This window comes from Pseudoxanthomonas sp. z9 (assembly GCF_006542425.1).
Classification (GTDB): Bacteria; Pseudomonadota; Gammaproteobacteria; order Xanthomonadales; family Xanthomonadaceae; genus Pseudoxanthomonas_A.
Map to the genome: position 1 here is coordinate 285,669 of NZ_VFID01000004.1, position 57,671 is coordinate 343,339.

Annotated in this window: 48 protein-coding genes (2 of these 48 cut by a window edge); 17 read left to right on the forward strand and 31 right to left on the reverse strand. The window is 66.9% G+C overall.

Annotated features, from left to right (window positions below; translation table 11 throughout):
• On the reverse strand, positions 1-1,905 hold the 5' portion of the coding sequence (leuS, locus tag FG323_RS05885) for a leucine--tRNA ligase (RefSeq protein WP_141453592.1). The gene continues 726 nt to the left of window position 1, outside the view; 1,905 of the gene's 2,631 nt are visible here — the first part of the coding sequence; the start codon lies at positions 1,903-1,905; its stop codon lies beyond the left edge, outside the window.
• Positions 1,906-2,053: 148 nt separating this feature from the next.
• Here leuS and FG323_RS05890 point away from each other — a divergent pair, with 148 nt between their 5' ends.
• On the forward strand, positions 2,054-3,337 hold the full coding sequence (locus FG323_RS05890; RefSeq protein WP_141453593.1) for an amidohydrolase family protein: 1,284 nt from the start codon (positions 2,054-2,056) through the stop codon (positions 3,335-3,337).
• Positions 3,338-3,341: 4 nt separating this feature from the next.
• On the opposite strand, the gene FG323_RS05895 is transcribed toward FG323_RS05890, so the two are convergent.
• The 4 genes from FG323_RS05895 to FG323_RS05910 all read right to left on the reverse strand — a co-directional run bounded on the left by FG323_RS05895 (position 3,342) and on the right by FG323_RS05910 (position 5,480).
• Positions 3,342-3,950 (reverse strand): DUF998 domain-containing protein, encoded by a 609-nt coding sequence (locus FG323_RS05895; protein ID WP_141453594.1) that lies wholly within the window; start codon positions 3,948-3,950, stop codon positions 3,342-3,344.
• Positions 3,947-4,147: a helix-turn-helix transcriptional regulator gene (locus FG323_RS05900; RefSeq protein ID WP_218533674.1), complete on the reverse strand. Its 201-nt coding sequence runs from the start codon at positions 4,145-4,147 to the stop codon at positions 3,947-3,949. Before FG323_RS05900 ends, FG323_RS05895 begins: the two co-directional genes overlap by 4 nt.
• Before the next feature lie 11 nt (positions 4,148-4,158).
• Complete coding sequence (locus tag FG323_RS05905) at positions 4,159-4,797, reverse strand: hypothetical protein (protein ID WP_141453596.1); 639 nt, start codon at positions 4,795-4,797, stop codon at positions 4,159-4,161.
• A gap of 95 nt (positions 4,798-4,892) precedes the next feature.
• Entirely contained in the window at positions 4,893-5,480 is a 588-nt protein-coding gene (locus FG323_RS05910) for a hypothetical protein (RefSeq protein ID WP_141453597.1), read from the reverse strand.
• A 116-nt stretch (positions 5,481-5,596) separates the two neighbouring features.
• Here FG323_RS05910 and trxA point away from each other — a divergent pair, with 116 nt between their 5' ends.
• Positions 5,597-6,454 (forward strand): thioredoxin, encoded by an 858-nt coding sequence (gene trxA, locus FG323_RS05915; RefSeq protein ID WP_141453598.1) that lies wholly within the window; start codon positions 5,597-5,599, stop codon positions 6,452-6,454.
• A gap of 115 nt (positions 6,455-6,569) precedes the next feature.
• Here the strand turns inward: trxA and FG323_RS05920 are convergent, their stop codons facing one another.
• From FG323_RS05920 to FG323_RS05930, 3 genes are all read right to left on the reverse strand, one after another.
• On the reverse strand, positions 6,570-7,637 hold the full coding sequence (locus FG323_RS05920; RefSeq protein ID WP_141453599.1) for an AraC family transcriptional regulator: 1,068 nt from the start codon (positions 7,635-7,637) through the stop codon (positions 6,570-6,572).
• Positions 7,638-7,810: 173 nt separating this feature from the next.
• The gene (locus FG323_RS05925; protein ID WP_141453600.1) at positions 7,811-10,900 is read right to left on the reverse strand and encodes a TonB-dependent receptor; all 3,090 of its coding nucleotides are present in this window, start codon (positions 10,898-10,900) and stop codon (positions 7,811-7,813) included.
• 514 nt (positions 10,901-11,414) lie between these two features.
• On the reverse strand, positions 11,415-13,574 hold the full coding sequence (locus tag FG323_RS05930) for a TonB-dependent siderophore receptor (protein WP_141453601.1): 2,160 nt from the start codon (positions 13,572-13,574) through the stop codon (positions 11,415-11,417).
• A 418-nt stretch (positions 13,575-13,992) separates the two neighbouring features.
• Here FG323_RS05930 and FG323_RS05935 point away from each other — a divergent pair, with 418 nt between their 5' ends.
• Complete coding sequence (locus FG323_RS05935; RefSeq protein ID WP_141453602.1) at positions 13,993-14,463, forward strand: DUF4442 domain-containing protein; 471 nt, start codon at positions 13,993-13,995, stop codon at positions 14,461-14,463.
• Positions 14,464-14,479: 16 nt separating this feature from the next.
• Here the strand turns inward: FG323_RS05935 and FG323_RS05940 are convergent, their stop codons facing one another.
• Entirely contained in the window at positions 14,480-15,823 is a 1,344-nt protein-coding gene (locus FG323_RS05940; RefSeq protein ID WP_141453603.1) for a hypothetical protein, read from the reverse strand.
• Positions 15,824-15,900: 77 nt separating this feature from the next.
• On the opposite strand from FG323_RS05940, the gene FG323_RS05945 reads away from it, so the two are divergent.
• From FG323_RS05945 to FG323_RS05955, 3 genes are all read left to right on the forward strand, one after another.
• Positions 15,901-16,569, forward strand: coding sequence for a DUF502 domain-containing protein (locus tag FG323_RS05945; protein WP_141453604.1), 669 nt, complete (start codon positions 15,901-15,903; stop codon positions 16,567-16,569).
• A 12-nt stretch (positions 16,570-16,581) separates the two neighbouring features.
• Complete coding sequence (locus FG323_RS05950; protein ID WP_141453605.1) at positions 16,582-17,355, forward strand: queuosine precursor transporter; 774 nt, start codon at positions 16,582-16,584, stop codon at positions 17,353-17,355.
• 159 nt (positions 17,356-17,514) lie between these two features.
• Positions 17,515-18,546, forward strand: a complete 1,032-nt coding sequence (locus tag FG323_RS05955; protein WP_255470084.1) for a serine hydrolase domain-containing protein — start codon at positions 17,515-17,517, stop codon at positions 18,544-18,546.
• A gap of 3 nt (positions 18,547-18,549) precedes the next feature.
• Here FG323_RS05955 and FG323_RS05960 read toward each other — a convergent pair whose 3' ends face one another.
• Positions 18,550-20,145, reverse strand: a complete 1,596-nt coding sequence (locus tag FG323_RS05960) for an NAD(P)/FAD-dependent oxidoreductase (RefSeq protein ID WP_141453606.1) — start codon at positions 20,143-20,145, stop codon at positions 18,550-18,552.
• 165 nt (positions 20,146-20,310) lie between these two features.
• Here FG323_RS05960 and FG323_RS05965 point away from each other — a divergent pair, with 165 nt between their 5' ends.
• Together FG323_RS05965 and FG323_RS05970 are read left to right on the forward strand one after the other, a co-directional pair.
• Positions 20,311-21,918 carry a FecR domain-containing protein gene (locus FG323_RS05965; RefSeq protein WP_181444098.1) on the forward strand — a complete coding sequence of 536 codons (1,608 nt, stop codon included), beginning with the start codon at positions 20,311-20,313 and terminating at the stop codon, positions 21,916-21,918.
• A complete protein-coding gene (locus FG323_RS05970) occupies positions 21,915-23,585 on the forward strand; it encodes a CHASE2 domain-containing protein (RefSeq protein WP_141453608.1) in 1,671 nt (556 codons plus the stop codon). Before FG323_RS05965 ends, FG323_RS05970 begins: the two co-directional genes overlap by 4 nt.
• A 31-nt stretch (positions 23,586-23,616) precedes the next feature.
• On the opposite strand, the gene FG323_RS05975 is transcribed toward FG323_RS05970, so the two are convergent.
• Positions 23,617-24,990, reverse strand: coding sequence for an MBL fold metallo-hydrolase (locus FG323_RS05975; RefSeq protein ID WP_141453609.1), 1,374 nt, complete (start codon positions 24,988-24,990; stop codon positions 23,617-23,619).
• A gap of 204 nt (positions 24,991-25,194) precedes the next feature.
• On the opposite strand from FG323_RS05975, the gene FG323_RS05980 reads away from it, so the two are divergent.
• Positions 25,195-27,282, forward strand: a complete 2,088-nt coding sequence (locus FG323_RS05980; protein WP_141453610.1) for a M13-type metalloendopeptidase — start codon at positions 25,195-25,197, stop codon at positions 27,280-27,282.
• A gap of 149 nt (positions 27,283-27,431) precedes the next feature.
• The gene (locus tag FG323_RS05985) at positions 27,432-29,438 is read left to right on the forward strand and encodes a M13 family metallopeptidase (protein WP_141453611.1); all 2,007 of its coding nucleotides are present in this window, start codon (positions 27,432-27,434) and stop codon (positions 29,436-29,438) included.
• Between the two features lie 99 nt (positions 29,439-29,537).
• Here FG323_RS05985 and FG323_RS05990 read toward each other — a convergent pair whose 3' ends face one another.
• Both FG323_RS05990 and FG323_RS05995 read right to left on the reverse strand, forming a co-directional pair.
• Positions 29,538-30,200, reverse strand: coding sequence for a rhomboid family intramembrane serine protease (locus tag FG323_RS05990; RefSeq protein ID WP_141453612.1), 663 nt, complete (start codon positions 30,198-30,200; stop codon positions 29,538-29,540).
• 43 nt (positions 30,201-30,243) lie between these two features.
• Positions 30,244-30,582, reverse strand: a complete 339-nt coding sequence (locus FG323_RS05995) for an MGMT family protein (protein WP_141453613.1) — start codon at positions 30,580-30,582, stop codon at positions 30,244-30,246.
• A 119-nt stretch (positions 30,583-30,701) separates the two neighbouring features.
• On the opposite strand from FG323_RS05995, the gene FG323_RS06000 reads away from it, so the two are divergent.
• Positions 30,702-31,112, forward strand: a complete 411-nt coding sequence (locus tag FG323_RS06000) for a hypothetical protein (RefSeq protein WP_141453614.1) — start codon at positions 30,702-30,704, stop codon at positions 31,110-31,112.
• Positions 31,113-31,209: 97 nt separating this feature from the next.
• Here the strand turns inward: FG323_RS06000 and FG323_RS06005 are convergent, their stop codons facing one another.
• Entirely contained in the window at positions 31,210-32,331 is a 1,122-nt protein-coding gene (locus tag FG323_RS06005; RefSeq protein ID WP_141453615.1) for an inorganic phosphate transporter, read from the reverse strand.
• A gap of 10 nt (positions 32,332-32,341) precedes the next feature.
• Positions 32,342-32,968 carry a DUF47 family protein gene (locus tag FG323_RS06010; protein ID WP_141453616.1) on the reverse strand — a complete coding sequence of 209 codons (627 nt, stop codon included), beginning with the start codon at positions 32,966-32,968 and terminating at the stop codon, positions 32,342-32,344.
• Positions 32,969-33,224: 256 nt separating this feature from the next.
• Between FG323_RS06010 and FG323_RS06015 the strand changes: the two genes are divergently transcribed.
• Positions 33,225-34,532 (forward strand): hemolysin family protein, encoded by a 1,308-nt coding sequence (locus tag FG323_RS06015; RefSeq protein ID WP_141453617.1) that lies wholly within the window; start codon positions 33,225-33,227, stop codon positions 34,530-34,532.
• Positions 34,533-34,536: 4 nt separating this feature from the next.
• Positions 34,537-35,169 (forward strand): exopolysaccharide biosynthesis protein, encoded by a 633-nt coding sequence (locus FG323_RS06020; RefSeq protein ID WP_141453618.1) that lies wholly within the window; start codon positions 34,537-34,539, stop codon positions 35,167-35,169.
• Between the two features lie 145 nt (positions 35,170-35,314).
• On the opposite strand, the gene FG323_RS06025 is transcribed toward FG323_RS06020, so the two are convergent.
• The 3 genes from FG323_RS06025 to FG323_RS06035 all read right to left on the reverse strand — a co-directional run bounded on the left by FG323_RS06025 (position 35,315) and on the right by FG323_RS06035 (position 39,204).
• Positions 35,315-37,438 carry a GGDEF domain-containing phosphodiesterase gene (locus tag FG323_RS06025; protein ID WP_141453619.1) on the reverse strand — a complete coding sequence of 708 codons (2,124 nt, stop codon included), beginning with the start codon at positions 37,436-37,438 and terminating at the stop codon, positions 35,315-35,317.
• The gene (locus tag FG323_RS06030; RefSeq protein WP_141453792.1) at positions 37,435-38,316 is read right to left on the reverse strand and encodes a phosphate/phosphite/phosphonate ABC transporter substrate-binding protein; all 882 of its coding nucleotides are present in this window, start codon (positions 38,314-38,316) and stop codon (positions 37,435-37,437) included. The genes FG323_RS06025 and FG323_RS06030 overlap by 4 nt, the downstream gene beginning before the upstream one ends.
• 114 nt (positions 38,317-38,430) lie before the next feature.
• Positions 38,431-39,204 (reverse strand): RNA methyltransferase, encoded by a 774-nt coding sequence (locus tag FG323_RS06035; RefSeq protein ID WP_141453620.1) that lies wholly within the window; start codon positions 39,202-39,204, stop codon positions 38,431-38,433.
• A 95-nt stretch (positions 39,205-39,299) separates the two neighbouring features.
• On the opposite strand from FG323_RS06035, the gene FG323_RS06040 reads away from it, so the two are divergent.
• Complete coding sequence (locus FG323_RS06040; RefSeq protein ID WP_141453621.1) at positions 39,300-40,130, forward strand: inositol monophosphatase family protein; 831 nt, start codon at positions 39,300-39,302, stop codon at positions 40,128-40,130.
• 269 nt (positions 40,131-40,399) lie between these two features.
• Here the strand turns inward: FG323_RS06040 and secF are convergent, their stop codons facing one another.
• From secF to FG323_RS06070, 6 genes are all read right to left on the reverse strand, one after another.
• Positions 40,400-41,365, reverse strand: coding sequence for a protein translocase subunit SecF (secF, locus tag FG323_RS06045; protein WP_141453622.1), 966 nt, complete (start codon positions 41,363-41,365; stop codon positions 40,400-40,402).
• A 16-nt stretch (positions 41,366-41,381) separates the two neighbouring features.
• A complete protein-coding gene (gene secD / locus FG323_RS06050) occupies positions 41,382-43,286 on the reverse strand; it encodes a protein translocase subunit SecD (protein ID WP_141453623.1) in 1,905 nt (634 codons plus the stop codon).
• Positions 43,287-43,345: 59 nt separating this feature from the next.
• Positions 43,346-43,687, reverse strand: coding sequence for a preprotein translocase subunit YajC (gene yajC / locus FG323_RS06055; RefSeq protein WP_141453624.1), 342 nt, complete (start codon positions 43,685-43,687; stop codon positions 43,346-43,348).
• Positions 43,688-43,907: 220 nt separating this feature from the next.
• The gene (tgt, locus tag FG323_RS06060) at positions 43,908-45,029 is read right to left on the reverse strand and encodes a tRNA guanosine(34) transglycosylase Tgt (RefSeq protein ID WP_141453625.1); all 1,122 of its coding nucleotides are present in this window, start codon (positions 45,027-45,029) and stop codon (positions 43,908-43,910) included.
• A 124-nt stretch (positions 45,030-45,153) separates the two neighbouring features.
• A complete protein-coding gene (gene queA, locus FG323_RS06065; RefSeq protein WP_141453626.1) occupies positions 45,154-46,182 on the reverse strand; it encodes a tRNA preQ1(34) S-adenosylmethionine ribosyltransferase-isomerase QueA in 1,029 nt (342 codons plus the stop codon).
• An 84-nt stretch (positions 46,183-46,266) separates the two neighbouring features.
• Positions 46,267-46,698, reverse strand: a complete 432-nt coding sequence (locus FG323_RS06070; RefSeq protein ID WP_141453627.1) for an Lrp/AsnC family transcriptional regulator — start codon at positions 46,696-46,698, stop codon at positions 46,267-46,269.
• Between the two features lie 118 nt (positions 46,699-46,816).
• Here FG323_RS06070 and FG323_RS06075 point away from each other — a divergent pair, with 118 nt between their 5' ends.
• Complete coding sequence (locus FG323_RS06075) at positions 46,817-48,313, forward strand: aminotransferase class III-fold pyridoxal phosphate-dependent enzyme (RefSeq protein WP_141453628.1); 1,497 nt, start codon at positions 46,817-46,819, stop codon at positions 48,311-48,313.
• 133 nt (positions 48,314-48,446) lie between these two features.
• Here the strand turns inward: FG323_RS06075 and FG323_RS06080 are convergent, their stop codons facing one another.
• A complete protein-coding gene (locus FG323_RS06080; RefSeq protein ID WP_141453629.1) occupies positions 48,447-49,055 on the reverse strand; it encodes an inorganic diphosphatase in 609 nt (202 codons plus the stop codon).
• Positions 49,052-50,182: a phytase gene (locus FG323_RS06085; protein WP_141453630.1), complete on the reverse strand. Its 1,131-nt coding sequence runs from the start codon at positions 50,180-50,182 to the stop codon at positions 49,052-49,054. The genes FG323_RS06080 and FG323_RS06085 overlap by 4 nt, the downstream gene beginning before the upstream one ends.
• 172 nt (positions 50,183-50,354) lie before the next feature.
• Here FG323_RS06085 and FG323_RS06090 point away from each other — a divergent pair, with 172 nt between their 5' ends.
• Together FG323_RS06090 and upp are read left to right on the forward strand one after the other, a co-directional pair.
• The gene (locus FG323_RS06090; RefSeq protein ID WP_141453631.1) at positions 50,355-52,697 is read left to right on the forward strand and encodes a TonB-dependent receptor; all 2,343 of its coding nucleotides are present in this window, start codon (positions 50,355-50,357) and stop codon (positions 52,695-52,697) included.
• Positions 52,698-52,806: 109 nt separating this feature from the next.
• Positions 52,807-53,439, forward strand: coding sequence for a uracil phosphoribosyltransferase (upp, locus tag FG323_RS06095; RefSeq protein ID WP_141453632.1), 633 nt, complete (start codon positions 52,807-52,809; stop codon positions 53,437-53,439).
• Positions 53,440-53,442: 3 nt separating this feature from the next.
• Here the strand turns inward: upp and FG323_RS06100 are convergent, their stop codons facing one another.
• The 5 genes from FG323_RS06100 to FG323_RS06120 form a co-directional block, all read right to left on the reverse strand.
• Positions 53,443-54,288, reverse strand: coding sequence for an alpha/beta hydrolase (locus FG323_RS06100; RefSeq protein WP_141453633.1), 846 nt, complete (start codon positions 54,286-54,288; stop codon positions 53,443-53,445).
• A 94-nt stretch (positions 54,289-54,382) separates the two neighbouring features.
• A complete protein-coding gene (locus tag FG323_RS06105) occupies positions 54,383-55,273 on the reverse strand; it encodes an MBL fold metallo-hydrolase (protein WP_141453634.1) in 891 nt (296 codons plus the stop codon).
• A 166-nt stretch (positions 55,274-55,439) separates the two neighbouring features.
• On the reverse strand, positions 55,440-57,149 hold the full coding sequence (gene ggt / locus FG323_RS06110) for a gamma-glutamyltransferase (protein ID WP_255470085.1): 1,710 nt from the start codon (positions 57,147-57,149) through the stop codon (positions 55,440-55,442).
• 96 nt (positions 57,150-57,245) lie between these two features.
• Positions 57,246-57,494 (reverse strand): YfhL family 4Fe-4S dicluster ferredoxin, encoded by a 249-nt coding sequence (locus tag FG323_RS06115; protein WP_141453636.1) that lies wholly within the window; start codon positions 57,492-57,494, stop codon positions 57,246-57,248.
• A gap of 95 nt (positions 57,495-57,589) precedes the next feature.
• Positions 57,590-57,671, reverse strand: the end of a protein-coding gene (locus FG323_RS06120) for a hypothetical protein (protein WP_141453637.1). Its footprint extends 413 nt past the window's final position; 82 of the gene's 495 nt are visible here — the last part of the coding sequence; the start codon falls outside the window, past its right edge; the stop codon is at positions 57,590-57,592.

The window sequence follows — 57,671 nt, forward strand, 5'->3', positions numbered from 1 at the left end:
CATCTTCTCGACCGCACCGATCTGCACCGGCGCGCCGTCCGCGCGCAGGGTGGCGCCGGTGATGCGGCCGCGCTCGTCACGCTGCACGTCGACGTCGGCCGGATTGATCCAGTCCTTGGAGCCATCCGGATTGTCGCGATAGAAGGTCTCGGCGATGACCATGCCCTGGGTCAGCAGGTTGGTCGCCGGTTCATCGCTGTCCACCAACCGCGCGTCACGCAGCAGCTTGTGGTAGAAGCGGAAATACATCAGGTGCAGGATCGCGTGCTCGATGCCGCCGATGTACTGATCCACCGGCAACCAGTAGTTGCCGCGCTTGTCGACCATGTCCTTGGCACCCGGCGAGGTATAGCGCGCGTAGTACCAGCTGGACTCCATGAAGGTGTCGAAGGTGTCGGTCTCGCGCTCGGCCGCGCCGCCGCATTCCGGGCAGGTGGTCCTGCGCCATTCCGGATCCGCCTTGATCGGCGATTTCACCCCGTCCAGGGTGACGTTTTCCGGCAGCACCACCGGCAGCTGCGCATCCGGTACCGGCACCGCGCCGCACTTGTCGCAGTAGATCACCGGAATCGGGCAACCCCAGTAGCGCTGGCGGCTGACGCCCCAGTCGCGCAGGCGGTAGTTGACCCGGCGCTGGCCGCGGCCCTGGCGCTCGAAGCGCTCGGCCAGCGCCTCGAAGGCGCCCTGGTAGCCCAGGCCATCGAACTCGCCGGAGTTGACCAATTCCAGATCGTCGCGGGTCTTGTCGCCGTACCAGTCGCGCCAGGTGGTCGGATCGTAGCTGGCTTCCTCGTCATTGCGCGGCGACTTCAGCGCGATGACCTGCTGGATCGGCAACCGGTACTTGGTGGCGAACTCGAAATCGCGCTGGTCGTGGCCGGGCACCGCCATCACCGCGCCGGTGCCGTAGCCCATCAGCACGAAGTTGGCCACCCACACCGGCAGCTTCTCGCCGGTGATCGGATGCACGGCGCGCAGGCCGGTGTCCATGCCGCGCTTTTCCTGGGTTTCCAGTTCTGCCTCGGAGACGCCGCCCTGCTTCAGTTCGGCCAGGAACGCGGCCAGCGCCGGATTGGCGGCCGCCGCCTTCAGCGCCAGCGGATGCTCGCCGGCGATCGACACGAAGGTCACGCCCATCAGCGTGTCCGGGCGGGTGGTGAACACGGTCAGCGGATCATTGCCTTCGACCGCGAACTGGATCTCCAGGCCCTCGGAACGGCCGATCCAGTTGCGCTGCATGGTCTTGACCGCGTCGGGCCAGCCCGGCAGTTCGTCCAAGCCGTCCAGCAGTTCCTGCGCGTAGTCGGTGATACGCAGGAACCACTGCGGAATCTCGCGCTTCTCGACCACCGCGCCCGAACGCCAGCCGCGGCCATCGATGACCTGCTCGTTGGCCAGCACGGTCTGGTCGACCGGATCCCAGTTCACCACCGAGTTCTTGCGGTAGGCCAGGCCCTTGCGCAGCAGGCGGGTGAACATGCGCTGCTCGTGGACGTAGTAGTCCGGCCGGCAGGTGGCGAACTCGCGCGACCAGTCGATGGCGTAACCCAGCAGTTTCAGCTGGCTGCGCATGTGATCGATGTTGGCGTAGGTCCATTTGGCCGGTGCGGTGCGGTTCTTGATCGCCGCGTTCTCGGCCGGCAGGCCGAACGCGTCCCAGCCCATCGGCTGCAGCACGTTGTGCCCGGTCATGCGCTTGTAGCGGCTGATCACGTCGCCGATGGTGTAGTTGCGCACGTGGCCCATATGCAGCGCGCCGGACGGATACGGCAGCATCGACAGGCAGTAATACTTGGGCTTGTCGGACTGTTCGTCGACCTCGAAGGCCCGGCGAGTCTCCCAGAACGATTGGGCGGCGGATTCGACGGATTTCGGCTCGTAGGCGACGGGTTCGGCAGCGGACATGGCAGGCGTTGGCGGGAAAGGCGACGGCAAAGTCGGCAAGGGTACCGCAGTGCAGCAGAGGGCTCCACTCCGTAAGGTCACGGGCCGACTGGCGGATCCGCGCCCGGAGGCTCCGCTACCATGGTCCGGACCCGCTCCGGAGACCCGCATGTCCCGTCCCGCCCTGGCCCTGGCCGTCCTGCTCGTCCCGCTGTCCGCCAATGCCGCGGAACCGTTGGCGCTCCAATGCGAGCGGCTGTTCGAGTCACGCAGCGGCAAGCTGCTCCCGGCGCGTACGGTGGTGGTCCGCGAGGGCCGCGTCGCCGAGGTGCTGGAAGGCCGGGTCGAAGTGCCCGGCGCCCGCACGGTGGACCTGGTCGGTCACACCTGCCTGCCCGGCTGGACCGATCTGCATGTCCATCTGGGCAGCCAGTCCAACCCACAGAGCTATTCCGAGGGATTCCGCCTGGATCCGGTGGATTTCGCCTACCGCTCGGTGGGTTTTGCCGAAAAGACCCTGCTGGCGGGCTTCACCAGCGTGCGCGACCTCGGCGGTGAAATCGCGCCCCATCTGCGCGACGCCGTCAATCAGGGGCTGGTGAAAGGGCCGCGCATCTTCGCCGCCGGCAAGTCCATCGCCACCACCGGCGGACACGCCGATCCCAGCAACGGCTACAACGACCATCTGGCCCACCTGATCGGCCCGCCCGGCCCGACCGAGGGCGTGATCAATTCCATCGACGACGCCCGCCAGGCGGTGCGCCAGCGCTACAAGGACGGCAGCGACGTCATCAAGATCACCGCCACCGGCGGCGTGCTCAGTTACGCCAGGTCCGGCGACGCGCCGCAGTTCACGGTGGACGAGGTCAAGGCCATCGTCGAGACCGCGCGCGACTACGGCTACAAGGTCGCCGCGCACGCGCACGGCACCGAGGGCATGAAGCGCGCCGTGCTCGGCGGGGTGACCAGCATCGAGCACGGTACCTATATGAGCGAGGAGGTGATGCGGCTGATGAAACAGCACGGCACCTGGTACGTGCCGACGATTTACGCCGGCCGATTCGTCGCCGAGAAGGCCAAGGTGGACGGCTATTTCCCGGAAGTGGTGCGCCCCAAGGCCGCCCGCATCGGCGCGCAAATCCAGGACACCGCTGCCAAGGCCTATCGCAACGGGGTGAAAATCGCCTTCGGCACCGACATGGGCGTGGGACCGCACGGCGACAACGCGCGCGAGTTCATCTACATGGTGGAGGCCGGCATTCCGGCCGCCGAGGCGCTGCAGGCGGCGACGGTGCGCGCGGCCGAAGTGCTGGGTGTCGACGATCAGGGCGTCATCGAGGCCGGCAAGCGCGCCGACATCGTCGCCGTGCCCGGGGATCCGGTCGCCGACATCCAGCGCGTGCTCGAAGTCGCACTGGTGATGAAGGACGGCGTACTGTTCAAGCAACCCTGACGATTCAGCCAGCCCTGGGCGCGGCCCGCCAGGCGACCCAGCCGGCCCAGGCCATCCAGATCCACCAGATTCCGAAGCCCAGTCGCTGGGCGACGCCGGCCGGCAGCGTGTCGACCGCGAACAGCACCGCGTACAGCATTCCCACCGCCGCCAGCACGCTGGCGCGGCCAACGCCCCACCAGCCCGCGCGGCCGCGCAGGCCCAGTGCCAGCAGCAGCGCGCCGGGCACGAACGCGACCCACCACAGCATCCACGCGGTGGCGTGGTAACTGCTGCTGGCGTTGTGCAGATCCTCCGGATCCAGCGGCAGCAGTCCCAGCGCGACCACGCCCAGCGTGGACAGGAACAGCAACTGCGCGCCGATCCGCACCGGCCAGCCGGCGTCGCGCGGCAGCTGCTGGCGCAGCGCCAGCATCGCCGCCGACGCCAGCAGCCCTGGCAGCATGAGGCCCAGCAGGTTGAAGGCATTGGCGTGCGGGATGCCCTTGGCACCCAGCACCGCGATCGGATGGGTCACGTGCGAAAACCCCGGCAGGGCCCATCCGAAACCCACCGCGGCGGCGGCGAACACGACCGCGCCGGCGATGCCGGCCAGCGGCAGCCAGCGATTCATTGCATTTCCCAACGGAACACCTCTTCAACGCCCATGCCAAACGTCCGCGCGATGCGGAACGCGAGTTCCAGCGACGGCGCATAGCGCCCCGCCTCCAGCGCAATGATAGTTTGCCGGGTAACCCCGCAGGCATCGGCCAGCGCCTGCTGGGTCATGTCGCCGCGCTCGGTCCGCAGGCGGCGGATGTCGTTGGCGATGGGCGTTCCGCTCACCGGCGATCACGCCAGTAGTAGACGGCGGTGGCGGCGTACTCGCACAGCCAGCCCAGCATCAGGACCAGTACCAGCAGGTTGGCGAGCAGGAAATGGCTGGCCCATTGCAGCCGGTGCGCGGGCGAAAAGCCCAGCGTGACGGCCAGCGCAATCACGCAGAACACCAGCGCGCCGTATCCCCAGTGACCGGCCCGGCGCGCGATCTCGCGATCCCGCTCGTCCTCCTGGACCTGGCCCTTCCAGCGCGCCGCCAGCACCTGTCCCAGCACCACCCAGGCAATGCCCAGCATCACCAGGTTGCGGGCGACCGCGCGGGCGTGCGCGCTGCCCATGCCTTCCGATCCGGTGAACAGGTCCAGCCTGGCCAGGAAATAGGCCACCGCCACCGCCATGAACCCGACACCGATCCAGGCGCGCCATTCGCCCGGCGAAACCGGCTGTTCGCGCTCGTCGCGGGGCGCATGGCGTACGAAGTACAGCGCGACCCATGCGGTGGCGACCAGCAGCGCCATGCCGATCTGGCCGGGGTCCAAGCCCAGCACTCGGCCCGGCCCGGCCAGCAGCAGCCAAAGCGCCAGTCCCGCCGCCGCCAGCAATCCGTAGCGGACCGCCCTGTTCCCCGGATATCCCTTCATTGATGACGCCCCGGCCGAATGTAAAGTTAACCTTACATCGACTGTCAGGCATGTCAAGTCTTTTTTACATCAGGACGACCTGCGGGATGGCGGTCCTATTCCTCCCAACCCGTCGGTCCTCCCGCCTGCGCAGTGTAGTTGGCCGTTACGTAGTCCCCGGCGAGGCTGGCGACCCGCGCCAGCATGGCGTTGTCGGCGCCGCCCACGGTCCAGGCACCGGCCATGCCTCGCGCGTGCTGGTAGAACTCGGGCTGGGCCACCACCTCGCCGGATGCCGCGTCGGTCAGACGGAGCCGCAGGAGGATGCGCGAGCTGCCGGCGAAGGCGCCAGCGAAGAATCGCTTGCCGCCGCTGATGAAGCGCACTTTCTCGATCACCGGCTCGATCACCAGCGTCCGCGCCGGCTCGGCCTTCACCGCTTCGCCGTTGCGCTGGGCCACCCATTGGCCCAGTCCCTGGCGGAGGTTTTCCTGCACCGCGTTGCGAGCCTTCTCGTTGGTGTCCTGGCCCGCATAGGGCGCTTCCATCCGCACCGGCTTGAGTTCGAAGCGGGCGTAATGGTCCAGTTGCACGGACGGCGCGGCGTTGCGCTCGACCGAGGGACGTATGTCCTCCCCCGCCCAGGACGGACGGAACGCGAACAGCAACAGGCCGGCGGCGGCCACGCGGGACAGCAGGTTCATGCGGTGAATCTCCAGGCGGAAAGGGGCCGGCAGCGACGACCCGCTGCCCGTGCTTGAAAGCAACGACAACCGCCGCCATCTCAGGCCGCATCCGTCCACGAGTCCGCCTGCCTCCCATGACCGACCTGCCCCACGTATTCGACGCCACCGCCGAAACCTTCGAAACCGACGTCCTGCGCAAATCGCTGGAAGTCCCGGTGCTGGTCGACTTCTGGGCGACCTGGTGCGGTCCCTGCAAGACCCTCGGCCCGATCCTGGAAAAGCTGGCCGGCGAGTACAACGGCGCGTTCCTGCTGGCCAAGGTGGACGTCGACAAGGAGCAGCAGATCGCCGCGGCCTTCCAGATCCGCTCGGTGCCGACCGTATTCCTGGTCAAGGACGGGCAACTGGTCGACGGTTTCCCGGGTGCCCTGCCCGAGGGCCAGTTGCGCGAATTCCTCAAGCAGCACGGCATCGAACCGGCGGCCGCGGACGAAGTCGAGCCCGGCACCGAAATCGCGGTGGACCCGCATGCCGCGGTGGTCGCGCTGCGCCATGCGGTGGAAGCCGAGCCGGACAAGGACGAACTGAAGCTGGACCTGGCGCTGGCATTGCTGAAGACCGGTGCCGCCCACGAGGCCGAACAATTGCTGGACGCCCTGCCCGCCAATCTCGCCACCGACGACCGCGCCGTGCGCGCCCGCGCCCGGCTGGGATTCGTGTCGGCGCTCAAGGATGCGCCGCCGGTGGAGGTGCTGGAAGCCGCGGTCGCGGCCAGCCCGGACGACCTGCGCGCGCGCCATCTGCTGGGTGTGCACCGCCTGATCGCCGGCGACGACGAAGCCGCACTGACGCAGTTCATAGAAATGCTCGCCCGCGATCGCGGTTACCAGGACGGCCTGCCCAAAAAAACCCTGATCGACGCTTTCCGCGTCATCGAGGACGAGGACCTGGTCGGCCGCTACCGCCGCCGGATGTCGTCGCTGCTGTTCTGATCCGTAAGGCGGAGCCTGCTCCGCTGCCCGGCATCTCCCCCGAGCAAGCTCGGCCCCACACGTAGAGCGGAGCTTGCTCCGCTGCCCGGGCATCCTCCGCCGAGCAAGCTCGGCGCTACACGTGGAGCGGAGCTCGCTCCGCGGCGCCGCATCCCGCCCGCCGGACAAGCTCGTCGCCACGCGCCGCCTCGCGACTGCGCGCACGCGCCTGCGTGGGCGTCACGCCATGACGGCTCTTGAAGGCGCGACTGAAGGAGCTTTGGCTGTCGAAGCCGGTGTATTCGGCGATATCGCAAAAGGCCAGCCCGGTCTGTTCCACCAGCCACAGCGCACGCTGCAGGCGCATCCGGATCGCGCATTCGCTTGGAGTCTCGCTGAAGACGCTGTGGTAAACCCGCGCCAGGTGCCCACGGGAATAGCTGACCTGGCGGGACAGCCGCTCCAGGCTCATCCGCCCGTCGTGATGGCCGCTGACGATCGCATGACGGATGCGCAGCAGGCGCTGCATCGACCAGCGCTTGCGGCGATGACTGCGCCCCGGGCAACGATCAATCAGCGCGCGAAGTCCCTGCTGCTGCGCATGGATGCTTTTCGCGACGCCGAACACGCTGCTGACGATCGCCGCTTTCCTGCCATGTCCCATGCCCTGTTCCCGCGCGGCGTCCCGTGTAGGTTCCAGCACGGCCAGCATCGCCCTGAGCGCTTCGAGCCGTGTCACCAGATCCGGAGGGCACGCCATTTCATCCGCCAGCAGATCCGCCATCACCCGCGGTTCGCAGCCTGCCCGGATCCAGGCTTCCATCGAGCCACACAGGCACAGCCAGTTCCCTTCCGATCGCCCGCCCATCATCCGCAAGGGGCGATCCCAGAGCAGGCATCGGCCCGCTTCGATATCCCAGCGCAACCGCTCGCCGACGGCGTTGACCGTACCTCCAAGCGGCACCAGCACCGACCACCAGCCCGCCGGCAGTTCGACGAAGGCGCCGGGCCGGCCCGCGCGGATCAGATACAACACGCCATTGCCAGCGCCAGTGCGCGGCAGGAGGATGTCGGCGCCCTCCGCGTCCACCAGTACGATCTCGCCTGCCTGGCCGGAAAACTCCCGTCCACCGTCGTCTTCCCGCGCGGGCAAGGTTCCAGCTTCCCAGTCCTGCCTGCCGGTTGACACCGTGTCATCGCGCATGACGCATCCCCTTCAAGACAGGGCCATGCTGTGCCCCGCCCCGCCCGCCCTCAACCCGGCCGTGACGAACTGCCGGTCGCGGGTGATGAACGTCATCCCGGAGCATGCCGAAACGACGATGGCCGCCTGAAAGGCGGCCATCGAAGCGGCATCGAATGCAAGCCGGACGCGGGTCAGAAGTCGTACTGCACCATGAAGCGCACCGATCGCGGCGGCTGGTAGGCGGTAGGCAGCAGGTAGATGTCCGACGGCAGGCCGGTATCCGGATCCTCCGCCTGCTCGACCACCGACACGACCCGCTGCTTGTTGAGCACGTTGAACACGTCCACCTTGAACGACAGCCCCTTGGCCCAGGCCGGCGCGTAGCGCAGGTTCAGATCCAGCGAATAGCTCCAGGGCAGGCGCCCCTTGGTGCCGCGGGGTACCGCCTCCACGGGGCCGTTCAGTTCACCGGTGTCGGAGTCGACCGACTGTCCGGCGGCCGTCGTGCCGCAACGCATGAACGACGAACCGTAGGGATGGAAATCGCCGTGGTAGGGATAGAGCACGCCCAGGCAGTTGATCGGCCGGCCCGACTGCACCAGCAGGTTGCCGCCCACCGACCACTCCTCGCTGATCTCGTAGTTGCCGAACAGCTTCAGGCTGTGCCGTCGATCATTGGGCAGGTAACCAAAGGTATCGGTGGTCAGCTCGAGGTAGTCGAAGTCCTGGGTGACGCTGGTGTTGACCTGGCCGATGTCCGACTTCACGCCGCCCTCGGTATTGCCCTTGCTCTTGGCGTAGGTGTAGGAACCCTGCAGGAACACCTTGTCCCAGTTGCCATCGAGGAAGATCTCGACCGCCTGGTACGAGCGCTTGGCCTTCGGTGCCAGCCGGTCTCCCTTGACCCGCACCTCGGTCAGGTTGCCGTCGCCGTACAGATCGGTCAGGAACACCGCGTCCTTGCCCGGGTTGAACATGCGGCAATACGGGAAGCCGGCGCTCGGCAAGGCCGGGCTGCGGCCCTGTCCGTCGAGCCAGCCGTCGTCCTCGTCCAGATGGAAGCCCGCGGCTTCCAGGATCGCCGTGTAGTCGCAGTTGTCGTCGATCGCCGCCTTCAGCTTGCGATAGATGCCGCGCACGCCCAGCGACAGGTGGTCGCTGAGTGCGGCCTGGAAGCCCAGGATGAACTCGTCCTGGTACATCGGGTCCAGATCCTTGGCGGCCACGGTCAGCGGATTCTTGGGCTCGCCGAATTCGCCATTGATGTATTGCAATTGGCCCGGCGGACCTTCGCGGGGCACCAGCCCGGTCGGCGCGCCGGTGTCCGGATTCACGCCGGTGAAGGTGAACTGCTGGCGGGTGAAGATCGAAGCCGACGCGCCGCGGGTCGCCACGTCCGAGGTCAGGGGCAGCGCATAGCGGCCGGCGTTGCCGAACAGCTTGAAGCTCGAATCGCCATTGACGTCCCAGGCAAAGCCCAGGCGCGGGCCGAACTGGTTGCTCACCTTGACGAAGGTGTTGCCGAAACCATCGCGGTTGTCGAAGGTGTCCCAGCGTCCACCCAGGTAGGCGATGAAATTGTCGGTGACGTTCCAGCTGTCCTGGACATAGAGGGCGCGCTGCTTGACCTCGTTCACCGATCCCTGGTTGACGATCTGCTCGCGCACGATGTCGGTGCCGTCGGCCAGGGTCGAATAGCGCCACACGCGCCCGCCCTCGGTGGAAGTGCCCGACACCGACTCGAAGTTGTCGATGTCCACGCCGAACTGCAGGCGATGATCGCCCAGCAGCCATTCGGCATCGAGGCGGAACTGATCGCGGGTGTCGCCGGAATCCGAACGCGGGATCGCGCCGCCGGTGAGGTTGCACTTGCTGGCGTACACACCGGTGGCCTGCTGGCGCGAGGACGGCCGCGCATCAACGATGATTGGGCAACCGGTTGCCGGCGTGTGCAGATCGCCGTTGTAACGCACGTCCACGCCCGAGGCCGTGCGCAGGTATTGTCCGCGCGAGAACTCGCCATGGCCGTACAGCGCGGACAGGGTGAAGGTATCGGTGAGATAGCCGGTGTACTTCAACACGTAGTTCTCGCCGCCCTGTTCGCCGTACGAGGTACCGATCAGGGCCTGCCGATCCAGCACGCCGATGGTGTTGCCGTAGACCGCCGTCTCGGTATCGGCCTTGTCGGAGAAACCGGTGAACTCGAGCAGATGGTTGTCGCTGATCTGCCAGTCCATCTTCAGCAGCCAGGTCGGCGTCTTGACCGAGTTGTCGACGTTGGTGCTGGACAGCACGTTGCCCCACAGCTCCTGTTCCTGCCGCTTGTAGCCGATCAGGCCGTAGGCGAACAGGCGATCCTGGATCAGCGCGCCGCTGGCCCAGACCGAACCCTCGACGTCCCAGGTGCTGTCGCGGCTGCTGTCCTGGCGCAACTGGCCCTTCGTGCAAGCGGTGTAGGGCGCCGGCCCGCAGGCCAGCGGATTGGCGAGATAGGTGTTGCGGGTCTTCTCTCGCAGCGAATCGGGCGTGTAGTAGATGCTCGCGCCCGCATGGAAGTCATTGCTGCCGCGCTTGGTCACCTGGTTGATCACGCCGCCCAGCGAACGCCCGAACTCCGCGCCGTAGCCACCGGTCTTGACCTGCTGCTCGGCGATTGCTTCGAACGGCACCTGCGAGAAGTTGAGGCTGCGGAACGAATTGGTGATGTTGAAGCCGTTGACGAAGTACTGGTTCTCGGCCACCGACGAACCGCCGAACGAAGCCAGGTTGCCGAACGCCACGTCACCGCGCACGGTACCCGGCGCCAGCAACGCGACGCTGGTCGCGTCGCGCGCCACCGGTACCTTGGCGATCTGCTCGGCGGTCAGGATGGTGGTGGACTCGACCGAGGACACGTCGATTGGATTGATGGACGACCCGCCGACCACCGTGATGGTGTCCAGGGTCGAGGCATCGTGCGCGGCGAAGTCGACGGTGGAGGCGGTGCCGACGCTGACGTTCACGGTGCGGTTGCCACCACTGCTGGAAGTGATGGTGTATTGCCCGGTGGGTAGCGCCGAGAACCGGTAGCTGCCGTCGCTGCCGGCGGTGATGGCGCGGCTGAAGCCGGTGGCGGGATTGGTGATGGTGATCGTTTCGCCTGCGGCAGCGCGGCCCACGATCGCGCCGGACGAGTTGGATTGCGCGTGCACGCCGCCTGCGAAGCACAGGCCCAGCGCGGCACACAGGGCGGTACGGCGCAGTCCTTTGGAGAGATGTTTCGGGTTCCGGTGGTTGGTCATTGGCGCTCTCGGCAGTGAATCGGTGGATGAGATGGACGTTGTCGGACCGCGCTGCGGACAGGCATGCGACGGCCCGGCGTCCTGCCGAGGAAACTAACGGGAACTTCACATTGACGTTGTGCAGGAAAAACGAATTGGCACGGCAGATTCCGTCAGGAACTTCGTGCGGGAATCCCTGCGGGGGAATGGGGACGGATCGGGTGGCGGAAAGAAGGGCATGCGCCGCGAATCCCCTTTCGCGGATAACCCAACACGCAAATCATGCACAGCCGGATCGTTCTCCCCGGCGCAAAGTATCTCCACCCCGACCACTCTCTCTCTCGGTCACCCATGTGCCTGACGGACGCAACTTCACAAGCGTCCGCAAGAGGGGCTGCCCGGCCATGCCGGGCTCTTTTTTTGGGAAATTTCCGGAGGGCGGCAATGCCTCCCATCGCGACCACCGGCGAATCCACCACCGGCAGGATCCGGTGGTGGCCCGATCCGCCGTCCGCTCCGGTGATCGGCGGCTCGCTCAGAACAGGTAGTTCACGCTCAGCAGCAGACTGCGCGGTGTTCCCGGCATGCTGGTGGATCGCCAGTACCGGCTGTTGGTGAGATTGGTGGCCGCCAACGTGATCGTCCATGGCTGCACCCGCCACCCCAGCGAGGCGTCCCAGCGCGCATATCCAGGACGCTGGCGGGTATTGGCGAGGTCGTTGTAGATCGGACCGCGGAACGTCACGCCCGTTTCGCCATACCAGGCGCCGGCCGGCGCGTAGCGCATGAACAGGTTCCCGGTCTTTTGTGCCGCCCCCTGGCGCTGACGGCCTTCGTTGGCGGGATTGGCGCGATCCTGGACGATCCGCACTTCCTGCAGTCCGACGCCGCCACGCACATACCATGCTTGGCCCAGGCGCCCGGTGAGGCTGCCTTCGACGCCGCGCGAGCGTTCGCGGCCCCGTACCGCCCAATGGAAGGGATCGTTCTCGGGGTCGGGCTGATAACGAACGTTGTAGAGCTCGAGTTCGTAGATCGACCAGTGCGAGGAAAGGCGTCCCTGCGACCAGTCATTGCGACTGCCGACTTCGTACTGGCGTGAATATTGCGGCCTGGCGTCGAACACCGCCTCTTCGCTGACGGCCACGCCCATCAATCCGCGCCCGCCATAGGGGGCGAAGTTGCGGCTGTAGGAGGCGTACAGGCTGTGCGCGTCGGTGGGCTGCCAGATCACGCCCAGCCGCGGGCTGGTGGTCGAACCTTGATAGCGCCGCTGCTTGCCATTGATGCGATTGTGCGACCGGAACATGAAGCGATCGAACCGGAGCCCGGCCAGCATCTTCCACTGCGTCGCCAGCCCCACGAGATCCTGCACGTAAACGGCCTGGGCCTCGGCGGCGTGCCGATTGGACGTGGTGGCCCGTCCGCGCGGCGTCTTCGGTCCCGGCCAGACCGGATGAAACGGGTCCACGCCGTGCGGATAGCGCAGTGAGGGGTCGGAACGCGGCGTCGACATCGCCAGATCCGGGTTGCGCTGTTCGCGGCTGTACTCCACGCCCACCAGCAGATCGTGGGCAATCCTGCCGGTGGAGAATTTTCCGATCACATCGATCATGCCGGTCGCGGTGGTGTTGTCGGTCTCCTGCCAGGCGCGGGTGAAGGTCATGGCGGCCGGCGTCGGGCAAGGCCAGCCGTTGGCCTGGAGGGTACCGTCCGGCCGGCAATAGCTGCCGGCGTAGAGATGATCGAAATCCTGGCTCGACCGGTTCCAGGCGGCGGTGACGCGCATCGTCCAGTCATCGGACAGGCGCTGGTTCAGCACGGTCCGCAGGGTGCGCGTCCTGTCCACGACGAAATCGTCCGGATGCGCGTACGCGATACGGGTGGATACGCCGGTCGGCAGGCTGTCGTGGGCCGGCGCGCGATCCGGCCGGCGCCAGATCCGTTCGTCGGTGTATTGAAGCAGCCAGTCCAGGCCGTCGCCGTTGTCGAACAGGACACTGGGCGACAGCATCCGGCTGTGGCTGGAGATGCCGCGACGGAAGCTGTCCGCGTGCTCGTGATCGGCGGTCAGGCGCACGGCGAACCGTGGCGACAGCACCCGGTTGACGTCCACGGTCGCGCCCCGGCTGTCCCAGGATCCGGCGCGCGTATTGACGCTGCTGACGGCATCGAAGCTGGCCTGCTTGCTGATCAGGTTGACCACGCCCCCGCCCAGCCCGCGCCCGTACAGCACCGATGCGGGCCCCTTGACGATCTCGATGCGCTCCACGTTCGCGGTACCGCGCCGGATCTGGCCGGCGTTGCGGATGCCGTCGCGATATATGTCGTTGGAGTCCGCCGCGAATCCGCGAATCATGATGCCGTCGCCACGCATGTCGTAGGAGGTGTCCACGCCCGGGGTGCCGTCCAGCAGGACGTTCAGGTCGTTGAGGCCGTACACCTTGAACTTGCTCATCTCCAGGACGTTGACCGTCTGCGGGACATCGCGGGGCTCCATCGCGATGCGGGTTGCGCTGCTGACGGTTTTCGCCCTGCTGTCATCGGGATCGATGGCGTCGGCGGTGACCTTGATCGTGTCCAGCGTGGTCGCACCAGGCACATCCTCGGCCGCGTGGGCTGGAAACACGCCCAGCAGCGCGATGCCGGCAAGAAGCGGGAGACGATCGGAAGTAAAGCGGAACTGCAAGAACATGGAACTGCTCCATCGGTGTGGGGAACGTCGTGAACCCCATCCGGAGCCGCACTTCAATGAAAATGATAATCATTAACAAATATGACTCGTCGCGGATTGACGCGCGTTGCGACGCATTGCACGTCGTTTCTGCAACCGCCTGTGGGATTTCCGCGAGACGATGTCTCCACCGCCGTATGTGAGCGGACGATTCGACACGCAGTGCGGTGCACGACGCTGGAAGTCGCGGGTTCAACCGCGCGTCACGGACATGCCGTGGTTTCCGCACCCGCGCCCATGGCCCGTCAAACTGCCTGCGGCCCCTGCCAAGCGGGATGGGTTCAGTAAGCCGCAACCTTCATTTCATGGCCGGCAACACAACCATACCAATGCGTATGGTAGGCTGTCCGCCAGTTCGTTCCCCCACCTACGCCGCCGCATGAAAGCCTCCACGCTCCGCCACATCTTCAATGTCTGGCCGCCATTCCTTTTCAGCGGCATCCACGTCACCCGCATGGCCGACGACTGGCGCAGCGCGCGGGTGGAGATGCGGATGCGTCCCTGGAACCGCAACTATGTCGGCACCCATTTCGGCGGCAGCCTGTTCTCGATGACCGATCCGTTCTGGATGATCCTGGTGAAGGAATGCCTGGGCGCCGATTACTTCGTCTGGGACAAGGCCGGCGAAATCGAATTCGTCAAACCCGGCAAGGGCACCGTGCACGCCGAGTTCCGCGTGGACGACGCGATGCTCGACGCCATCCGTGCAGAGGCTGCCAACGGCGAGAAGCATCTGCGCTGGCTGCCGGTGGACGTGATCGACGCGCAAGGCGAGGTGGTTGCGCGGATCCGCAAGCAGATCTACGTGCGCCTGAAACCAAGGGCACGCAACGGCGAGGCGATGGGGTGACAGGATACGCCGGGGATCAATGCAGTTCCGCGGGTACGGCCAGTTCCCAATAGGCGCCGTCCCTCTGATCGAACAACGCAATACGCAGGCGCCCTTCCACCACCTGGACCTCGCGCCCCCGTTTCAGCGCAGCGGGCCGCGCCTGCACCCGCGCCGTCAGCGAGCGGTTGTCGCGTGGCTGCTCGCGCAGCCATAGCAGGGTCGCCATCAGATTCAGCCGCGCCCGTTGGTCCTGAAGACGGTGCTGGTAGGGCGCCATGGTGGGGCGATCAATGTCGTTCAGAATGCAGCCGACGGCATTGGCAACGCACTCGATCCGCAATCCTGCTTGCGGCAAGGGGACGATCACAGGTCGATCCGCCAGGCGCTGCCGACGGGCTTCCTCACTACAGGGCCAGGCCATGGTTTCAGCGATCATCGCCTTCGTGGCATGTGGCCGATACACGAATCGCATTCTCCAGCCGGACGCCCCCCCTGCTTCTGCCTTGCCATATCCGTTCTGTTCGAGCGCGGGTCGCGAGAACTCGAACTCGCGTTTGATCACCCGGCACATGGCGTCGTTCGTCAACGGTGGCGGTTCACGCAATGACTGGCAAGCCGCAGGCAATGGCACGTCCGCCGGAAGCTCGGCCAGCATCTGGCCCTGCATTTCCAGCCAACCGCGAATCGCGGCATCGCCCATCATTGCATCGATCAGCAGATCCGGTTGCCGCATCCAGCGTCGCCAGGCGACGACGCTCCGGCAACTGCTTTCCAGGCCACGCATCCGTTCTCCCCGCACGAAAGACAACGCCGCGTCGATGCGCATCAACGCAGAGCCCTCGCCCATCGCAATGATGGCGAACGGCATGTCGGGCCGCATGTGGAATCGACTCCGGAGGTAGTCGTTGTACTCCAGGGCTTCCCGGCTTCGTTGCAGCAATCCCGCATGCGCGTCCAGCAAAGCGGCCGCCTTGGCCGGGTCACTTCGCACACGTTCCAGGCATCCAGCAGACATGCGCAGGCCACATCCATGGTCCGAAGCTGGCGGCAGCCTCTCCTCCCGGTGCCCTGCATCGGCATCGCTGACAAAGGGCTCGGCAAGACCGGTGCCGTCGTACGTTGCCGGACTTCGATTGAAGCGCGCGACATCCGCCGCCGCGATCCGCTCGCGGGCTTCCGGGGTAAGGTCATAGCGCAGCAGCCACACGTCGGCGAAGGCATTGCCACCCTGCGGTTCCGGCACCGGAATGGTCAGCAGCGCCAGTGCCTGTTCCTGGGCACGCGTGGGCCAAAACAGCCACGACGCGGCGAACAGCAGCCCCGCCAGGATTCCCGCCGCCAGCACGGTCCCCGCCAACACCCGCAACACCCGTTTCATGACGCTCCCCACAGCGTTCCCGCACCCAGCCTAGCAAAGCCCGCACGCCGGCCCGGGCAGGTCCTACAATAGCCGCCATGCCCCCCGATGCCTCCTCCCGCCCTTCGCTGCAGCGCCTGTTCCTGACCGGCCTGCTCACCCTGCTGCCGATCTGGCTGACCTGGGTGGTGGTCAAGTTCGTGTTCGTGCTGCTGTCCGACATCAGCAAGCCCTTCGTCGGCCCCGTCTCGCACCAGATCGCCGCCTCGTTCCCGCAGGCGCTGGGCTGGTTCAACGCGCAGTGGGTGCAGAACACGATCGCGCTGGCCGCCACGCTGCTGGCGATCCTCGCGGTCGGCATCCTCGCCCGCCGCGTGATCGGCCAGCAGTTGCTGCGCTGGTTCGAACTGCTGGTGCTGCGCATCCCGCTGGCCAGCACCATCTACACCAGCGCGCGCCAGTTGCTCGACATCCTGCAGACCAAGCCCGGCAGCACCCAGCGCGTGGTGCTGATCGACTTCCCGCATCGCGACATGAAATCGGTGGGCCTGGTGACCCGGGTGATCCGCGAGGAAGGCACCGGTCGTGAACTGGCCGCGGTGTACGTGCCGACCACGCCCAACCCCACTTCGGGCTACCTGGAAATCGTGCCGGTGGAGCTGCTGACGCCGACCGACTGGACGGTCGATCAGGCGATGAGCTTCATCATCTCCGGCGGTGCGGTGTCGCCGGAATCCATGCCCTTCACCCGCGCGGGAGAGCGCTGACCGATGGCAGTGATGAATGGCCGTACCCTCGACGATCGCGCGGTACGGCTGTTCATCGCACTGGCGGCATTCTTCTGCGTCAACGCGGTGCTGGCCGAATTCATCGGGGTCAAGATCTTCGCCCTCGAGGACACCCTGGGCATCGCGCCGCTGGAATGGAACCTGTTCGGACAGACGGGCTCGCTCAACTTCACGGTCGGCACGCTGCTGTGGCCGTTCGTATTCATCCTTACCGACACCATCAACGAGTTCTTCGGTCGTCGCGGCGTGCGCTTCATCTCGTGGATGGCGGTGGCGCTGATCGTCTACGGCTTCGTGTTCGCCTTCCTTGCCATCGCCACCGCGCCGGCCGGCTGGTGGGTCAAGGCCGCCGAGCAACAGGGCGTGCCGGACTACCAGGCCGCGTTCGCGGCGATCTTCGGCCAGGGCATGTGGTCGATCGTCGGTTCGATCATCGCGTTCCTGATCGGGCAGCTGATCGACGTGGCCGTTTTCCATCGCATCCGCGCCGCCACCGGCGAGCGCATGGTCTGGCTGCGCGCGACCGGTTCGACCGCGATCTCGCAGCTGGTGGACAGCTTCGTGGTCATCTGGATCGCGTTCGTGCTGGGACCGCAGAAGTGGCCGACCTCGCTGTTCCTGGCAGTCAGCTCGGTCAACTACGTCTACAAGATGCTGGCCGCGATCGCGCTGATTCCGCTGCTGTACCTGATGCGGCACGCCATCCGCCGCTACCTGGGCGAGGACCGCGAACGGCAGCTGCGCCAGGAAGCAGCCGCCGACTGATCGGTTCGAACGCAGGCAGCGCCGCCGCCCACACCCTGCGCGCTCCGCCCGCAACCCGTTATGCTCGGGCTTCCATTCAAACCGGGGAGAGGCTGGATGAACCTGTTGCGGACCACGCGGATGCTGCCCGCGCTGCTGATGGCGGCGCTGTTCCTGTCGATGGGCGCACAGGCGCGGGCCGGCAATGCCGATGGCGCCGAGGCCCGCCGCGATGCCGCCATCGCCAGCCTGATGCAGCGCTATGACGGCCAGGTGCCGGGCGCATCGTTGCTGGTGCTGAAGGATGGCCAGCCGGTGGTCGAACGCGGCTTCGGCCTGGCCAATCTGGAAGACCATGTGCCGGCCTCGGCGGAAACGAACTACCGCCTCGCATCGGTGACCAAACAGTTCACCGCCGCGAGCATCCTGCTGCTGGCCGAGGACGGCAAACTGAAGCTGGACGATCCGGTCAAGCGCTGGCTGCCCTCGCTGCCGGCCGCCGCCAACGTGATCACGATCCGCCACCTGCTCAGCCACACCTCGGGCCTTATCGATTACGAGGAGGTGATGCCCTCGGATCTGACAGGCCAGCTGCACGACATCGACGTGCTGCACATCCTCGAAGGACAGGACCGCACCTACTTCGTGCCCGGCAGCTCGTACCGCTACAGCAACAGCGGCTACGCGCTGCTGGCACTGATCGTCGGCAAGGCCTCGGGGCAGGATTTCGCCAGCTTCCTGCGCCAGCGCATCTTCCTGCCGCTGGGCATGGCCGACACGGTGGCGCTCGAGGAAGGTATCTCCACGGTGGTCAATCGCGCCTACGGCTACAGCGAGACCGATGGCCGCTGGGAGCGCACCGACCAGAGTCCGACCAGCGCCGTGCTGGGCGACGGCGGCATCTATTCCTCGATCCGGGATCTGGCGCGCTGGGATGCGGCACTCTACGACGAGCGCCTGTTGAAGAAGGCATCACTGGATCTGGCCTTCAGCCACGCCACGCCCACGCAGGAACCGGACGTGCCGTACTACGGCTTCGGCTGGCGCATCAACGGCGATGTGGTCTGGCATTCCGGCGAGAGCATCGGCTTCCGCAACGTGATCGTGCGCTATCCGAAGGAGAGGCTCACCGTCATCCTGCTGAGCAACCGCAACGATCCGGAACCCTATCGCACCGCTGTCGCCATCGCGGATCTGTTCCGCCAGCGCTGAGCCTCACTTCAGGTCGGCCAGGATCACCCGCGCCGCGTTGTGCCCGGGCGCGCCGGTGACGCCGCCGCCCGGATGGGTGCCGGCGCCGCACAGGTAAAGACCGGGGATGGCACCGCGATAACCCGCCTGTCCCAGCATCGGGCGGGCGCTGAACAGCTGGTTGAGCGAGAGCGCGCCATGGAAGATGTCGCCGCCAATCAGGCCGAAGGTGCGCTCCAGGTCCAGCGGGCTCAACACCTGCCGGCCCAGCACCGAAGCGGCGAAGCCGGGCGCGAAGCGATCCACCGTGGCGATCATGAGGTCGGCGACCTCCTCGCGGTGGTCGTCCCAGTTGCGCCCGCCTGGCAACACCGGCGCCACGTGCTGGCAGAACAGGCTGGCGACGTGCTGGCCCGGCGGCGCGAGCGAATCGTCCAGCGTGGAGGGAATCAGCATCTCCACGATCGGCTCGCGCGACCAGCCCTGCGCCAGCGCGTCGCGGTAGGCGCGATCCATGTAGTCCAGGCTCGGCGCCAGGATGATCCCGGCGGTCAGGTGATCGCCCTCGCCCGGCAAGGCGGTGAAATCCGGCAGGCGCGACAGCGCCACATTCATGCGGAAGGTGCCGGATCCGCAGCGCCAGTTCGCCATCCGCTCGCGGGTGGGCGCGGGCACGTCGTCCGCGCGCATCAGTTGTTCGTACAACAGCTTGGGATTGACGTTGGCCACGACCGCGCGTGCACGCAGGGTCTCGCCATCGGAGGTCACCACGCCGACCGCGCGGCCCCGTTCCACCAGCACCTCGCGCACGCCGGCGCCGGTGCGCAGTTCGGCGCCGGCCGCGCGCGCCGCGCCAGCCATCGCCTGGGTGATCGCACCCATGCCGCCGATGGCGTGGCCCCAGGCGCCCTTGACGCCGTTCACCTCGCCGAACACGTGGTGCAGCAGCACGTACGCCGAACCGGGCGTGTACGGACTGGCGTAGTTGCCCACCACGCCGTCGAAGCCGAACAACGCCTTGACCGGTTCGCTCTCGAACCAGCGATCCAGGTATTCGCCGGCGGAGATGGTGAACAGATCCAGCAGTTCCTGCCGCAGGGTCTCGTCCAGCGCATGCAGCTTCCGGCCCAGACGCGCGGTGCGCAGCAGTTCCGGCAAGGCTTTCCACCAGCCGCCATCGGTCAGGTTGGGCGGCGGCTCCAGGGCCAGCGCGCGCAGCACGTCGGCGATCGCGTCCAGGCGGGCCTCGTAGGCCGGCAGGCGCTCGGCGTCGCGGGCGGAGAACCTGGCGAACTCGGCGCGCGTCTGGCCGCCGCCGGTCAGCAGGTAGCCGCCGTCCTGCAGCGGCAGGAAGTTGTTGCGCCGGCGCTCGACCACCCGCAGGCCGTGTCCGGGCAGATCCAGCTCGGCGATGACCCGGGGCTGCAGCAGCGAAACCGTATAGGAAGCCACCGAATTGCGGAAACCGGGGTGGAATTCCTCCGTGACCGCGGCGCCGCCCAGCACCCCGCGGCGTTCCAGCACGGTCACCCTCAGGCCCGCCCTGGCCAGGTAGGCCGCGCAGACCAGGCCGTTGTGGCCTCCACCGACCAGCAGGACATCCCGGGAGGCGTTGCTCATGCCCCCGCCCCAGCCGGAACGCCTAAACGGAAGCCGGGGCCGGCAGCGGCCACAGCCGGGAGGCCGGCTCGCCTATAATTGTGATTCAGCACGCAAACTGGATGGCAGGGAACAGGCTTGGCGATCACGACGTTGGTCCGGGGAATGGGATTCCGCGCGGGGCTCTTGCTGGTCCTGGCGTTGGCCTGCGTTCCCGCGTTCGCCGAAGACTGGGTCTACCGGGTTCGTCCCGGCGACACCCTATGGGATCTGGGCGGCGCCTATCTCAAACCCGGAGTCGACTGGCATCGGCTTCAACAGCATAACCGCATCGCCGATCCCTACCGGCTCGCGCCGGGCACCCGCCTGCGCATTCCCTTGACCTGGTTGCGCCAGCAGCCGGCGCGGGCGCGGGTGGTGGCGTTGATTGGCAAGGCCACCACCATTACCAGCACCGGCACCTCGCAAGCGGTCAACGAAGGCATGGAACTGGGCGCGGGCAGCCGCCTGATGACCGCCGCGGGCGCATCGCTGAGCCTGCAGTTCGCCGACGGTTCCCGCATGCGCCTGCGCGAGGGCAGCGAACTGGTGCTGGACCGGCTGACCCGTTACGGCCGCACCGGCATGGTCGACACCCGCCTGCGACTGCAGCGCGGCCGCATCCACAATGAAGTCCGCCATCTGCGCGGCCCCGGCTCACGCTTCATCGTCGACACGCCCACCGCGTCCTCCGCCGTGCGCGGCACGCGTTTCCGCATCCACAGCGGCGACCAGGGGACCCAGGCGGAGGTGCTGGACGGACGCGTCGCGGTGACCGTCGGGCGGCATGCGACCTTGCTCAAGCCCGGCTTCGGCACGCACGCGCAAATCGGCGGTGGCGATTCGCTGCAGCCCATCGCGCTGCTGCCCGCGCCGGATCTGTCATCGGTCGCCGCGCACCAGGACAGCGTGCGTCCGCAGTTCGCCTGGCCCGCGGTCGCCGGCGCCGCGGGCTATCGTGTCCTGATCAGCCCGCACCCGGATTTCGCGGCGCTCGTCGCCGATCTCGCCAGCAGCGCGCCGTCGATCACCGCCCCGGTGCTGGAGCCCGGCCAATACCACCTGCGGGTCAGCGCGATTGACGGCGGCGGCCTGGAAGGCCGCGACGCCGACGCCGCCTTCGCCATCGAAGGCCGGCCGGTGCCGCCCTACGCCATCGCTCCCTCGGCCGGCAGCCTGGTCCGCCAGGACCGTCCGGCGCTGCGCTGGACCCAGGCGCCGGAAGCCCATCGCTACCGCTACGAAGTGGCGGACAACCCCGGGTTCCGCGACCCGGTCGCGCGAGGGGACGAAGTACGCGGAGAAGCGATCACCGTCGCAGAGCCGCTGGCGCCCGGCGCGTACTATTGGCGGGTGGGCAGCATCGATGCCCAGGGGAATAAGGGGCCATTTGGAGACGCCATCGAGTTCACGGTCCGCCCACTGGATCCGATCGACGACATCGATCTGGACAAGGAGGGCGCACGCGCCGGAGGCATCACTTTCCACTGGCGCGCGGGCCAGCCGGGCCAGCGTTACCGTTTCCAGATGTCACGCTCGCCGTCGTTCGACAAGCTGCGCGTCGACGAGGTGGTCGAACAGCCCGAAATCACCGTGCCCAAGCTGGCCGGCGGAACCTGGTACCTGCGCGCGCAGGCCATCGACACCGACGGTGAAACCGGCGAGTTCGCGCCGGCGCAGAAGGTCAAGCTGCCCTGCCGACTGTGCCGGGTGGGCGCCGGGGCAGGCGCGGTCCTGCTCCTGCTGAGCCTATGACCACCTCTCTTTCGACGCCCAAGCCCAGGAACCGCCTGCTGATCGCGCTGGGCGCGTCGGCGATCGTGGCCTGCCTGATCCTGACCGGCCTGGTCGCGCGGATGGATCAATGGCTCTACGACCGGCTCGGCCCGCTGGTCTCGCAGGAAGCGGACAACCGCATCGTCGTGGTCGCCATCGACGAAAAGAGCCTGGGCGAACTGGGCCGCTGGCCGTGGTCGCGACGCCAGCATGCGCGACTGATCGACGAGCTCGGACGCATCGGCGTGCGGGGCATCGGCCTGGATCTGCTGCTGTCCGAACCGGCGCTGTTCGACCCCGAGGGCGACGCCTTGCTCGCACGGGCGATGAGCCGGCACGGCAAGGTGGTGTTGCCGGTGCTGGCCGAAGCGACCCAGGCCAACGGACCGCTGGTGGAACTGCTGCCAATCCCGGAATTCTCCGCTTCCGTCGCTTCGCTGGGCCATGTGGACCTGGCCGCGGACGACGATGGCGTGGTGCGCAGCGCCTATCTGCGCGCCGGCCAGGGTTCCCCGCGCTGGCCGGCGCTGGCACTGGCGCTGAGCCAGTTGGACCAGCCGCTGGCCCAGAATGACGATCTGCCCGGCGAACGCCTGTCGGATCAGGACCAGGCCTCGCCGCAACGCTGGGTGCGCGATCATCGCGTGCTGGTTCCCTACGCCAGCCCGCCGGCCGGATTCGCCCAGGTTTCCTACACCGACGTCATCCACCAGCGCGTGCCGGCGTCGCTGTTGCAGGGACGCTGGGTGCTGGTGGGCACCACCGCGATGGGAATGGGCGACACCGTCAACGTGCCGGGCCAGCGTGGCGGACGCGGACTGTCCGGCGTGGAGTACGAGGCCAACGTGCTCAACATGCTCATCCAGGGCAGCGCCATCACGCCGATGTCGCTGGGCGCGCAGTTGCTGCTTTCGGTCCTGCTGGTATCGCTGCCGATGATGCTGTGCGGCTTCCCGGCGTTCCGCCAGATCTGGCGCCCGGCGCTGGCCACGATCGCCCTCACCTTGCTGTTTTCCCTGCTGTTGCTGCAGTTCGCGCGGTTATGGTTCCCCGCTTCGGCCACCCTGCTGGTGCTGGCGACCGGCGCGTCGGTATGGGTGTACCGCCTGATTCGCCGCACCCAGCGCGCCGCCCAGACCGACCCGCTGACCGGACTGGCCAACCGCAACAAGTTCAACCACGCGCTGGAACAGGAACTGCGCGCAATCCAGCGCACCCACCTGCCGATGTCGCTGCTGCTGCTGGACATCGATCACTTCAAGCAGCTCAACGACAGCCAGGGGCACGCCAGCGGCGACGCGGTGCTGCGGTTGCTGGCGCGGGTGCTGCGCGGACGCGCGCGCCGCCCGCGCGATGTGATCGCGCGATTGGGCGGCGATGAATTCGCGGTGCTGCTGCCGGAAACCTCCGCGCAGGCGGCCGCCACCATCGCCACCACCATCCACGTCGACCTGGCCAATCTCGCCGCCCGCACCGAGCGCGCCCTGGATGCGCCTCCGTTCACCGCCAGCATCGGCATCCACACCACCCAGGCCGGCGACAACCTGGATTCGGCGGAAGTGTTCGAACGCGCCGACGCGGCGCTGTACCAGGCCAAGCAGGCCGGCCGCAACCGCAGCGTGAGCCACGCCGCCGCGACGCCCTGACCGGCGCCAGCCGCAAGTCTTTTCAGACGTCTCAGACGTCCAGTTGCATGCCCGGCCGCGCCAGTTCCGCGGTCACGCCGAAGCGCTCGCCGATTTCGCCGGCCAGCGCCTCGCGCGCGCGATCCTCGCCATGCACCAGCACCACCGGCGGCGAGGGTTCGAAGCCGCCGTACCACCCCAGCAATCCGGCCTGGTCCGCATGCGCGGACAGGCCGCCGATGGTGTGGCACTTCGCGTTGACCCGGTGATCGCGGCCGTGGATGCGTACCCAGCGCGCGCCATCGACCAGCCGCCGTCCCAGCGTGCCCTCGGCCTGGTAACCGACGAACACCACGTGCGTGCGCTGCCGGTCCAGGTTGTGGGCCAGGTGATGCTGGATGCGGCCACCGTTGGCCATGCCCGAACCGGCGATGATGATCGCACCGCTGGTGATCTGGTTGATCGCCATCGATTCGGCGGTGCTTTCGGTGATGTGCAGGTTGGGCAGGCGGAACGGATTGGGCGAGCCACGCCAGACTTGCTGTGCTTCCATGTCGAACAGGTCATGGTGGCGCCCGTATACCTGCACGACCTTGCCGGCCATCGGGCTGTCCAGGAACACGCGCCAGCGCGACAGGTTCCATTCGTCCCAGTGGCGCGCGAACCAGTACAGCAGTTCCTGGCTGCGGCCGACCGCGAACGCGGGTATCAGCACGTTGCCGCGATCGGCCCAGGCCTGTTCGAGGATATCGCCCAGCTCGCGCACCGTGGCCGGACGATCGCGATGGTTGCGATCGCCGTAGGTGGACTCCATCAGCACCAGATCCGCCTCGCGCACTGGCGAAGGGTCGCGCAGGATCGGCGTGCCCTTCTGGCCCAGATCGCCGGAGAACACCAGCTTGCGCCCGTCGGCCCAGACCTCGACGATGCTGGAACCGAGGATATGGCCGGCATCGCGGAAGGCGATGTCCACGCCCGCCAGGATCGGCTGTCGCTGGTCGTAGGCAGATGGTCGTACCTGTGCCATCGCCGCCTGCACGTCCTCGCGTCCGTACAGCGGCTGGATCTCGGGCTCGCCGTCGCGGCGGCGGCGGTTGGCGCGTTCGGCGTCCGCTTCGGCCAGCGAGGCCGAATCCATCAGCATCACCGGCATCAGTTCGGCGGTGGCTGCCTGCGCGTGGATCGGCCCGCGGAATCCCCGCCGCACCAGCAGCGGAATCCGGCCGATGTGATCGATGTGGGCATGGCTCACCACCAGGGCGTCCAGCGACGATGGTTCGAACGGGAACGGATCGGCGTTGCGCGCCTCGGCCTCGCGGCTGCCCTGGAGCATCCCGCAGTCCAGCAGGATCCGCCGGCCGCCCGCGTGCAGCAGGTGCATCGAGCCGGTCACCTCGCCGGCCGCGCCATGGAATTCAATCCGCATATCCGGCCTCCCTCGATGTCCGCCCCACCCTAGCATGGCGCGCCGGCCCGGCCGTGACATGCCGGCGGAAGCTGACGCGTACCATGACCTTCGACACCCCCCGCCTTTCCGGACGGGGAGTAGAGTCCGCGCACGTCCGTCTGGACAGACCTATCCCAACGCCCTCCCGGGCCGGAGTTGAAAGTGACCTTCCGTAAACCGCAGATGCTTCTCTTGTCCCTGGCCGTCACCGCGGCCCTCGCCGGCTGCTCCAAGCCCAACGAAGCCGCTTCCCCCGACGCCGCCGCCAAGGCCAGCGTCGACAGCGGCGAACTGCAGCTGAAGCTGGACGAGAGCAAGCTGCCACCGGTGAACCGCTTCCAGATCGCCGATCTGGACACCAGCAAGAACGCCTGCGCCGATTTCACCGGCTACGCCAACGGCAAGTGGCTGGCCGCCAACACCATCCCGGGTGATCGCACCAGCTGGGGCGCGTTCGAAATGCTGGATGAGCGCTCCACCGCCGTGCAGCGCCAGTTGGCCGAGCAGGCCGCCGCGCACGCCAGCGCCACCGGTGTCGAGAAGATCGTCGGCGATCTGTGGGCCACCGGCATGGACGAGGCCAAGGTCAACGCCCAGGGCATCGAGCCGATCAAGGCCGACCTGAGCGCGATCGACGGGCTGTCCAGCAAGGAAGCCGTCGTCGAGTACCTGAGCGCCAACGCCGCCAAGGGCCGCAACTTCCTGTTCGGCTTCGGCGGCGAGGCCGATTTCAAGGATTCCTCGATGGTGATGGCCTACGCCTCGCAGGGCGGCCTGGGCCTGCCGGATCCGGAGTACTACACCAAGGCCGAGAACAAGGAAAAGCTGCAGGCCTACGAGGCCCACATCGCCAAGGTGCTGGAACTGTCGGGCGTGGCCGTCGCTGACGCCGCCAAGCAGGCCAAGGACGTGGTCGCGTTCGAAACCCGCCTGGCGAAAGCATCCAAGACCAGCGAGGAACTCTCGCGCGACGTCTCGCTGTACTACAACCCGGTCACCCTGGCCGACGCCGACAAGCTGACCCCGAACTTCTCCTGGACCCGGTTCTTCGAATCGCAGGGCGTGAAGGCGGACAAGTTCTCGCTGGCGATGCCGGGCTTCCACCAGGAAGTCAGCAAGATGCTGGGCGACACCGACCCGGCGATCTGGCGCGCCTACTTGCGCTTCCATACGGTCGACGGCGCCTCGCCGTACCTGAGCGAGGCCTTCGTCAACGAGAACTTCAACTTCTACGCCAAGACCCTGCGCGGGCAGAAGGAAATCAAGCCGCGCTGGAAGCGCGTGCTCGACACCGTGGAAGGCGAGGCCGGCGAAGCACTGGGCCAGATGTACGTGAAGGTCGCCTTCCCGGCCGAGTCCAAGGCCAAGATGGAAACCCTGGTCGGCAACCTCCGCACCGCGCTGAAGACCCGCCTGGAAAACCTGCCGTGGATGAGCGCGGAGACCAAGCAGAAGGCCATCGCCAAGTGGGAAACCTTCACCCCGAAGATCGGCTACCCCGACAAGTGGCGCGAGTGGACCGGCCTGGCCACCAGCCGCGACAGCTACATCGGCAACGTGCTGGCCGCGCAGGAGTTCAACTACAAGTGGAACCTCGGCAAGATCGGCAAGCCCGTGGACAAGACCGAATGGGGCATGCCGCCGCAGATGGTCAACGCCTACTACAACCCGCTGCAGAACGAGATCGTGTTCCCGGCCGCCATCCTGCAGCCGCCGTTCTTCGATCCCAACGCCTCGGATGAAATGAACTACGGCGGCATCGGCGCGGTGATTGGCCATGAAATGATCCACGGCTACGACGACCAAGGCTCGCGCTTCGGACCGACCGGCAACATGGAAGTGTGGTGGACCGACGGCGACGCCAAGGCGTTCTCCGGCCTCACCGGCAAGCTGGTCAACCAGTTCAACGGCTACACCACCGAAGGCGGCGGCAAGGTCAACGGCAGCCTGACCCTGGGCGAGAACATCGCCGACCTGGGCGGCCTGGCGACCGCGTACGAGGCGATGAAGAAGGCCACCGAGGCCACCCCGGATCCGAAGACCGACGGACTGACCCGCGACCAGCGCTTCTTCCTGAACTGGGCCACGGTGTGGCGTCGCAATTTCACCCCGGAAGAGCTGACCGTGCGCCTGAAGACCGACCCGCACGCGCCGGCCAACTTCCGCGCCATCGGCGCTCCGTCCAACCTGCCGGCGTTCGCCGCGGCGTTCCAGTGCAAGGCCGGCGACGCCATGGTCCGCGACGGCGACAAGCAGGTGGTGATCTGGTAATCCGGACTACGTTCGGAAACACCCTTCGAAGGCCCGGGAATTCCCGGGCCTTCCTCGTTTCCGGACCAGCCCTGGAAGTGTGCGCCGCGTTCAGGGAGTGCCAGCCCTGCTTGCTAGAATCCGCCAACTCCAACACCCCGGATTCCCTGATGTCGAAGACCCGCGCCGCCCTTGGCCACCCCTCCCTGCTCGCCTTCGCCCTGGTCGCCGCGCTGGGCATCCCGCAGGCCGAAGCCGCCAAGAAGAAAGCGCCGCGCGCTCCCGCCGTCAGTCCCGCCTGCAGCGACTTCTATTCGCACGCCAACGCCGACTGGCTGAAGGCCAACACCACGCCGGGCACGAGCGCGCTGGGCCAGCTGCGCGAGCGCGCCGAACAGCAGCAGCGCGACCTGCTGCAGGCGGCGATGCAGTCGCCGCAGGGCCACGTGCAAAAGCTGCTGGGCGACTTCTGGGCCAGCGGCCTGGACGAGGCGGCGGTGGAAGCCGACGGCGCCAAACCGATTGCACCGCTGCTGGATCGCATCAACGCCATCAAGAAGGCGAAGGACGTCGCCCCGGCGATCGCGGCCCTGCACCAGGTCGGCATCCCGGTTGCCTTCAACTTCAGCCCCGACGTCGATCTGCGCGCGCTGGATCGCCATATCGGCTACTTCATGCAGGGTGGCCTGGGCTTGCCGGATCCGGCGTACTACACCCGCAATGACGCCGACACCAAGCAGGTGATGGATCGCTATCGCGCCTACGTGAAGCAGATCCTCGCCCTCACCGGCACCGCGCAGAATCGCCTGGACGCGGACACGCAGGCGGTGCTGGATCTGGAAACCCGCCTGGCCCAGGTTTCCAAACCGCTGCTGGACCTGCGCAATCCGCTGTCCAACTTCGCTCCGGTCACCACCAAGGAACTGGGCAAGCAATACCGCAACCTGCAGATCGACGCCTTCCTCAAGGCCCAGGGCGTCAACGACGACACCGTGTCGATCGCCGATCCGGCGCTGTTCAAGCAGATCGACGCATTGGTCGCCAGCCTCAAGCCCGACCAGTGGAAGGCCTACCTGCGCTGGCGCGTGGGCGATGCGATGGCCCCGTACCTGGCCAAGTCGTTCCGCGACGCCGATTTCGAGTTCCGCGGCAAGGTCCTGCGCGGCGAAACCACCCCGCCGGCCCGCTGGCAACAGGTGCTGGACGCCATCAACCTCGCCGCGGGCCCGATGCTGGGCAAGGAATACGCCGAACGCTACCTGCCCAAGGCCAGCGACCAGCAGGCCGAGGCGATCGCCGCCCAGGTGCGTGACGCGCTGGGCCGCGCCATCGAACGGGCGGCCTGGCTGAACGATGGCGCCAAGAGCGAGGCCAAGGCCAAGCTGGGCAAGCTCAAGATCGAGGTCGGCACGCCGCACCGCGACGTCGACTACAGCGTGCAGCCGATGGGTCGCGGCAGCTTCGGCGGCAACATGCTGATCGCCTCTACCTGGCGCCACCGCGAGGAAATGAAGCGGATCGGCAAGGGCAACGCGGATCGCCGTTGGGATGTATTGCCGCAGCAACCGGCGCTGGCCTACGACCTGGCCCAGAACCGCCTGATCGTCACCGCCGCGGTGCTGCAGCCGCCGGTGTTCGATCCGCAGCGCGATGCCGCCGGCCAGTACGGCGCCTACGGCGCGCTGGTGGGACACGAGCTCAGCCGCGGCTTCGACAACAAGGGCCGCATGGTCGACGCCAAGGGCGAACTGCGCGACTGGTGGACCGCCCCTGATCTGACCGCCTGGAACGCCATCGGCGCGAAGATCGCGGCGCAGTACGACGCCTTCGCCTACCCCGAACTGAAGAACGTCAAGGTCAATGGCAAGCTGGTCCAGGACGAGGCATTGGCCGACCTGGCCGGTGTCGAACTGGCATGGGATGCCTTCATCACCGCCGAGCCGCAGGCCGCCGTCCCCGCCAAGCAGTCGTTCTACACCGCCTGGGCGCAGTTGTGGGCGCAGCGCATGGATGCCGTCGAGGCCGCCCAGCGCGCCGCCACCGACGTGCGCGCGCCAGGCCTGTGGCGCACCAACGCGCCGCTGTCTAACCAGGCAACCTTCGGCCAGGCCTTCAGCTGCAAGCCGGGCCAGCCGATGCAGCGCAAGGACGTGGATCTGATCGGCGAATGGCGCTGAAACGGCAGGCCGGAAAAGCAAACAAAAAACGGCGCGGAAACGCGCCGTTTTTCTTTGTGCGGCTTCCTCCCCGGGAGGAGTGCCGTCCGTTCGGATCGATTACTTGACGATCCGCATCCTCGGCCCCGGCGGCCGGCGCTTGCCGAACGGCGGCTGCCCACGCCAGTAGCGGATCATCAGCCAGCCAAAAATCATGCCGCCGAGGTGGGCGAAATGACCTATACCGGCTTTCGTTCCGGTGATTCCAAAGAACAGTGCCAAAGCACCATAGATGATCACCAGCGTGCGGGCGCGAATCTCCATCGGAATCGGAAACACGATCATGCGCTGGTTCGGGAACAGCATGCCGTAACCCAGCAACACCCCGAACACGGCGCCGGAAGCGCCCATTGAATAGATGTTGGGACCACCGCTGGCCAGCACCCACGAACTCACCAGCAACTGGCACAGGTTGGCGCCGATCAGGCAGACGAAGTAATAGGTGGTGAAGCGTTTCTCGCCCCAGGTGGCTTCCAGCGGCGAGCCGAACATCCACAGCGCCAGCATGTTGAAGAACAGATGGCCGGGGCTGCCATGCATGAAGCCGCTGGTGAGCAGTTGCCACAGCATGAAACCACCGTCACGGGGGCCCACACCCGTGAAATCGATGGGCCACTGGACAAACAAATCGGTGACCGCCGCCCCCAGAACCTGTTGGAACAGAAACACCACCACATTGGCGATCAGCAGCGCGCGGGTAACCGGCAGCACGGGAGGGAACATGGCTCGCATCCTTCGGGAACGGCCCCATGATAACCGCTGGGTTTCAGCCGCCCGGCGGCCCCCACAGCGCCTCGTCCAGCGTGCGTGCAGCTTTCACCCCGCGTACCCGTCCCTGCTCCACCCGCACGCCTTCGGCGCGCAACCGCTGGCTCTGTTCGCGGTAGCCCTTCGAGCCTTCTGGAAAAGCGATACGCCCATCCGATCGCAGGACCCGGTGCCAGGGCAGCCGCACGTCGTCGTTGTTGCTGAGGATGCGCGCCACCAGCCGCGCCCGGCCCGGCAACCCCGCACGACGCGCGACCTCGCCATATCCGGCCACCTGGCCGCGCGGAATCGCGCGGATGGCCGCGAGGATCTTCGCTTCCGGCGTGGCTTCCGCCATGGAGGGTCGTTCCGTTCGATGGATGCCGGAAGTGTGGCGCCTGCCCCGCCCGCTGGCTACCCCGGCCACCGCAAACCGGCCTACCATACGGTTCTGGAATTTCCCGAGTCCGCCACGCCATGAAGAATTTCGAACAGATCCGCAGCCACCTGACCACTTCCGGCTACCGGGTGTCGGTCCAGGAGCCCTATGTGGCCTGCGTGGAGCTCTCGCTGGACAGCGGCAGCCGGCACCAGGCCATCTTCCTGTCCGAACTCAGCAACGACGACGAGCGCAGCTACCTGCGGGTCAGCACGGTCATCGCGCCGATCACCGGCGTCGACGCCCGCCGCGCGCTCGGCTTCAACTGGCACAGCAGCGTCGGCTACCTGGCCATCGGCGAACTCGACGGCGTGCCCTACCTGCAACTGTGCGAAAACCGCCCCTACGACGGCCTCACCCCGGCCGAAGTCGATCGCCTGGTACTGGAAATCGGCGGCCTGGGCGATCGCATGGAACGCGCGCTTTCCGCCGAAGGGGACTTGCTCTGAGGGCGGGAATCGAGAATTGGGAGTAGGGAATCGTCAAAGCAAAAGCTGTGTCAGCCGCGCCTTTACGATTCCCGATTCTCCATTCCCTATTCCCGTATCAAGCCCAGCCCAGCGCCTGCAACAACTTCAGCAGGCCATAAGCGATACCGCCGGCAGCGGGGATGGTCAGGATCCAGGCCCAGATGATCCGCTCGACCACGCTGAATTTCAGCGCGCGCGGGTTCTTGGCGAAGCCCACGCCCATGATCGCCGTGGAGATGCTGTGGGTGGTGGAGACCGGCATGCCGAAATGCGCGGCCACGGTCAGGATGGTGGCCGAGCTGGTTTCCGCGGCGAAGCCGTTGATCGGATGCAGCTTGACCATCTTGTGGCCGAGCGTCTTGATGATCTTCCAGCCACCCGAGGCGGTGCCCAGCGCCATCACCACGGCGCAGGTCAACACGATCCAGGTCGCGATGTCCTGCTCGCCGGCGCTGCCCGGGTGCAGGAACGCCAGCCAGGCCGGCAGGTCGTTCAGCGCACCCGTGGCCTCGGCACCGAACAGGGTCAGCGCGATGATGCCCATGGTCTTCTGCGCGTCGTTGTGGCCGTGCGCGTAGCCCATGTAGGCGGCCGACAGGATCTGCGCCTTGCCGAAGAACTTGTTGACGAAGTTCGGACGCGCCAGCCGGCGCAGCCAGCCCGTCGCCCGCGAGAGCAGCGCGATCAGGCCCCACAGCAGCAGCATCACGCCGATGCCCAGCAGGAAGCCGGCGATCGGCGAGCTGATCATCGGCACCACCACCTTCCACAGGATGCCCTTGTTCTTGGTCCAGTCGCCGACCGCTTCGGACCAGATCAGCGCGCCCCAGTCGTTGTGGGCCGCGGCCAGCGCGGCGCCGCACAGGCCGCCGATCAGCGCATGCGAGGAGGAGGACGGCAGGCCCTTCCACCAGGTGATGAGGTTCCAGACGATGCCGCCCAGCAGCGCGCACAGGATTACCTGCGAGGTGACCTCGACCACGCCGGTGTCGATCAGGCCGGAGGCAATCGTCTTGGCGACCGCGGTGCCGGTCAACGCGCCCACCAGGTTCATGATTGCCGCCAGCATCACCGCCTGTCCGGGCGAGAGCACCTTGGTGGCGACCACGGTGGCGATGGAATTGGCGGTGTCGTGGAAGCCATTGATGAACTCGAACACGAGCGCGGCCAGGATCACCACCAGGACCAGGGTCAGCATGGGGCGGTCCTCAGCTGTTCTTCAGCACGATCTGGTAGGCGACCACGCCGGCCTCGCGGCAGCGGTCGATGGCCTTTTCCAGGATCTCGAAGAACTCCTTGAGCAGGAACATCTGCAGGTGGTCCAGGCGGCCGGAATAGATGTCGCGGTAAAGCTCCAGCATCAGCCGGTCGGCCTCGTTCTCGATCGCGCGCAGCTTCTCGTTGAGCGCGGTCATGCGATCGATGTTCATCTTCTTCAATTCGTGGACCATCTCCAACACCACCGCGGCGGCCTGTTCCAGCATCGCCGCGCGCGGCGCGAAGTCGATGCCTTCCAGGTGCTGCAGGGCCAGCGAATAGCGATCGGCGAACTTCTCGATCTGCTTGGGAATCTTGTACAGGGCCGAGCCCAGCGCCTCGATGTCCTCGCGCTCGATCGGGGTGATGAAGCTGTCCACCAGGGCCTGGCTGATCTTGTCCGAGGTCGCGCGCTCACGCAGGCGGGCCAGCTTGAAGGCGTCCAGCGCCGGCTGGCGGTCGCTTTCCTTCATCATGGCGTGAAGGGCCTTGGCGCTGTCCAGGGCGGCCTCGGCGGCCTCCTCGAGCAGGGTGTAGAACTGCTGGCCGGAGCCGAAAATGGTCTGCAGCGAGAACATCGGGGGAATCCCGCCGTCACGGGGCGGACGGCTTTAGGGGCGGAATTATGACTGTTTAGTGACCATCCTGGCGACGCCCCCCGGCATCCGGACGCCCCTTCCGGTCCCCGCCACGAGCCCGCCGGCCCAGGTTTGGTACACTCCGCCGGCACCCTAGGGGTGCACCCTATGGAAGACGACCCTACCTCCCCCTCGCACTGTCGCCCGCGATACGCATCCCCGGCGGCGCCCTCTCCGGCCATGACGGAGGGCCGCCGTGCTTGAACTGCTGATCGTCGTCGCCCTGATCATCCTGAACGCCTTCTTCGCCCTGTCGGAGATGGCCCTGATGACCTCGCGCAAGCTCAAGCTGAAGCAGATGGCCCAGGAAAGCCGTGGCGCCCGCGTAGCCCTGCACCTGGCCGAGCATCCGGACAACCTGCTGTCCACGGTCCAGATCGGCATCACCCTGATCGGCATCCTGGCGGGCGTGTTCGGCGGCGACGCCATCGGCGCGATCATCGCCGGCTGGCTGGCCGAACTGGTGCCGGGCATCCAGCAGTACGCCCGCCCGATCGGCATCGGCACCGCGGTCACCCTGATCACCGCCGGCTCGGTCATCTTCGGCGAACTGATTCCCAAGCGGCTGGCGCTGACCAATGCCGAGGCCATCGCAGCGATGGTCGCCATCCCGCTGGACTGGCTGTCGCGCATCGCCCGTCCGGTGGTGTTCGTGCTGGGTGCGATCAACCGCGCCGTGCTGCGCCTGCTCGGCATCCGCGACGACAACCGCGGCGCGGTCACCGAGGAGGAAATCCGCCTGCTGGTGACCGAGAGCCACGAGCAGGGCGTGATCGACGTCGACGAGCGCAACATGATGAACCGGGTCATGCGCCTGGGCGATCGCACCGCCGACAGCCTGATGACCCCGCGCAAGAAGATCGTCTGGCTGGATACCGCCGCCGACTACCAGGAAAACCTCGAGGTCATGCGCGAATCCCAGTTCTCGCGCTTTCCGGTCTACCGGGCCGGCGACCAGGACGTGGTCGGCGTGCTGGAGGTCAAGTCGCTGCTGGATCGCTTCGCCGACAAGTCGCCGGAGATTTTCCGCAACCTGCGCGAGCCGCTGTTCGTGTCCGAATCCACCCATGCGATGAAGCTGCTGGAGATCTTCCGCGAGGAACAGCAGTCACTGGCGCTGGTGGTGGACGAGTACGGCGAAATCCAGGGCCTGGTGACCATCAGCGACCTGATGGGCGCGGTGGTCGGACGCCTGCAGTCCGCGGAGAACAACGAGGACGCCGCGCTGGTGGTCGTGCGCGACGACGGTTCGCTGCTGGTGGACGGCTCGCTGCCCAACGACGATCTGCGCGAACTGCTGGGCGGCGTGACCCTGCCCGACGATGACGAGTACAACACCATCGCCGGCCTGGTGATCGAACGCTTCGGCCGCATCCCGCACGTGGGCGAATCCTTCCAGTTGGACGGCTGGCGTTTCGAGGTCGTGGACCTGGACGGCGCACGCGTCGACAAGCTGCTGCTGCAGCGCTTGCCGGAGGAAACCGGCGAAGACGCCGCGGCCTGACCCCATGGATTCCACCTCGTCCCACCCGCCCCACGCGGGGACCCGCGCCCTGCTGGACGATTTCGCGCTCGGCGATCCCAACCAGGTCCTGCAACTGGGCGATCTGCTGTCCGGTTTCGGCCAGAGCGCGTTCGGCCTGCTGCTGTTCATCGGCGTGCTTCCCGCATTCATTCCCATCCCGGGCGTCGGGGGCGCCATCGGCGGGCCGCTGGTGATCCTGGTCGGCGTGCAGTTGCTGGTCGGCCTCTCCCGGCTGTGGCTGCCCGGCTTCATCGCCCGGCGTGGTCCGCATCGCAGTGCGTTGATCACTTTCCGCACCCTGCTCTCGCCCTGGCTGGCGCGGCTGGAAAAACTGATCCGCCCGCGCCTGCACGCGGTGCTTGATCACAAGCTGGCGCTCTCCTTCACCGGCCTGCTGCTGATACTGCTGGGATTGCTGCTGGCCCTGCCGATTCCGTTCACCAACTACGTGTTCGGCGTGCTGTTGCTGCTGTTCGCGCTGGCCCTGCTGGAACGTGATGGCGCGTTGATGCTGGTGGCCTGGGTGGCGGGCGGTACGGCAGTGATCGTATTCGGCTTCCTGTCCGGCCACCTGGTCGCCGCCACCACCGAGTTCATCGCCCGCTGGTTTTCCTGACCCGCAGGAACCCGTTGTAGGAGCGACGCAAGTCGCGACCGTCAACCCGATTCGGCCATGAAAGCCGGATACCGTTCCATACGGACAGGTGCAAGCGCACGGTCGCGACTCACGTCGCTCCTACAGGAGAATCGATTCGGGTTGCTCAAGCAATGAGCTGGGCGAACTCGGCAGCCGTGACCGGGTAGCCCAGCCAATAGCCCTGGGCCAGATCGCAGCCGCGTTCGCGCAGGATGTTGAACTGGCCTTCCTTCTCCACGCCTTCGGCCACCACCGTGATGCCCAGCGAATGGGCCATGGCGATGATCGCGCTGGTCAGGGCCAGATCGTCCGGATCGCGCAGCATGTCGGCGATGAAGCTGCGATCGATCTTCACGCCGTCGACCGGCACCCGGCGCAGGTGGCTCAGTCCGGAGAAGCCGGTGCCGAAGTCGTCCAGCCAGACCTTCACCCCGGTGCGGTGCAGGGTCGCCAGCAACGCACTGGCATGCGCTTCGTCGGCGATGACGGCGGTTTCGGTGAGTTCCAGGTGCAGGCGCGAGGACGCCAGGCCGGTCTCGCGCAGGCATTCGGCCACCACTTCCGGCAGATCGCCGCTGCGCAGCTGCCGCGGCGAGACATTGACCGACACGAACAGCTGATCCATCGGATCCCGGTCCGCGCTCCAGCGCGCGGCCGCGGTGCATGCCGCACGCAACACCCGCGGGCCGATGCTTTCGATCAGGCCGCTCTGCTCGGCCACGTCGATGAACACCGACGGGGCCACCATGCCCAGCTCGGGATGCTGCCAGCGCAGCAATGCCTCGGCACCGACGATGCGGCTGTCGGACAGCCGGAACACCGGCTGGTACAGCAGGCTGAGCTCGCCGCGCTCCCAGGCGCCACGCAGCTCCTGCTCCATCCGTACCCGCCGCTCCACCGCCTGGTCCATCGCCCGGCTGTAGAAGCGGTAGCAGTTCTTGCCGGCGACCTTGGCCTGGTACATGGCGATGTCGCCGTTCTTCATCAGCGCGGTGGCGCCGGAGGCATCCTCGGGGAACAGGGTGATGCCGATCGACGTGCCCAGGAATACCTGCCGATCCTGGATCACCAGTGGCCGGCCCAATTCGGTGACCAGCTGTTCCGCCAGCCGGGTCGCCACCGAACGCACGTCGCCGTCCTGGATCAGGATGACGAACTCGTCGCCGCCGAAGCGCGCGAGCATCGCGTCGTCGCCGCCCAGTTGCTCGACCGCCTCGCGGATGCGGTTGGCGAACTGCTGCAGCACCTCGTCGCCGGCCTCGTGGCCGAGGGTGTCGTTGACCCGCTTGAAGTCGTCGATGTCGGCGAACAGCAGCGCCAGCTGGCGGCCGGCGCCACGCAGCATCATCAGCCGGTGATCCAGGCTCTCGCGGAACGCCAGCCGATTGGTGAGGCCGGTCAGCGAGTCGGTGTAGGCCATGCGCCGCACGTCGCGATCGTGGCGGGCGATGCTGTCGCTCATGCTGCTGAACGCGCGCACCAGTTCGCCGACCTCGTCGTTGCGGTGGCTGACCGGGCGTTCGCCGTTGTAGTTGCCCACCTCGATGGCGTGCGCGGCTTCGGCCAGTTGCCGGATCGGACGCACCAGGGTGCGCTGGGCGTAGACCATGATGGCCACGCAGGCCACCACCAGCGCGGCCAGCAGCGCCCACACCCAGATCAGGTGGCGATGACCCAGTTCTTCCAGGCGCGTGCGCGCCGCGGCGACGGCGCGGTCCTCGTGCCCGCGCACCGAATCCAGCGAGTACCCCACCCGTACCCCGCCGATGCGCTGGTTGCCGATCATGATCGGCTCGGAGATGTCGACGATCTGCGCCGACCACTGGGTATGCAGTTCCGGCGTGCTGATCGCCTCGTAGGCCAGCGGGTCGCTCATCTGCTGCCCGTAGACCGCGATTTCCTCGGAACCGTCGTGGATGATCCGCCCCTGCGGATCGTAGACCAGCACGTAGCTGACGTCCGGCTCCTTCTGCGCGGAGCGGACCAGCGTGCCGATGGTATCCAGATCGAAGTAGTACAGCGGATTGGCCAGGGCGTCGGCCAGTTGCTCGACGGTGGCGCCGCCATGCCGCCGCAGGCTGTCCTCGGCCATCCCGTGCATGGCCTCGCGGGCCACGCCCGCCACTTCCTGCTGCATCGCCTTCTGCCGGTGCAACAGGGTCGCCAGCAAGCCGATGACCACCGCCAGCATGATGGCCATGGCGGTGAGGAAGCGCGCTTCCAGGCCAAAACGTAGGTTGTTCTTCATTCGACCTGCTCGCGCACGCGGCCCACGCCCTGCCGCAGGTGCTCCAGCGCACGCCGCGAGTCGGGATCCACCGGCAGGAACGCGGTGGTGCGGAAGAACAACCGCATCGCCTCGCGCGCCTGCGGATCTTCGGCGGCCTGCAGCAGCACCTCGCGCAGGCGCGCCTCGACCTCGGGCTCCAGGTCGCCGCGCACCATCTCCAGCGCGCGCGGGTATTCGGGGGTTTCGTGGATGATGCGGAAATCGTTGCGGAACGAGGGCGGAATGCGGCGCACGTCGTTCCAGTCCAGGCTGCTCACCACGCCGGCGTCGACCAGCCGCTTGTGGACCCAGGCCGCGATGTTCAGTTCGGTCCGGGCGAACACGTAGCCGACCGAATCAGGAGCCGGCCGGTCCATCGGCGACAGCAGGATTTCCAGCCGCTGGCCGGCATCCAGCAGTTCCACCGCCGGCGCGAAATAGGCGCTGGTGGAAGCGGTGTTCTGGAACGCGATCGCCTTGCCCTTCAGGTCCTGCAGGCTCTCCAGGCCGCTGTCTCGGCGCACGAAGAACACACCGTGGTAGCGCCCCACCCCGCCACGCTCGGTCAGCGCCAGCGGCCGCGCGCCGGCACGGTCCTGCAACCGCATCGCGGTGCCGGCGGTTTCGGTCACCCAGTCCACCCGGCCACGCCGCAGGTAGCTGATCATCTGCTGGGTATCGCGCGCCATCAGGATGCGCCCCTCGGTGATGCCGACATCGCGCATGCGCGGGATCACGTAGTCCAGCAGCGGCTTGAGCTGTTCGTAGTGGGCCTTGGGATCGTCGCTGATGCGGCCCAGGACAAGCACGTGATCATCGCCGCCGGCGGCATCGGCCGGCGCCACGGCACCCGGCAGGAGGAACGCCCCGAGCAGCGTCAGGACGAATGCGAACCGGGACGTAGGCAACGAGGAGAATCCTTCGAAAAGGTGGTGGGAGCCTAGCCGAAATTGTGACTTTGGGACAGTAGATTACGTGCGCCCGTCGGCCAAACGGGCCATCCGCTGGGCATCCGCCAGCACGCCCCGCAACAGCCTCACTTCCTGTTCGCTCAGATCCGCGCGCAGGAACAGGCGACGCAGTTTGCGCATCGCCGAATCCGGCGTGCGGCCCTTGTGGAAATCGATCTCGTCCAGGGTCTGCCCCAACTGGGTGAAGAAGCCTTCCAGTTGCGCGTGGCTGGCCGGCGCGTCGTCGGGGTGGCGGCTTTCCGACGCCGGGGATGGGGTCTGCCCGCGCAATGCCAGGCGCAGCTCATAGGCCAGCACCTGCACGGCGGCGGCCAGGTTCAGGGAGCTGTACTCGGGATTGGCCGGAATATGGACGGCGGCATGGCACAGCTGCAGTTCCTCGTTGGTCAGGCCGGTGCGTTCGCGGCCGAACACCAGCGCCACCTCGCCTTGCGCAGCCATCGCCACCGCCCGGGCGGCGGCCTGGCGGGGCTCGAACTCCTCCAGTTGCACCCGCCGGCTGCGGGCGGTGCAGCCCAGCACGTAGCGGCAGTCGGCCACCCCTTCGGCCAGGGTGGCCACCACCGGGGCGTCGGCCAGCAGGTCGTCGGCCCCGGCGGCTCTGCGGGTAGCCTCCTCGGCGGGGAACTGCTCGGGCGCCACCAGCACCAGCCGGGCCAGCCCCATGGTCTTCAGGGCGCGCGCTGCGGCGCCGATGTTGCCGGGATGCTGGGTGCCGACCAGCACGATGCGCAGCCGATCGGCCGCGGGAAGGGGGAATTCGGGAGTGTTCATGGGCGCAGATGTTAAACTGTGCGCGCCGGCCCCTGCGCCGCGCCGCTCTTTTCCACCGTCCATACCGCCCCCTGCCTGTTCCGAGGTCCGAAGCCATGCAGAAACCCGCCGTCACCGTCATGGTCAAAGCCGCCCGACTGGCAGGCAACGTCCTGTTGCGCAGCATCAACAAGCTGGACGCGCTGAACGTGGTGCAGAAGGACCGGATGGACTACGCCAGCGAAGTGGACGCCGATGCCGAGAAGGTCATCGTCAAGGAACTCCGCCGCGCCTATCCCGACTACGCCGTGGTCGGCGAGGAAGGCGGCATCCAGGGCCAGAGCCGCTACACCTGGGTCATCGATCCGCTCGACGGCACCAGCAACTACCTGCGCGGCTTCCCGCATTACTGCGTGTCGATCGCGCTGGTCGAAAACGGCGAGCCCACCGACGCGGTGATCTTCGATCCCCTGCGCAACGACCTGTTCACCGCCAGCCGCGGCGCCGGCGCCCAGCTCAACGAGCGCAAGATCCGCGTGGCCGACCGCAAGGATCTGGCCGGCACCGTCATTTGCACCGGCTTCCCGCCGCGCGAGCGCGCCCGCGCCGGCGCCCAACTCGAATGCGTGCGCGAACTGCTGGTCCAGGCCGAGGACGTGCGTCGCACCGGTTCGGCCGCGCTGGACCTGGCCTACGTGGCCTGTGGCCGCCTGGATGCCTACTTCGAAGCGGGCGTGAAGGACTGGGACATCGCCGCCGGCGTGCTGCTGGTCCGCGAAGCCGGCGGCCGCATCTGCGACTTCCGTGGCGCCGCCACCCCGCGCATGGACGGCCGCGGCCCGGCCTCCCGCCAGATCGTCGCCGGCAACATCAAGGTGGCCGAAGCCCTGCAGAAGACGATCGTCAGCTCCGGCTACGCCGCCAGTTTCGACCCGCCGAAGGGCTGAGCCATACCGCTCGACTCCGCCTTGCCCGCAGCGGAGCAAGTTCCACCCTACGAACCAGGAAGGCCGCGCGATGCGGCCTTCTTCTTGTACCCGGATAGGCAAGCTCTCGAATCTCCAATCCCCGTTTTCAACAGCCGCGCGGCCGGCCATCTCCTGCCGGGCACCAGCGGAGCTGGTTCCGCTCCAAAAAAAAGGCCGCGCGATGCGCGGCCTTTTTTCTTGTAGCTGGACGGGGAAACAATCGAATCCCCAATCCCGAATCCCGGCCCTCAGGGCCTGCGCGCCAGCGCCGCCTCGTCCTTGGCCTTGGGCATCAGATCCTGCTTGGTGACCTTCATGAAGCCCATGGTCAGCAGCGGGCAGGCGATGAAGATCGAGGAGATGGTGCCGATCACGATGCCGATCATCTGCGAGATCGCCATGCCTTCGAGCGAACCGCCGCCGTAGATGTACAGCGCGAGCACGGTCAGGAACGCCACGAACGAGGTGATGATGGTGCGTGACAGGGTCTGGTTGACCGAACGGTTCAACACTTCGACCGGATCCACTCGCAGCGAACGGAAGTTCTCGCGCACGCGGTCGAACACCACGATGGTGTCGTTGATGGAGAAACCCATCACCGACAGCAGGCCCGCCAGCACGGTCAGGTCGAATTCGCGACCGGTCAGGGCGAAGAAGCCGGCGCAGATCAGCACGTCGTGCAGGGTGGTGAAGATCGCCGCCAGCGCGAACTTCCATTCGAACCGGAACGCGATGTAGATCAGGAAGCCGACCACCACGAAGATCAGCGCGTACAGGCCGTTCATGGCCAGCTCCTTGCCGACCTGCGGGCTGACGATTTCGCTGCGCAGCTTGGTTGCCGGGTTCTCCGCCGAGGACGCCAGCTTCACCACCTCGGTGGCGGTGCGGTTGGCGGCTTCGGAATCGGTCTGGCCTTCGCGCGGCTGCAGGCGGACCAGCAGATCGCGGCCGCTGCCGAAGGTCTGGACCTGCGCGCCCTGGTAGCCGGAGCTTTCCAGGCGCTCGCGCACGCCGTCCACGTCCGGCGGGTTGTCGAAGCGCAGTTCCACCATGATGCCGCCGGTGAAATCGAGCGCGTAGTTGAAGCCCTTGAACGCCATGGCGCCAACGGCGACCACCGCGAGGATCAGGGCGACCGCCAGCGACACCCAGCGCAGGCGCATGAAGTCGATGTTGGTGTCGTTGGGAACGAGATGCAGCGGAAAGAGTTTCATGGTTCGGTTGCTCTCGTCAGATGGCCAGCGACTTCAGCTTGCGGCGGCGGCCGTAGATCAACGTGGCCAGCGCGCGCGACACGGTCACGGCGGTGAACACGGAGGTCAGGATGCCGACGATCATGGTGACGGCGAAGCCCTTGAGCGGACCGGTGCCGAAGGCGAACAGCGCCACGCCGGCCAGCAGCGCAGTCATGTTCGAATCGAAGATGGTGCCGGAAGCCTTGTCGTAACCGGTGGCGATGGACGCCAGTGGCGGCACCCCTGCCCTCAATTCCTCGCGTATGCGCTCGTTGATCAGCACGTTGGCGTCCACCGACATGCCGATCGACAGCGCCAGGCCGGCGAAGCCCGGCAGGGTCATGGTGGCGCCGAACAGCGACATCACCGCCACCACCATCACCAGGTTGAGCAGCAGCGCGATGCAGGTCAGCAGGCCGAACATGCGGTAATAGACCAGGAAGAAGGCCAGCGCGAACAGGAACGAGTACATCACCGCCTTGGTGCCGCGCTCGACGTTCTCCTTGCCGAGGCTGGGACCGACCACGCGCTCGTTGATGAAGTCCATCGGCGCGGCCAGCGAACCGGCGCGCAGCAGCTTGGCCAGACCATCGGCTTCGGTCTTTTCCAGGCCGGTGGTGATGAAGTTCTTGCCGAACACGCCGTTGATGTTGGCCACCGAGATCACTTCTTCCTTGATCCGGGTGCTGCGCACTTCCTCGCCGTTGACGATGTCCACCTGCGGGATGCGCTCGATGTAGACCACCGCCATCGGCTTGTTCACGTTGGCGCTGGTGAAGTCGAACATGCGCTGGCCGCCGATGTTGTTCAGCGTCACGTTGACCGCCGGCAGGCCGTTCTGGTCGGTCGAGGACTGCGCGCCGACCATCTGGTCGCCGGACACGATCACGCGCTTGTTCAGCAGGATCGGGATCGGCTTGCCATCGGGGCCCAGCTCGCGGCGGTAGTACACCCGCGCCTCCGGCGGCACGTTGCCGCTGGCGACCGCGTCATAGGCGTTGCCGTCGACCGCTGCCCGGTACTCCAGTGTGGCGGTCGCGCCGATCATGCGCTTGGCCTCGGCGGTGTCCTGCACGCCCGGCAGCTGCACGACCACGCGATCGTTGCCCTGGCGCTGGATGATCGGCTCGGCCACGCCCAGCTCGTTCACGCGGTTGCGCAGGGTGGTGATGTTCTGCTCGATGGCGCTGCCGGCGATCTGGTTCAGCTCGCTCTCCGGCAGGCCGATGGTGATGCGCTCGCCTTCCACGTCATAGGTCAGGGCGCCGCCGCCGACCAGCCCGGTGCCGCCGGCATTGGACGAGGCGACCAGGGTCTTGGCCAGCAGGTCGCGCGCCTTGTTGGCGTCCCCGCCCGGCGCCAGGGTGATGGCGATGCTGTTGTCCGGGCGGCGTTCGACCGACTGGTATTTGATGCGGTTGTCGCGCAGGGTCAGGCGGGCGTCCTCGACGTAGGCGTCGACACGCTTGTCCAGCGCGGCCTTCTGGTCGACCTGCAACTCGAAGTGCACGCCGCCCTGCAGATCCAGGCCCTGCACCATCGGACGGGCGCCGAACCGGCTGAGCCAGTCCGGAACCGTCGAGGCCAGGTTCAGCGCCACCACGTAGTTCTCGCCCAGCGCGCCACGCAGGACGTCGTTGGCCTTGGTCTGCGCATCCAGGCCCGGCAGGCGGACCAGCAGGCTCTTGCCGTCCTGGTCATCCAGCGACTTGGTGGCCACGCCGGCCTCCTTGAGGCTGGCTTCGACCTTCTGCCGCAACGCCGCGTCGACCGCATAGCCGCGGTTCGGGGTGATCTGTACCGAGGGATCCTGCGGATAGATGTTGGGCAGCGCGTAGAACACGCTCAGCGCAACGACCAGCAGGATGACGACGTATTTCCAGCGAGGGAATTCAAGCATTGCGGCAACCCGCGCACACCCGTCCCGGGCGCACGCTCAACGATGGTCGGAAGGGAAAATCAGGCGGACTTCAGGGTGCCCTTGGGCAGGACGTTGCCCACGGCGGCCTTCTGCACGCGCACCCGCACGTTGTCGGCCACTTCGATGGTGATGAAGTTGTCGCCGATGTCGGTGATGGTGCCGGCGATGCCACCGGTGGTGATGACCTCGTCACCGCGCGAAAGCTTGTCCAGCATGGCCCGGTGTTCCTTCGCACGCTTCATCTGCGGGCGGATCATCAGGAAGTACATGATGGCAATCAGGATGATCGGCATCAGCAGGCCGAAACCACCCAGGCCACCCTGGGGAGCGCCGGCGGCCTGTGCATGCGCCGGGGCGATCAGAAAATCGAGCAGATTCATGGAGTTATCCGTTCTTATGCGAAAGCAGCCGGGAATTATGCCACGCGGCAGGCATCCCCGTCCCGGCGCCGCGCCGGACCCGGCGGGCTTCGACGGGACGGTGTGAAGACCGTCCCGGCCCGGAAAGGTTCCGCATCCCCCTGTAGAGCGGAGCTTGCTCCGCTGCTCTCCCCCTCACCGCGGCATCCCGCCAAGCCGAGCTGGCTCTACGCGATCGCGGTTACCGGGGAGCTTCCGCCCCGCGGGCGGCATAGAACGCCTGCCGGAAATCGCCGAAGCGCCCCTGTTCGATGGCGGCACGGATGTCGGCCATCAGCTTCTCGTAGTACCAGAGGTTGTGCAGGGTACCGAGCATCGGCGCCAGCATCTCGTTGCAGCGATCCAGGTGGCGCAGGTACGAGCGGGTGAAGCCGTTGCGACAGGCATGGCAGCCGCAGCCCGGTTCGATCGGCTGCATGTCCTTCTCGTACTTGGCGTTGCGGATGCGGACCGTGCCAAACGAGGTGAAGTAGTGGCCGTTGCGGGCGTTGCGGGTCGGCATCACGCAGTCGAACATGTCCACCCCGCGCGCCACGCCCTCCACCAGATCCTCCGGCCGGCCCACACCCATCAGGTAGCGCGGGCGATCTTGCGGCAGGATCGGATGCATGTGTTCGAGGATGCGGTTGCGCTCCTCCTCGGGCTCGCCCACCGCCAGGCCGCCGATGGCGTAGCCGTCGAAACCAATCGCCTGCAGCCCGGCCGCCGAACGATCACGCAGCGGCTCGTGCACGCCGCCCTGGACGATGCCGAACAGCGCCGCGTCGTTGCCCTCGTGCGCGCGTTTGCTGCGCTCGGCCCAGCGCAGGCTCAGTTCCATCGACTTGCGCGCGACCTCCTCGGTGGCCGGATACGGCGTGCACTCGTCGAAGATCATCACGATGTCCGAGTCCAGCACCTTCTGGATGCGCATGCTCTCCTCGGGACCGAGGAACACCTTGCTGCCATCCACCGGCGAGGCGAAGGTCACGCCCTGCTCGGTGATCTTGCGGCGGTGCGCCAGCGAGAACACCTGGAAACCGCCGGAGTCGGTGAGGATGGGTCGGTTCCAGCGCGCGAAGCCGTGCAGGCCGCCGTGCTGCGCGATGACTTCCAGACCCGGGCGCAGGTACAGATGGAAGGTGTTGCCCAGGATGATTTCCGCGCCCAGCGCCTCGATCTGGTCCGGCAGGATGCCCTTCACCGACCCATACGTCCCCACCGGCATGAACGCAGGCGTTTCCACCGTGCCGCGCGGAAAGGTCAGGCGGCCGCGGCGGGCGTTGCCGTCGGTGGTGTCGAGCTGGAACTGGAGTCGGGACATGGGAAGACAGGGACTGGAAAAGGGAGAACTGGATTGCAGCCTTGGTTGTGGGAGCGACGTCAGTCGCGATGGTTTCGGCACCCCGGAAACATCATCGTCGCGACTGACGTCGCTCCCACCGGGGTCATGCCGACGGAAACAGCAGCATCGCGTCGCCGTAGGAGAAGAAGCGGTAGCGTTCGCGCACCGCGTGCTCGTAGGCGGCGAACACGCGTTCCTTGCCGGCGAACGCAGACACCAGCATCAGCAGGGTGCTCTCCGGCAGGTGGAAGTTGGTGATCATCGCGTCCACGCTGCGGATCCGATAACCGGGGAAGATGAAGATGCGGGTCTCGCCGGCGAACGGTTGCAGTTGGCCATCGCGCATCGCCGATTCCAGCGCGCGCACCACGGTGGTACCGACCGCGATCACCCGGCCGCCACGGGCGCGGGTGGCCTGGATGCGCTCGATCAGCGCCGCGCCGACATTCAGCCATTCGCTGTGCATCTGGTGCTGGCGGACATCGTCCACCCGCACCGGCTGGAAGGTGCCGGCGCCCACGTGCAGGGTGACATGGCCGAATTCCACGCCGCGTTCGCGCAGCGCCGCCAGCAACGGTTCGTCGAAATGCAGGCCGGCGGTGGGCGCGGCGACCGCGCCCGGTTCGCGGGCGAACACGGTCTGGTAACGCTCGTCGTCGTCGACCCCCGCCTCGCGCTGGATATAAGGCGGCAGCGGCAAGCGGCCGGCCTGCAGCAACCAGCTTTCCAGGGTCGCGGGCACGTGGAAGCGCAGGTGGTAGAACTCGCCGTCCCGGCCCAGCACCTCGGCCTCGCCGCCGGCGTCCAGGGCGATCCGGCTGCCCGGCCTGGGCGATTTGCTCACCCCCACCTGGGCCCGTGCCTCGTTGTCGGGCAACAGGCGCTCGATCAGGATTTCCACCCGCCCGCCGGTTTCCTTCTGGCCGAACAGCCGCGCCGGAATCACCCGGGTGTCGTTGAACACCAGCAGATCGCCCGGCGCCAGCCATTCCGGCAGATCCCGGACCTGGCGGTCGGCAAACGCGGCATCGCCCGGCGGAACCACCAGCAGGCGGCTGGCCGAACGCTCCGGCAGCGGCGCCTGGGCGATCAGCGCCTCAGGCAGGTCGAAATGGAAATCGGATTTCTTCACGTGGGGACGGCTCGGGGAAGCCGTCCATTGTAAGGGAGCCGGTCGCGGCGGGCGTTTCCGTCCCTGCCCGGCCCACGCCGGCATTCAGCGCTCGAACTTGGTCGACAGCACGATCGACGAGGTGGTGCGCTCGACACCGTCGATGGCGCCGATGCGATCGGTCAGCAGGTCCATGCCGTCCACGGACGGCACCACGCCCACCGCGATCAGGTCGTACGCGCCGCTCACCGACTGCAGCAGGCGCACTTCCGGCATTGCGCGCAGCGAGGCGACCACCGAAGTCATCTGCTTGGGATGCACGGTGATCATGATGTGCGCGCGGATGTGCCCGCGCTCGTAGTCGTCATGCACCCGCACGGTGTAGCCGCTGATCACGCCCTCGCGCTCCAGCCGCTCGATCCGGCTCTGCACCGTCGTTCGCGACAGGTTGAGCCGGCGCGCGATCTGGGCAGTCGAGGCGCGCGCATTGTCGCGCAACAGGCTGAGCAGCAACTGGTCGGTCGCGGAGATCTTCATTTCAGGGCACTCGCCTCGTCGATTCGACGAAATCTACAGAAAATTCGTGCAAATCATAACTGTCAAACGACGAATTTATCCACATAATAGAGGTTTGCCGTCCTTTTCGGAGAACACCATGGCCCTCCTCGACCTGCTCGCCCCCCTCCGCGCCCATGCGGGCAAGCGCCTGACCACCGGACTGGACGACGCCACCCTCGAGCGTTTCGCCGCCGGCCACCTGGCCCTGGTCGCCGCCATCGAGGCCGCCGCGGCCGAACACGCCCGCCTGAAGGACGAGTTCGCCGAGCTGTTGGACCTGGACGAGGAAGCGCAACTGCGCGCCGTCCAGGCCGGCTACGTCAACTTCTATCCGGACGACGCGGTCAACCCGTACGTGGCACTGGCCGCGCGCGGTCCGTGGGTGGTGACCCTCAACGGCGCGGTGCTGTACGACGCTGGCGGCTACGGCATGCTGGGCTTCGGCCACACCCCCGAGCCGATCCTGGCGGCGATGGCGCGTCCGCAGGTGATGGCCAACATCATGACCCCGAGCCTGTCGCAGCTGCGCTTCGACCGCGCTTTGCGCAAGGAAATCGGCCAGACCCGCGGTGGCTGTCCCTACGCGAAGTTCCTGTGCCTTAACTCCGGCTCCGAGTCGGTCGGCCTGGCCGCCCGCATCGCCGATATCAACACCAAGCTGCAGACCGACCCCGGCGCCCGCCACGAGGGCCGCGCGGTCAAGCGGGTGGTCGTGAAGGGCAGCTTCCACGGCCGCACCGAACGTCCGGCGCTGTATTCGGATTCCTCGCGCAAGACCTACCAGCAGCACCTGGCCAGCTACCGTGACGAGGATTCGCTGATCGCCATCGAGCCCTACGATGTCGAGGCGCTCAAGCGCGCGTTCGCCGACGCCGAAACCAAGGGCTGGTTTATCGAGGCGGTGTTCCTGGAGCCGGTGATGGGCGAAGGCGATCCGGGCCGCTCGGTGCCGCCGGTGTTCTACGCCGCCGCGCGCGAGCTCACCCGCCAGCACGGCAGCCTGTTCCTGGTCGACTCGATCCAGGCCGGCCTGCGCGCCCACGGCGTGTTGTCGATCGTGGATTACCCCGGCTTCGAGGGCCTGGACGCGCCCGACATGGAAACCTACTCCAAGGCGCTCAATGCCGCGCAGTACCCGCTGTCGGTGCTGGCGGTCGGCGAACGCGCCGCCGGCCTGTACCGCAAGGGCGTCTACGGCAACACCATGACCACCAATCCGCGCGCGCTGGACGTGGCCTGCGCCACCCTGGAACAGCTCACACCGCAGGTCCGCGAGAACATTCGCGCCCGCGGCGTCGATGCGGTCGCCCGCCTCGAGAAACTGAAGGACGAACTGGGCGGCCTGATCACCAAGGTCCAGGGCACCGGCCTGCTGTTCTCCTGCGAACTGGCCCCGCAATTCAAGTGCTACGGCGCCAATTCCACCGAGGAATGGCTGCGCCAGCACGGCATCAACGTCATCCACGGCGGCGCCAACTCGCTGCGCTTCACCCCGCATTTCGCGATGGACGCCGACGAACTGGAACTGCTGGTGTCGATGGTTGGCCGCGCGCTGCAGGAGGGTCCGCGCAACACCCAGGCCGCGGCGGCCTGATCCCCCCCGGACCGCATTTTCCTCGTGGGCGGACACCCCTGGCGGTGTCCGCCTTTTTTGCGCGCGGCGTCCGTGGAGCGGAGCTTGCTCCGCTGCCCGGGCTCCCCGCCCTCCCGCGCGGGCAAGCCCGCGACTACGGCTTGCGCTTCGCCTCGTTGAACCGCGCCATCACTGCCTGGATCAACGCCCTGGCCTCGGCCGCGTCGCCATAGCCGTTCAACCGGACCGGATTGCGCCCCCTGGGCAGATCCTTGTACACACGGAAGAACGCCTCGATGCGATCGCGCTCGATGGCGGGCAGGTCGGCGAGATCACGGATGCCGGCGTAGGTGGGATCCACCTTGTCCGTCGGCACGCCGATGATCTTCTCGTCGGTCTTGCCGTCATCGACCATCCGCAACACGCCAATCGGCCGGAACCGGATCAGCACGCCGGGATGCAGCGGCTCGCGGGTCAACACCAGCGCATCCAGGGGATCCCCATCCCCTGCCAGGGTGCGCGGCATCGAACCGTAGTTGGCCGGATAGGCCACCGGCATCGACTGGAAACGATCGACGAACAGCAATCCTTCTTCGTTGATCTCGTACTTGGTGAAACTGCCGGCCGGTATTTCCACCGCCAGCACCGCTTCTTCCGGCACCTTCGGCGATTGCGCGGCCAGGAACGGGTGGACCACCGTATCGCCGGCCTGCGCCAGCGATGCGCCCATCAATCCCGCAAGCAGGACGACCGCGCGGCTCATTGCGCCGGCGTGCAGGCGGGCAGCTTCAGCGCCCGCGCAATCGCCTGCCAGTCGAACGCGGCGACGGCCTTGTCGTCATCCACCGCGTAGAACACGCCTTCCGGGAAGCGCTTGTCGACGGTCTGATCGAGCCACACGCCGTCGGTGTTGGCGGTGCGCTCGCCGGTGAAGGCACCCAGGTGTTCCAGGCTGAGGCGATCGAACACATGGAACACGCTGCGATCCTTGAACTGATCGGTGGCGATCCAGAAGCCGGTGCCGCCCGCGCACTGCGCCAGCGCCATGCCCTCGGCCTGCGCCTTGAACAGATCCGCGCCGATATCGCGCCCGCGATAGCGGCCGTCCAGGCCGTATTCGCGCAGGCGGGTACCGGTGGCAACGTCCTCTTCCGCCAGCAGCAGGCGATCATTCGACACGTCGCCGAACACCGACTCGGCGATGCGGATCGCACCGGCTTCGGAGGTGTCGCCGAAGGTGCCCGTCAACGTCGCCGCCCAGCCCTGCGGCACGCGCCGCAACTGGTAGCGCTTGAACCGGCGATCCAGTTCCGCCAGCGGTGGCGGCAGGTCCTCGTTCTGCGGTGACATGTAGTTGTCGCTGACGATGACCTCGTAGCTGTCCTTCTGCGGGCGCACCCACAGGCCGTAGGGCTGCTTCAGGTCCTCGGCGCCAAAGCTGAGCAGCGGCTGGAATCCCGGCAACTGGAACAGTTGCACGCGATGGTTGTCGCGCTCGACCACCAGCACCAGATCGTCAATCACGGCAATGCCGTTGGGACGCTGGAGCTGGCCGGCGCCCGTACCCGGTCCCCCGACCGTGCGCAGGCGTTCGCCACTGACGCCGTCATAGACGATCAGCTGATCGGTCGCCTTGGCGGTGGCGATCAGCCAGCGCTTGCCATCCGGCGAGCGCCAACTGGCCGGCGAGTCGACGTTGTCGGCCGGCGTGTCGGCGGTCAGGAAGGCCTCGGGCACCACCACGTGCGGAATCATCGCCTCGCTCAGCAGCGGGTCCTTCTCCACGTTCTCGTCCGGCTCGCGGTCGGCCACCGTTGGCGCGACGCCGGCGCAGCCGGCCACGGACAGGATCGCCAGCAGGCTGGCGAGTGCGTTCAAGCGATGCGACATGCGTTTTCCCCTGGAGCGGTTGACGGTCAACAAACCGCAATGTTCTACGCATCGATCATGACGTTTTGGTTGCATCGCAAGACATTCGCCGACGTGCCATCTGACGGTCATATTGCCGCCATCTAAGGCCCGTAGAAATCGCCGTTTATCTTCACACGGGGAAAACACGACGATGAAACGCACCGCCCTGGCCATCGGCCTGTCACAGGCATTGCTCTGCGCCGGCATGATCAGCGCCATCCCGCTGGCGCGAGCGCAGGCCATGCCCGATGGCGGTGGCGGCGCCTCCGCCGCGCCGGCGGAGGACCCCAAGCAGCTGGACACCATCGTCGTCCAGGGCGAAATCGCCTATCGCAACCGCACCGACGACATCTCCCCCACCCTGTCCTACGACCTGGAGTACTTCCAGCGTTTCGAGCCGAACACCGTGGGCGACATGCTCAAGCGCGTGCCCGGCGTGACCTTCGTCGGCTCGGACATCATGGAATTCGACGGCGCGATGATGCGTGGCATGGCCGCCGGCTACACCCAGGTACTGATCAACGGCAAGAAGGTACCCGGCGCCGGTGACGACCGTTCCTTCTGGGTGGACCGCATCCCGGCGGAAATGGTCGATCACATCGAAATCCTGCGCAGCAACAGCGCCAACCGCAGCGGCGACGCCATCGCCGGCACCATCAACATCGTCCTGCGCGACGCCTACGTGTTCGACGGCAGCTACCTGCGCATCGGCGCCAACCGCTGGTACGACGGCGAGGTGAACCCGACCTTCGGCGCGGTGACCAGCGTCGACGCGCTGGGCGGCCGCCTGCTCGCCGGCATCAACGTGCAGGACCGCTACCGCTCCAAGGTCAAGCGCTCGGACCGCTTCGCCGACCCGTCCCGGCAGGAACTCGTGAGCTGGGAAGACCAGACCGAGGTCAAGGACGGCCGCGACTACTCGGCGAACGTGTCCTACACCGCCGACATCGGCGAGACCGGCCGCCTCAGCATCGATGGTTTTTACGTCAAGACCGACCGCGACATCACCGAGGTCTCCCATGAAGTGGAGTACGACGACGAAGACATCATCGACTCGCGCGTGCCCGGCTTGAATCCGATCGACCAGCGCAACTGGGGCATCGGCACCGAGTACACATTCGACATGGCCGGCGGCACCACCGAGCTCGACCTCGATTACGCGCGTTTCGAGGACGACAGCGCCGAGAGCGAGGAAAAACATGAGTACGTCAATGGCGAATGGGACGCTTCCGAAGCCGAATCCCAGGCCGTGGACGCCAAGGACACCGAGACCAGCTTCAAGATCGCGCACAAGCGCCCCGCGGGCGGCGCCGAACTCGAGTTCGGCGTGGACTGGCGGCGCAAGAAGCGCGACGTCACCTACACCAACTACGCCTGGGAAGCCGAGAATGAAGGCGATCCGGTGGCCTATGAACCGGACGGCGTCATCGGCTCGCTGATCGAGGAAACCCGTGTCGATCCCTACCTGATGCTTTCGGGCAAGGGCCAGGCGTTCTCCTGGGAAGCCGGCCTGCGCTACGAGACCACCCGTTCGGACATCCGCTACCAGGAGGATGGCGATGTCGCCGGCTCCGCCAGCAAGGACTACAACGAACTGCTGCCCTCGCTGCACCTGAAGTGGGATCTGGATGAAGCCACCCGCATCAGCCTGTCGTTGGCCAAGAGCGTGAAGCGCCCGAACTTCAACGAGCTGATTCCCGCCCTGCTGGACGGCGAATACGGCGACAACGACTACATCGGCAATCCGGAACTCGACCCGGAAACCGCCAACGGCATCGACCTGGGCTTCGAGCGCCGCCTCGGCAAGCATGGCGTGGTGGGCCTGAACTTCTTCTACCGCGACGTGAAGAACCTGATCGAACTGGTCAACACCGGCGAACTCAGCGAGGACGCGCAGGACAAGTACGCCGAGGACCTGGAGGAATTCCTGGCGGAGAATCCCGGCGCGACCGAGGATGATTTCCAGTTCGACGCCGAGAGCTGGCTGTTCACCTCGGCCAACGTCGGCGACGGCAAGGTCTACGGCGTCGAGTTCGATCTGTCGACCCCGCTGACCGCACTGGGCATGCCGAACACCGGCGTCTTCCTCAACTACTCATACCTCAACAGCAAGATCACCGATTTCATGGGTGAGCGCCGTTTCAACGACCAGGCCAAGAGCGTCTACAACGTCGGTTTCATCCAGGACCTGCCGTCGATCGGTGCCAGCTTCGGCGCCACCTATCGCAAGCAGGGCGATGCCTTCAGCCGCATCCTGGCCGAGGAAGTGACGGTCAAGTATGGCGATGATCTGGAAGTGTTCGTCGAGAAACGCTTCGGCAAGACCATGTCGATGCGCCTGACCGCCGCCAACCTGCTGGACGCGTCCAAGGACGAGTTCTTCCACAAGTTCGACAACCAGGCCGACCAGATCGATCGCGACTACGACGAATACGAACTGGAAACCGAGGAAGCCGGACCGAGCTATCAGTTGGTCATGCGCTGGGCGTTCTGAGCACGGCCCTCCCCGTGCCCAGTGGAAGCCGGCGCAAGCCGGCTTCCTTTTTTGTGGCTTTGACGGCTTTGATGCAGACTTTCGCCACCCGTCACCACCGCAGGCCGCCATGAAGACCGTCGAAGTCCGCCATCCCCTCGTCCAGCACAAGATCGGCCTGCTGCGCGACGCCTCCCTCAGCACCAAGGGTTTCCGCGAACTGGTGACCGAACTGGGCACCCTGCTCGCCTACGAGGCCACCGCGGACCTGGAGACCGAGGAGGCGACCATGCCGGGCTGGGCCGGGCCGGTCCAGGTGCGCAAGATCGCCGGCGCCAAGATCACCCTGGTCCCCATCCTGCGCGCCGGCCTGGGTATGCTGCCCGGCGTGCTGGCGCTGATTCCGGCCGCCAAGGTCAGCGTGGTCGGCCTGCAGCGCGACGAGGAGACCCTGCAGCCGGTGCCCTATTTCGAACGCCTGACCGGCCGCCTGGACGAGCGCGACGCGCTCATCCTGGATCCGATGCTGGCGACCGGCGGCACCCTGATCGCCACCATCGACATGCTCAAGCGCGCCGGCGCCAAACGTATCAAGGGCATCTTCCTGGTCGCCGCGCCCGAGGGCCTGGCCGCGCTGGAAGCGGCCCACCCCGACGTCGAGGTCTATACCGCCGCCATCGACGACCATCTCAACGACAAGGGCTACATCCTGCCGGGACTGGGTGACGCCGGCGATCGCATCTTCGGCACCCGGGTCGGCTGAGCCTCAGCGACGGATCCAACGCTCGGCCTCGGCCGGGCCGGCGGCATCTGCAGACAACACCCGGCCTGCTTCGGCGTCGCCCAGTACTTCCGCCTTGAGGAAGGCGGTGCCGATATCGCGCGCGCGCCGGTACAGCGCTTCCGGCTGGCCGCCGATGAGGTTGTGGTCGCCACCGGCCAGCACCACGGCGTACTTGTCGCCTGCGGGTGCGCTTTCGACCGGATACAGGTGGTCGCGCGCATCGCTGACGAAACCCGGCACCAGGTCCTTGTCGCCGGTCACCAACAGGACCGGCACCGCGACGGACGCATAGGCCGAAGGCGTGACGAGTCCGGGAATCCGGCCCGGCGAGGAATACCCCACCACGGCCGTCACGCTGGGGTCGCGCAACGGCGCGAGCTCAGCCAGCGCCCCGCCCAGGACCAGCGACACCAGCGTGCCGTAGCTGTGCCCGGCCGCCGCCACCGGCACACCGGGCCAACGCGCGGCCACATAGGCACTGGCCGCCTTCATGTCGGCCATGCGCTCGCCGAAGCCCTGCTGCATGGAGAACTTGTCGCGGTCAGGATGCTTCACCGAGTCCACGTGCAGCGGCGCGACCACCGCGAAACCGGCGTCGCACCAGGTTTGCAGCAGCGCGTCGTAGCGTTCCGGCCACGCGCCATGGCCGCTCGAGAACAGCACCACGCCACGAACATGTTCCGGTTCCCACACCGCCATCGGGGTCGTGCGCTGCGGCGACACCTGCAACGGTACCGTCGTTGTCGGCGCCGCAAGGACGGCCTGAAGGCCGGCGAAAGACAACAGCACGGCCGCCAATGCCCGGCGGAACAGGAAACGCTGGCTCATCTGAAGATCCCCTTGGAAAGTGGGATCAGTCTGTCGGAACCCCGCGTTTCAGGCAGGTGCCTGTTGTCATCAATCGCCGGTGCCGGAAGTCATTTCATGCCGCCAACGGGCGGGCGCGCAACTCCGGCAATTCGTGCGCCACACCGAACTTGCCGCGTTCGTCGCGGGTGACCTGGGCCAGCGCGCAGTCCGGATCGTGGGTAAAAAACAGGTGCACGTTGCGTGCGAGTTTGTCTTCCAGGAATACGCGCTTCTCGTCAATCAGAAGTTCGGCGTTGCGGTCATAGCCCATCGTGATCGGTACGTGCACCCACGAGCGTCCTGGAATGAGGTCCGCGCAGAACACGACGCCGCCGTGCGGCGCGCCGTCCACCCGTTCCGGCCCCACGATTTCGGCCAGCATCAGTCCCGGCGTATGCCCGTCGCTGAAACTGAAACGCACGCTGTCGCCCAGCACGCGGGAGTGTTCGCCTTCCACCAGTTCGAGCCGGCCACTGGCTTCCAGCAACCCCTGTAGCTCCGGAATGAAACTGGCGCGATCACGCGGATGCGGCTTCAATGCCCGCTGCCAGTGCGCCTTGCCGACCACGAAGGTCGCGTTGGGGAACAGCAGTTCCGGTGCCTGGCCTTCGCTCCATGGCGCCAGCAGCCCGCCGGCGTGGTCGAAATGCAGGTGACTCAGCACCACCACGTCGATGTCCTCATGGCCGAAGCCGGCCTCGCGCAGCGAGTCCAGCAGGACGTGCCGTTCTTCCTGCACGCCGTAGCGCTCGCGCATTTTCGGATCGAAGAACGCGCCGATACCGGTTTCGAACAGCACGGTCTTGCCGTTGAGCGGGCTTGCCAGCAATGCCCGGCAGGCCAGCGGCACCCGGTTCTGTTCATCGGGCGCCAGCCATTTGGACCACATCGCACGCGGCGCGTTGCCGAACATCGCGCCGCCATCGAGTTTCTGGGAATTGCCGAGAATGGACCAGAGTTTCATGGTGCCGATTCTACTCCCGAGGGGGCCAGGGGACCTGAAGACGGGTCCGGCGGGATAGTGCCCCGCACCATGGTCCTCCCGCCAGGCGCCATTGGGCTTGCGCGGTTTCAGGTCCCTGTTCCGGACGCAACGGAGCGTACGCCGTTGCGTCCGGACGAGGCCGCACTCAACGCGCGGCGGATTCGCTCAATTCGACTTCCGCCTTGCCCACCGGATTGCGCGGATCCGCGCCACCGGTGAGGGTGTTGGCCTTGCGGTCCCAGAGCACGGTCTGCAGGTTGCCCCACACATGGCTGGAACCACGGCCACCGGCGGCGGTGTCGCCGGGCAGGTCGACCTGGTGGCCCATCGCCCGCAGCGCCTCGGCCACCTGCGGACTGAACGCGCCGCTCTCGGCGGAAATCACGTCCGGCAGCCATTGGTGATGGAAACGCGGCAGCGCGGCGACCTGTTGCGCACCCAGTCCCTGGTCGTAGCCGAGCATGCCCAGCAGCACCATGGTGATGATGCGGCTGCCGCCAGGCGTGCCGAGCACGGCGATGCGATCGGGCGACTCCATGAAACTGGGCGTCATCGAACTGAGCATGCGCTTGCCGGGCTTGGGCGCGTTGGCATCGAAGCCCATCACGCCGAAGGCATTCGGCGTGCCGGGCTTGAGCGCGAAATCGTCCATCTCGTTGTTGAGCAGCACGCCGGTGCCGGGCGGAATCAGGCCCGAGCCGAACAGCAGGTTGACCGTCTGGGTGGCCGCGACCCGGTTGCCGTCGGCGTCGATGATCGAGAAATGGGTGGTTTCCTCGTCTTCCAACGGCGTGGGCTGGCCCGAGAGCAGGTTGCTCGGCGTGGCCTTGTCCGGATTGATGGTCGCGCGCAGGCCGGCAGCGTAATCGCGGCTGGTCAGCGTCTTCAACGGGATCTCGACGAAGTCGGGATCGCCCAGGTAGAAGGTGCGATCACGGAAGGCGCGGCGCATCGCCTCCACCGTCAGATGGGTGCGGTGCGCCTCATCGAGTTTCGCCAGATCCCAACCTTCCAGGATCTGCAGCATCTGCGCCACCGCCACGCCGCCGGAGGACGGGGGTGGGGCGGTGGTGATCTGCCAGTCGCGGTACTTGAACTTCAGCGGCTCGCGCTCGCGGACCTGATAGGCGGCCAGTTCGTCGGCCGTCCAGCGTCCGCCTTCGGCCTTGACGCCCTTGATCAGCTTGCCGGCGATCTCGCCCCGGTAGAAACCATCATGGCCACGCTCGGCCAGCAGCTGCAGCGTGCGTGCCAAATCCGGCTGCTTCAGGATCTCACCCTCCTTGGGCGGATCGCCGTCGGCCAGGAACACGCCTCGCGTGCCGGGATAGCGCTCCATCACCTCGCGGCGCGAGGCGTAACCGCGCGCCAGCCGGCCGTATACCGGAAAGCCTTCGCGGGCAATCCGGATGGCCGGGCCGAGCGAGGTCTCCAGCGGCAGCTTGCCGTAGTTCTTCGCCAGGTGGACCAGCGCGGCGGGCAGGCCGGGAATGCCGGCGGCCCAGGGACCGTTCTCGGCGCGATCGCGGTTGAACTCGCCGTTCGCCAGCAGATAGGCCTCCGGCGTGGCGGCGGCCGGCGCGGTTTCGCGCGCATCGACGAACACGTCCTTGCCGGTCCGCGCGTCGTGCAGCAGGAAGAAACCGCCACCGCCGATGCCCGAACTGATCGGCTCGACCACCGACAGTACCGACGACACCGCGACCGCCGCGTCGAAAGCGTTGCCGCCGGCGTGCAGGATTTCGAAGCCGGCTTCGGTCGCCAGCGCGTGCGCGCTGGCAATGGCCGAGCCTGGCGGATGGGCCGCGGCATTGGCGGCACGTTGGCCCGTGTCGCCGGCATCGGCGGCATGCAGCGCGGGAACGAAAAGGGAAAGCGCAAACAGTAGCGCGGTGACTCGGCGTGCTTTCACGACATCTCCTGACGGGTACCTGTTGGTGGCCCTCCCGCGTCAGCCGCCCTGCAGCCGGCGCAACTTGGCCAGCAATTGCTCCTGGGTCTCAGGATACGCCGGATCGGGGTCGATGCACTCCACCGGGCAGACGACGACACATTGCGGTTCGTCATGATGGCCGACGCACTCGGTGCAGCGCGCCGGATCGATCACGTAGATCGTCTCGCCCATCGAGATGGCCTGATTGGGACAGGCGGGCTCGCAGACATCGCAGTTGACGCAGAGTTCGTTGATCTTGAGTGACATTGCGGGGGACTTCTCGATTCCGGGAGCCCCGCTTTCGCGGGGGCGCGGCGCCCCCGCAAAGGCGTGGCCGCGAGGACGGCCACGCGCGGAGCCTGTTACTTGGCTTCGACGAAGACGTAGTCCACGCCGGTCGGGGCCACGGCCGCCTTGACGCGCTCGCCATCGGCGGCGTCGCCG

Coding starts and splice junctions, on each gene's coding strand:
- FG323_RS06020 (WP_141453618.1), top strand. CDS start 34,537: ATGGATTCCACCTCGTCCCACCCGCCCCACGCGGGGACCCGCGCCCTG.
- FG323_RS06090 (WP_141453631.1), top strand. CDS start 50,355: ATGAAACGCACCGCCCTGGCCATCGGCCTGTCACAGGCATTGCTCTGC.
- FG323_RS05950 (WP_141453605.1), top strand. CDS start 16,582: ATGAATGGCCGTACCCTCGACGATCGCGCGGTACGGCTGTTCATCGCA.
- FG323_RS06115 (WP_141453636.1), bottom strand. CDS start 57,494: ATGTCACTCAAGATCAACGAACTCTGCGTCAACTGCGATGTCTGCGAG.
- FG323_RS05960 (WP_141453606.1), bottom strand. CDS start 20,145: ATGAGCAACGCCTCCCGGGATGTCCTGCTGGTCGGTGGAGGCCACAAC.
- FG323_RS06035 (WP_141453620.1), bottom strand. CDS start 39,204: ATGAACACTCCCGAATTCCCCCTTCCCGCGGCCGATCGGCTGCGCATC.
- secF (WP_141453622.1), bottom strand. CDS start 41,365: ATGAAACTCTTTCCGCTGCATCTCGTTCCCAACGACACCAACATCGAC.
- FG323_RS05910 (WP_141453597.1), bottom strand. CDS start 5,480: ATGAACCTGCTGTCCCGCGTGGCCGCCGCCGGCCTGTTGCTGTTCGCG.
- FG323_RS06070 (WP_141453627.1), bottom strand. CDS start 46,698: ATGAAGATCTCCGCGACCGACCAGTTGCTGCTCAGCCTGTTGCGCGAC.
- FG323_RS05945 (WP_141453604.1), top strand. CDS start 15,901: ATGCCCCCCGATGCCTCCTCCCGCCCTTCGCTGCAGCGCCTGTTCCTG.
- FG323_RS06080 (WP_141453629.1), bottom strand. CDS start 49,055: ATGAGCCGCGCGGTCGTCCTGCTTGCGGGATTGATGGGCGCATCGCTG.
- yajC (WP_141453624.1), bottom strand. CDS start 43,687: ATGAATCTGCTCGATTTTCTGATCGCCCCGGCGCATGCACAGGCCGCC.
- FG323_RS05940 (WP_141453603.1), bottom strand. CDS start 15,823: ATGAAACGGGTGTTGCGGGTGTTGGCGGGGACCGTGCTGGCGGCGGGA.
- trxA (WP_141453598.1), top strand. CDS start 5,597: ATGACCGACCTGCCCCACGTATTCGACGCCACCGCCGAAACCTTCGAA.
- FG323_RS06000 (WP_141453614.1), top strand. CDS start 30,702: ATGAAGAATTTCGAACAGATCCGCAGCCACCTGACCACTTCCGGCTAC.
- FG323_RS06085 (WP_141453630.1), bottom strand. CDS start 50,182: ATGTCGCATCGCTTGAACGCACTCGCCAGCCTGCTGGCGATCCTGTCC.
- FG323_RS05890 (WP_141453593.1), top strand. CDS start 2,054: ATGTCCCGTCCCGCCCTGGCCCTGGCCGTCCTGCTCGTCCCGCTGTCC.
- FG323_RS05905 (WP_141453596.1), bottom strand. CDS start 4,797: ATGAAGGGATATCCGGGGAACAGGGCGGTCCGCTACGGATTGCTGGCG.
- FG323_RS05985 (WP_141453611.1), top strand. CDS start 27,432: ATGTCGAAGACCCGCGCCGCCCTTGGCCACCCCTCCCTGCTCGCCTTC.
- FG323_RS05990 (WP_141453612.1), bottom strand. CDS start 30,200: ATGTTCCCTCCCGTGCTGCCGGTTACCCGCGCGCTGCTGATCGCCAAT.
- FG323_RS05970 (WP_141453608.1), top strand. CDS start 21,915: ATGACCACCTCTCTTTCGACGCCCAAGCCCAGGAACCGCCTGCTGATC.
- upp (WP_141453632.1), top strand. CDS start 52,807: ATGAAGACCGTCGAAGTCCGCCATCCCCTCGTCCAGCACAAGATCGGC.
- FG323_RS05925 (WP_141453600.1), bottom strand. CDS start 10,900: ATGACCAACCACCGGAACCCGAAACATCTCTCCAAAGGACTGCGCCGT.
- FG323_RS06025 (WP_141453619.1), bottom strand. CDS start 37,438: ATGAAGAACAACCTACGTTTTGGCCTGGAAGCGCGCTTCCTCACCGCC.
- secD (WP_141453623.1), bottom strand. CDS start 43,286: ATGCTTGAATTCCCTCGCTGGAAATACGTCGTCATCCTGCTGGTCGTT.
- FG323_RS05980 (WP_141453610.1), top strand. CDS start 25,195: ATGCTTCTCTTGTCCCTGGCCGTCACCGCGGCCCTCGCCGGCTGCTCC.
- FG323_RS06105 (WP_141453634.1), bottom strand. CDS start 55,273: ATGAAACTCTGGTCCATTCTCGGCAATTCCCAGAAACTCGATGGCGGC.
- FG323_RS06075 (WP_141453628.1), top strand. CDS start 46,817: ATGGCCCTCCTCGACCTGCTCGCCCCCCTCCGCGCCCATGCGGGCAAG.
- FG323_RS05935 (WP_141453602.1), top strand. CDS start 13,993: ATGAAAGCCTCCACGCTCCGCCACATCTTCAATGTCTGGCCGCCATTC.
- FG323_RS05955 (WP_255470084.1), top strand. CDS start 17,515: ATGGGCGCACAGGCGCGGGCCGGCAATGCCGATGGCGCCGAGGCCCGC.
- tgt (WP_141453625.1), bottom strand. CDS start 45,029: ATGTCCCGACTCCAGTTCCAGCTCGACACCACCGACGGCAACGCCCGC.
- FG323_RS06010 (WP_141453616.1), bottom strand. CDS start 32,968: ATGTTCTCGCTGCAGACCATTTTCGGCTCCGGCCAGCAGTTCTACACC.
- FG323_RS05930 (WP_141453601.1), bottom strand. CDS start 13,574: ATGTTCTTGCAGTTCCGCTTTACTTCCGATCGTCTCCCGCTTCTTGCC.
- FG323_RS05895 (WP_141453594.1), bottom strand. CDS start 3,950: ATGAATCGCTGGCTGCCGCTGGCCGGCATCGCCGGCGCGGTCGTGTTC.
- FG323_RS06005 (WP_141453615.1), bottom strand. CDS start 32,331: ATGCTGACCCTGGTCCTGGTGGTGATCCTGGCCGCGCTCGTGTTCGAG.
- FG323_RS05995 (WP_141453613.1), bottom strand. CDS start 30,582: ATGGCGGAAGCCACGCCGGAAGCGAAGATCCTCGCGGCCATCCGCGCG.
- FG323_RS06040 (WP_141453621.1), top strand. CDS start 39,300: ATGCAGAAACCCGCCGTCACCGTCATGGTCAAAGCCGCCCGACTGGCA.
- FG323_RS05975 (WP_141453609.1), bottom strand. CDS start 24,990: ATGCGGATTGAATTCCATGGCGCGGCCGGCGAGGTGACCGGCTCGATG.
- FG323_RS05920 (WP_141453599.1), bottom strand. CDS start 7,637: ATGCGCGATGACACGGTGTCAACCGGCAGGCAGGACTGGGAAGCTGGA.
- FG323_RS06100 (WP_141453633.1), bottom strand. CDS start 54,288: ATGAGCCAGCGTTTCCTGTTCCGCCGGGCATTGGCGGCCGTGCTGTTG.